Source organism: Microbacterium oxydans (assembly GCF_000956405.1).
Lineage (GTDB): Bacteria > Actinomycetota > Actinomycetes > Actinomycetales > Microbacteriaceae > Microbacterium > Microbacterium oxydans_C.
Genome location: NZ_JYIV01000029.1, coordinates 56646 through 113098, shown reverse-complemented (window position 1 = coordinate 113098; position 56453 = coordinate 56646). Strand labels below are relative to the sequence as shown.

50 protein-coding genes, 1 tRNA gene and 1 other RNA gene (1 of these 52 only partly in view) are annotated in these 56453 nt (G+C 67.7%); 28 read left to right on the top strand and 24 right to left on the bottom strand.

The features are described 5' to 3' along the window. Window positions 1-994, bottom strand: the beginning of a protein-coding gene (locus RN51_RS14975) for a DUF262 domain-containing protein (protein WP_045264842.1). It extends 1010 nt beyond the left edge of the window; the window shows 994 of its 2004 coding nt (coding positions 1-994); the start codon lies at window positions 992-994; its stop codon lies beyond the left edge, outside the window. A 176-nt stretch (window positions 995-1170) separates the two neighbouring features. Between RN51_RS14975 and RN51_RS14970 the strand changes: the two genes are divergently transcribed. Then, window positions 1171-1944 (top strand): hypothetical protein, encoded by a 774-nt coding sequence (locus RN51_RS14970; protein ID WP_021200730.1) that lies wholly within the window; start codon window positions 1171-1173, stop codon window positions 1942-1944. 200 nt (window positions 1945-2144) lie between these two features. Next, window positions 2145-2648: a DUF3145 domain-containing protein gene (locus RN51_RS14965; RefSeq protein ID WP_017830431.1), complete on the top strand. Its 504-nt coding sequence runs from the start codon at window positions 2145-2147 to the stop codon at window positions 2646-2648. 138 nt (window positions 2649-2786) lie between these two features. On the opposite strand, the gene RN51_RS14960 is transcribed toward RN51_RS14965, so the two are convergent. After that, complete coding sequence (locus tag RN51_RS14960) at window positions 2787-4190, bottom strand: PLP-dependent aminotransferase family protein (RefSeq protein ID WP_045264841.1); 1404 nt, start codon at window positions 4188-4190, stop codon at window positions 2787-2789. Between the two features lie 95 nt (window positions 4191-4285). Here RN51_RS14960 and RN51_RS14955 point away from each other — a divergent pair, with 95 nt between their 5' ends. Further along, the gene (locus RN51_RS14955; protein WP_045264840.1) at window positions 4286-4951 is read left to right on the top strand and encodes a YczE/YyaS/YitT family protein; all 666 of its coding nucleotides are present in this window, start codon (window positions 4286-4288) and stop codon (window positions 4949-4951) included. A 138-nt stretch (window positions 4952-5089) separates the two neighbouring features. Here RN51_RS14955 and RN51_RS14950 read toward each other — a convergent pair whose 3' ends face one another. The 6 genes from RN51_RS14950 to aceE all read right to left on the bottom strand — a co-directional run bounded on the left by RN51_RS14950 (window position 5090) and on the right by aceE (window position 12707). Then, a complete protein-coding gene (locus RN51_RS14950) occupies window positions 5090-6328 on the bottom strand; it encodes a beta-ketoacyl-[acyl-carrier-protein] synthase family protein (RefSeq protein ID WP_045264839.1) in 1239 nt (412 codons plus the stop codon). A 97-nt stretch (window positions 6329-6425) separates the two neighbouring features. After that, a complete protein-coding gene (locus RN51_RS14945) occupies window positions 6426-6674 on the bottom strand; it encodes an acyl carrier protein (protein WP_017202249.1) in 249 nt (82 codons plus the stop codon). 68 nt (window positions 6675-6742) lie between these two features. After that, window positions 6743-7744, bottom strand: a complete 1002-nt coding sequence (locus RN51_RS14940) for a beta-ketoacyl-ACP synthase III (protein WP_045264838.1) — start codon at window positions 7742-7744, stop codon at window positions 6743-6745. After that, window positions 7741-8661, bottom strand: a complete 921-nt coding sequence (locus tag RN51_RS14935) for an ACP S-malonyltransferase (protein ID WP_045264926.1) — start codon at window positions 8659-8661, stop codon at window positions 7741-7743. Before RN51_RS14935 ends, RN51_RS14940 begins: the two co-directional genes overlap by 4 nt. A gap of 91 nt (window positions 8662-8752) precedes the next feature. Continuing rightward, the gene (locus tag RN51_RS14930; protein ID WP_045264837.1) at window positions 8753-9949 is read right to left on the bottom strand and encodes a PucR family transcriptional regulator; all 1197 of its coding nucleotides are present in this window, start codon (window positions 9947-9949) and stop codon (window positions 8753-8755) included. 31 nt (window positions 9950-9980) lie between these two features. Beyond that, on the bottom strand, window positions 9981-12707 hold the full coding sequence (aceE, locus tag RN51_RS14925) for a pyruvate dehydrogenase (acetyl-transferring), homodimeric type (protein ID WP_045264836.1): 2727 nt from the start codon (window positions 12705-12707) through the stop codon (window positions 9981-9983). Between the two features lie 153 nt (window positions 12708-12860). On the opposite strand from aceE, the gene RN51_RS14920 reads away from it, so the two are divergent. Beyond that, window positions 12861-12936: transfer RNA gene (locus tag RN51_RS14920), tRNA-Val, on the top strand. A gap of 30 nt (window positions 12937-12966) precedes the next feature. On the opposite strand, the gene RN51_RS14915 is transcribed toward RN51_RS14920, so the two are convergent. Beyond that, window positions 12967-13410 (bottom strand): hypothetical protein, encoded by a 444-nt coding sequence (locus tag RN51_RS14915; protein ID WP_045264835.1) that lies wholly within the window; start codon window positions 13408-13410, stop codon window positions 12967-12969. A 93-nt stretch (window positions 13411-13503) separates the two neighbouring features. Here RN51_RS14915 and RN51_RS14910 point away from each other — a divergent pair, with 93 nt between their 5' ends. From RN51_RS14910 to RN51_RS14900, 3 genes are all read left to right on the top strand, one after another. Then, complete coding sequence (locus RN51_RS14910; protein WP_045264834.1) at window positions 13504-14076, top strand: dihydrofolate reductase family protein; 573 nt, start codon at window positions 13504-13506, stop codon at window positions 14074-14076. Between the two features lie 119 nt (window positions 14077-14195). Further along, a complete protein-coding gene (locus RN51_RS14905) occupies window positions 14196-15083 on the top strand; it encodes a TIGR01777 family oxidoreductase (protein ID WP_045264833.1) in 888 nt (295 codons plus the stop codon). Window positions 15084-15149: 66 nt separating this feature from the next. Beyond that, window positions 15150-16103 carry an L-lactate dehydrogenase gene (locus tag RN51_RS14900; RefSeq protein ID WP_045264832.1) on the top strand — a complete coding sequence of 318 codons (954 nt, stop codon included), beginning with the start codon at window positions 15150-15152 and terminating at the stop codon, window positions 16101-16103. A 37-nt stretch (window positions 16104-16140) separates the two neighbouring features. On the opposite strand, the gene RN51_RS14895 is transcribed toward RN51_RS14900, so the two are convergent. Next, window positions 16141-16893: an SDR family oxidoreductase gene (locus tag RN51_RS14895; RefSeq protein WP_045264831.1), complete on the bottom strand. Its 753-nt coding sequence runs from the start codon at window positions 16891-16893 to the stop codon at window positions 16141-16143. Between the two features lie 100 nt (window positions 16894-16993). Here RN51_RS14895 and RN51_RS14890 point away from each other — a divergent pair, with 100 nt between their 5' ends. After that, the gene (locus RN51_RS14890) at window positions 16994-17830 is read left to right on the top strand and encodes a helix-turn-helix transcriptional regulator (RefSeq protein ID WP_045264830.1); all 837 of its coding nucleotides are present in this window, start codon (window positions 16994-16996) and stop codon (window positions 17828-17830) included. A gap of 10 nt (window positions 17831-17840) precedes the next feature. On the opposite strand, the gene RN51_RS14885 is transcribed toward RN51_RS14890, so the two are convergent. Then, window positions 17841-18689: an aldo/keto reductase gene (locus tag RN51_RS14885; protein ID WP_045264829.1), complete on the bottom strand. Its 849-nt coding sequence runs from the start codon at window positions 18687-18689 to the stop codon at window positions 17841-17843. A gap of 41 nt (window positions 18690-18730) precedes the next feature. Between RN51_RS14885 and RN51_RS14880 the strand changes: the two genes are divergently transcribed. The 4 genes from RN51_RS14880 (at window position 18731) to rnpB (ending at window position 22047) form a co-directional block, all read left to right on the top strand. Beyond that, entirely contained in the window at window positions 18731-19153 is a 423-nt protein-coding gene (locus RN51_RS14880; protein WP_045264828.1) for a YchJ family protein, read from the top strand. Window positions 19154-19189: 36 nt separating this feature from the next. Further along, complete coding sequence (locus RN51_RS14875; protein WP_045264827.1) at window positions 19190-19924, top strand: zinc ribbon domain-containing protein; 735 nt, start codon at window positions 19190-19192, stop codon at window positions 19922-19924. A gap of 22 nt (window positions 19925-19946) precedes the next feature. Further along, window positions 19947-21647 carry a bifunctional 3'-5' exonuclease/DNA polymerase gene (locus RN51_RS14870; RefSeq protein ID WP_045264826.1) on the top strand — a complete coding sequence of 567 codons (1701 nt, stop codon included), beginning with the start codon at window positions 19947-19949 and terminating at the stop codon, window positions 21645-21647. Between the two features lie 43 nt (window positions 21648-21690). Further along, window positions 21691-22047, top strand: an RNA gene (gene rnpB / locus RN51_RS18065) — RNase P RNA component class A. A 49-nt stretch (window positions 22048-22096) separates the two neighbouring features. On the opposite strand, the gene RN51_RS14865 is transcribed toward rnpB, so the two are convergent. Both RN51_RS14865 and ppgK read right to left on the bottom strand, forming a co-directional pair. Beyond that, window positions 22097-22417 carry a hypothetical protein gene (locus RN51_RS14865; protein WP_045264825.1) on the bottom strand — a complete coding sequence of 107 codons (321 nt, stop codon included), beginning with the start codon at window positions 22415-22417 and terminating at the stop codon, window positions 22097-22099. Window positions 22418-22587: 170 nt separating this feature from the next. Then, window positions 22588-23334: a polyphosphate--glucose phosphotransferase gene (gene ppgK / locus RN51_RS14860; RefSeq protein WP_045264824.1), complete on the bottom strand. Its 747-nt coding sequence runs from the start codon at window positions 23332-23334 to the stop codon at window positions 22588-22590. 68 nt (window positions 23335-23402) lie between these two features. Here ppgK and RN51_RS14855 point away from each other — a divergent pair, with 68 nt between their 5' ends. From RN51_RS14855 to RN51_RS14840, 4 genes are read left to right on the top strand one after another with little or no spacing between them, the layout of a single operon-like run. Then, window positions 23403-23627, top strand: a complete 225-nt coding sequence (locus RN51_RS14855) for a hypothetical protein (RefSeq protein ID WP_045264823.1) — start codon at window positions 23403-23405, stop codon at window positions 23625-23627. Between the two features lie 2 nt (window positions 23628-23629). Then, complete coding sequence (gene glnA / locus RN51_RS14850) at window positions 23630-24967, top strand: type I glutamate--ammonia ligase (RefSeq protein WP_045264822.1); 1338 nt, start codon at window positions 23630-23632, stop codon at window positions 24965-24967. Between the two features lie 9 nt (window positions 24968-24976). Continuing rightward, the gene (locus RN51_RS14845; protein WP_045264821.1) at window positions 24977-27952 is read left to right on the top strand and encodes a bifunctional [glutamine synthetase] adenylyltransferase/[glutamine synthetase]-adenylyl-L-tyrosine phosphorylase; all 2976 of its coding nucleotides are present in this window, start codon (window positions 24977-24979) and stop codon (window positions 27950-27952) included. 50 nt (window positions 27953-28002) lie between these two features. Then, window positions 28003-28923, top strand: a complete 921-nt coding sequence (locus RN51_RS14840) for a diacylglycerol/lipid kinase family protein (RefSeq protein WP_045264820.1) — start codon at window positions 28003-28005, stop codon at window positions 28921-28923. A gap of 23 nt (window positions 28924-28946) precedes the next feature. On the opposite strand, the gene RN51_RS14835 is transcribed toward RN51_RS14840, so the two are convergent. Beyond that, entirely contained in the window at window positions 28947-30092 is a 1146-nt protein-coding gene (locus RN51_RS14835; protein WP_045264819.1) for an AI-2E family transporter, read from the bottom strand. Between the two features lie 107 nt (window positions 30093-30199). Between RN51_RS14835 and RN51_RS14830 the strand changes: the two genes are divergently transcribed. Next, window positions 30200-31531 (top strand): DUF1254 domain-containing protein, encoded by a 1332-nt coding sequence (locus RN51_RS14830; RefSeq protein WP_045264818.1) that lies wholly within the window; start codon window positions 30200-30202, stop codon window positions 31529-31531. A 72-nt stretch (window positions 31532-31603) separates the two neighbouring features. Here RN51_RS14830 and glnA (RN51_RS14825) read toward each other — a convergent pair whose 3' ends face one another. Next, entirely contained in the window at window positions 31604-33028 is a 1425-nt protein-coding gene (gene glnA / locus RN51_RS14825; protein ID WP_045264817.1) for a type I glutamate--ammonia ligase, read from the bottom strand. Between the two features lie 147 nt (window positions 33029-33175). Between glnA (RN51_RS14825) and RN51_RS14820 the strand changes: the two genes are divergently transcribed. Then, complete coding sequence (locus RN51_RS14820) at window positions 33176-33604, top strand: RDD family protein (protein ID WP_045264816.1); 429 nt, start codon at window positions 33176-33178, stop codon at window positions 33602-33604. A gap of 19 nt (window positions 33605-33623) precedes the next feature. Here the strand turns inward: RN51_RS14820 and RN51_RS14815 are convergent, their stop codons facing one another. Then, the gene (locus tag RN51_RS14815) at window positions 33624-34115 is read right to left on the bottom strand and encodes an ATP-dependent zinc protease (RefSeq protein WP_171010949.1); all 492 of its coding nucleotides are present in this window, start codon (window positions 34113-34115) and stop codon (window positions 33624-33626) included. Window positions 34116-34136: 21 nt separating this feature from the next. On the opposite strand from RN51_RS14815, the gene RN51_RS14810 reads away from it, so the two are divergent. Continuing rightward, window positions 34137-35324 (top strand): RimK family alpha-L-glutamate ligase, encoded by a 1188-nt coding sequence (locus RN51_RS14810; RefSeq protein ID WP_045264814.1) that lies wholly within the window; start codon window positions 34137-34139, stop codon window positions 35322-35324. 60 nt (window positions 35325-35384) lie between these two features. On the opposite strand, the gene RN51_RS14805 is transcribed toward RN51_RS14810, so the two are convergent. After that, window positions 35385-36095 (bottom strand): DUF4191 domain-containing protein, encoded by a 711-nt coding sequence (locus RN51_RS14805; RefSeq protein WP_045264925.1) that lies wholly within the window; start codon window positions 36093-36095, stop codon window positions 35385-35387. Window positions 36096-36257: 162 nt separating this feature from the next. Here RN51_RS14805 and RN51_RS14800 point away from each other — a divergent pair, with 162 nt between their 5' ends. Then, entirely contained in the window at window positions 36258-37721 is a 1464-nt protein-coding gene (locus RN51_RS14800) for a hypothetical protein (protein ID WP_045264813.1), read from the top strand. Between the two features lie 10 nt (window positions 37722-37731). Here RN51_RS14800 and sucB read toward each other — a convergent pair whose 3' ends face one another. The 3 genes from sucB to RN51_RS14785 form a co-directional block, all read right to left on the bottom strand. Continuing rightward, complete coding sequence (gene sucB, locus RN51_RS14795) at window positions 37732-39519, bottom strand: 2-oxoglutarate dehydrogenase, E2 component, dihydrolipoamide succinyltransferase (RefSeq protein WP_045264812.1); 1788 nt, start codon at window positions 39517-39519, stop codon at window positions 37732-37734. Window positions 39520-39586: 67 nt separating this feature from the next. Then, the gene (lpdA, locus tag RN51_RS14790) at window positions 39587-40960 is read right to left on the bottom strand and encodes a dihydrolipoyl dehydrogenase (protein ID WP_045264811.1); all 1374 of its coding nucleotides are present in this window, start codon (window positions 40958-40960) and stop codon (window positions 39587-39589) included. 3 nt (window positions 40961-40963) lie between these two features. Next, on the bottom strand, window positions 40964-42436 hold the full coding sequence (locus RN51_RS14785) for a leucyl aminopeptidase (RefSeq protein ID WP_045264810.1): 1473 nt from the start codon (window positions 42434-42436) through the stop codon (window positions 40964-40966). A gap of 113 nt (window positions 42437-42549) precedes the next feature. On the opposite strand from RN51_RS14785, the gene RN51_RS14780 reads away from it, so the two are divergent. The 3 genes from RN51_RS14780 to RN51_RS14770 all read left to right on the top strand — a co-directional run bounded on the left by RN51_RS14780 (window position 42550) and on the right by RN51_RS14770 (window position 45601). Beyond that, window positions 42550-43491, top strand: coding sequence for a proteasome assembly chaperone family protein (locus RN51_RS14780; protein ID WP_045264809.1), 942 nt, complete (start codon window positions 42550-42552; stop codon window positions 43489-43491). Window positions 43492-43670: 179 nt separating this feature from the next. Next, window positions 43671-44909, top strand: coding sequence for an RNA polymerase sigma factor (locus RN51_RS14775; RefSeq protein ID WP_045264808.1), 1239 nt, complete (start codon window positions 43671-43673; stop codon window positions 44907-44909). Next, window positions 44906-45601, top strand: a complete 696-nt coding sequence (locus tag RN51_RS14770; protein ID WP_045264807.1) for a coenzyme F420-0:L-glutamate ligase — start codon at window positions 44906-44908, stop codon at window positions 45599-45601. Before RN51_RS14775 ends, RN51_RS14770 begins: the two co-directional genes overlap by 4 nt. Window positions 45602-45672: 71 nt before the next feature. On the opposite strand, the gene RN51_RS14765 is transcribed toward RN51_RS14770, so the two are convergent. Beyond that, a complete protein-coding gene (locus RN51_RS14765; protein WP_045264806.1) occupies window positions 45673-46689 on the bottom strand; it encodes a sugar-transfer associated ATP-grasp domain-containing protein in 1017 nt (338 codons plus the stop codon). 80 nt (window positions 46690-46769) lie between these two features. Between RN51_RS14765 and RN51_RS14760 the strand changes: the two genes are divergently transcribed. Further along, the gene (locus tag RN51_RS14760) at window positions 46770-47474 is read left to right on the top strand and encodes an alanine racemase (protein WP_231579315.1); all 705 of its coding nucleotides are present in this window, start codon (window positions 46770-46772) and stop codon (window positions 47472-47474) included. After that, window positions 47471-48511: an alanine racemase gene (locus RN51_RS14755; RefSeq protein ID WP_045264804.1), complete on the top strand. Its 1041-nt coding sequence runs from the start codon at window positions 47471-47473 to the stop codon at window positions 48509-48511. Before RN51_RS14760 ends, RN51_RS14755 begins: the two co-directional genes overlap by 4 nt. Window positions 48512-48573: 62 nt before the next feature. Here the strand turns inward: RN51_RS14755 and RN51_RS14750 are convergent, their stop codons facing one another. Beyond that, window positions 48574-48792, bottom strand: coding sequence for a DUF7455 domain-containing protein (locus RN51_RS14750; RefSeq protein WP_045264803.1), 219 nt, complete (start codon window positions 48790-48792; stop codon window positions 48574-48576). 181 nt (window positions 48793-48973) lie between these two features. Here RN51_RS14750 and RN51_RS14745 point away from each other — a divergent pair, with 181 nt between their 5' ends. After that, window positions 48974-51100 carry a DNA gyrase/topoisomerase IV subunit B gene (locus RN51_RS14745; protein WP_082066612.1) on the top strand — a complete coding sequence of 709 codons (2127 nt, stop codon included), beginning with the start codon at window positions 48974-48976 and terminating at the stop codon, window positions 51098-51100. A gap of 83 nt (window positions 51101-51183) precedes the next feature. Here the strand turns inward: RN51_RS14745 and RN51_RS14740 are convergent, their stop codons facing one another. Further along, window positions 51184-53625: a DNA gyrase/topoisomerase IV subunit A gene (locus RN51_RS14740; protein WP_045264802.1), complete on the bottom strand. Its 2442-nt coding sequence runs from the start codon at window positions 53623-53625 to the stop codon at window positions 51184-51186. 44 nt (window positions 53626-53669) lie between these two features. Between RN51_RS14740 and RN51_RS14735 the strand changes: the two genes are divergently transcribed. After that, window positions 53670-54791, top strand: a complete 1122-nt coding sequence (locus RN51_RS14735; protein ID WP_045264801.1) for an alkaline phosphatase family protein — start codon at window positions 53670-53672, stop codon at window positions 54789-54791. A gap of 47 nt (window positions 54792-54838) precedes the next feature. Here RN51_RS14735 and sepH read toward each other — a convergent pair whose 3' ends face one another. Beyond that, a complete protein-coding gene (sepH, locus tag RN51_RS14730) occupies window positions 54839-55888 on the bottom strand; it encodes a septation protein SepH (RefSeq protein ID WP_045264800.1) in 1050 nt (349 codons plus the stop codon). A 198-nt stretch (window positions 55889-56086) separates the two neighbouring features. Here sepH and RN51_RS14725 point away from each other — a divergent pair, with 198 nt between their 5' ends. Then, on the top strand, window positions 56087-56380 hold the full coding sequence (locus RN51_RS14725; RefSeq protein ID WP_045264923.1) for a DUF4193 domain-containing protein: 294 nt from the start codon (window positions 56087-56089) through the stop codon (window positions 56378-56380). Window positions 56381-56453: the final 73 nt, after the last annotated feature.

Here is a 56453-nt window from a genome sequence, read left to right as displayed (position 1 = left end):
TCACGAGAGGGTACGAGGAACGACCGAACGTGTTGACGTGACGCAGCTGCTGCGCGATCTCGGGGTCCTGCTCCTGCGACGGGTCGAGCAGGATGCCGTATATCTCCGCGTAGTGTCGCCACTCCGTGGCATGGGCCTGCAGATGGGCGACGTCGACGCGGGGGAACGACTGCCGGAAGGCGCTGTAGACGCCGTGCTCCCCGTTCGCGGCGACCTCGCGGCCTGTGACGAACACGAGGTAGTGCCGCCAGAAGGCGCCGATCGCCTCGCCGGTGTGCCGTTCGATCGGCAGCCAGAAGCGTGTCTCGACATCGACCTGCTCGGCGTGACTGAGGCCCATGAGGATGTAGTTGTGGATGAGCTCGTGGTCGCGCAGCGGCTCGCCCGTCGAGTTCAGACTCTCGAAGATCTGCTGGGCGTTGGCACGAGCGCCGAGGGTGATCGACACATGCTCGAGCTTCTTCAGCCCTCGCCAGATGGTCGGCACCTCGTCGACATGGATCTGGCTGCGGAAGAAGGCGTAGTTGTCGTCGAAGCGCGACTCACGATCGGCGTCGCCGCGTCGATCCAACACGACCGATTCGTAGAGGTCAGCCCAGGCGTCGTGCGGGCGGAGCTTCGTGCGACCGGGGGAGTCGGAGCGGACGAGCACGCGTTCCAGGTCCGCAGCCAGCACCGCATCGGTGTCGCGGATCGAGTGGTGCAGCGCGGCAACGAGCAGCATGAGCGTGGTGATGCGCTGCTGACCGTCGATGAGGATCAGATCGGCATCGGAGGAGACGCCGTCCTCCGCGGAGAGGATCGATCCGATGAAGTGACGGTGGTGGTCGTCCTCGCCTGCCACCGCGCGGATGTCGGAGAGCAGCCGTTCGCAGCCGCCGATGTCCCATCGGTACTGCCGCTGATACACGGGAACGACGATGGTGGTGCTGCTCGCCGCGAGCCACTCGATCGTGTTGACTGCTGTCGCCTCGACGTTGGTCGCGGTGCTCATGCTGGTGTCTCGTCCTCCCGTAGCGACGGGTGCCGAGGCCTCGCCGGGCGCCCCGATCAGTCTATTCGTTTATGCACGGCCGACCTCCGAAGGGCTCGCGGACGACGCTGTTAGGCTTGCCTTATCAGGGCCTGTTAAAACGTGCTGGCCCCCGATGAAAGGAACATGACTCGATCATGGGTTACATCAAGTCTGCGGCGCTCGAGGAAAAGGGCTTCGTCGTCCTCGACAGCTACAACCAGGAGCTCGACCCCAAGGAATGGCTCGACATCGAGTACAACGACTGGAAGTCGTCGGGCGACACCCGCTTCGCCCCGCTCGCCAGTGCCTTCGGCGACATCGAGTGCAACGGTTTCTGGAACCACAAGCCGCCGCGCACCGACAAGGACGGCGTCTGGATCGACTCCCAGACCGAGAAGGCCCCGAACCTGACGCGTCGCGCTCAGGAGCCGGGTGCGAACGTGGGTCGATGCCGTGTCATCGAGCTGCAGCCGACCCCGTACGGTGACTGCCTCTACAACCTGCACCAGGACGACAACAACCGCCTCAACCCCGATGGCACCGGCTGGGTCGTCCGTGGTTTCTTCAACCTCACGGACGACAAGGACAGCTACTTCGTCCTGCGTGAGAACCGCACCGACCCGAGCATCGAGTACCGCATCGCCCTCCCCGCGGGCGCGCAGCTCATCGTCGACACCCAGCGCCTGTGGCATGCGGCCACCCACAACGGCACCGAGCCGCGCTACTGCCTCATCACGTCGTGGACCTCGGGGCCCGAGCTCGACGCCTACATCGAGAAGTACCACGGCACCGACGACGTGCCCAACTACGAGGTCGACCAGGAGACGCTCGAGTTCGGGTACGCCGAGCAGGCGCGCAAGGACGCTGCTCGTGCGGCCTACTACGCGGCGAAGGGCCAGCAGGTCAAGCAGGCCATGAGCGAGGCGTGACCCTCTCCACGCACTGACGGTCCATCGCGACCGTCGAAACACGACGAAGGCCCCGGTCCGCGCGACCGGGGCCTTCGTCGCGCGAATGACATGCTTGTGATTTCCGGGGATCTCGGCGAGAATGGGCGCACAACCGCATATTCTCGCCACTTCGTGGTTCAGGTCGTTGGGGAAGACGCACCTGATGAAACGGAGAGATCATGGCGACGGCTTACGCACGCGGAGTGGTGTTCATCCACTCTGCGCCTCGCGCGCTCTGCCCGCACCTCGAATGGGCGGTGGGTCGCGCTATCGGGCGTGCGGTGAACTTCGACTGGACCGAGCAGCCTGTTCTCGATGGTGCCCGGCGGGCGGAGTTCTACTGGGACGGTCCCGTCGGCACGGGCGCCGCTCTCGCGACGTCGATCCGCGGCTGGGAGCACCTCCGCTTCGAGGTGACCGAAGACCCCACTCCGCGCAGCGACGGCGGCCGGTGGTTGCACACGCCCGATCTCGGCATCCACTATGCCCAGACCGATGCCGCAGGGAACATCGTGATCGGTGAAGATCGAATCCGCTACGCGATGGAGATCGCCGCCGGGAGCGCCGTCGAGTTGCAGCGCGAACTCGACATCGCCCTCGGCTCGGCCTGGGACGAGGAATTGGAACCCTTCCGTCATGCCAGCGACGACGCCAGAGTCGTCTGGCTGCACAAGGTCGGTTGAGCCGGCCACACAGACCGGGACGGGGGAGGCGTGAGTATCGGATGCCGGTGAGTGATCCCGGACGCTGAGAAGACGTATCCCCGCTCCGCACGACGAAGACCCCGCCTCGGGAACGAGGTGGGGTCTTCGTCGTCCTCCTCAGATCACGGCCGCGTGCTGCAGCGCACCCGACACGGATGGGCCGCCGCCGCGCACCTCGTCCCATGCCGAGGAGAGGCGCCGCATCGCCTCCGCGGTCCGCTCCGGCGTGAGGGTGATCGGGATGCGGAGTCGACGCTCGAGGACGCCGCCGGTCGTGAAGCGCGGGCCGGGCGGGAGGATGAGCTGGTGCTCGCGGGCGGCGAGGGAGAGAGCCGTGGACAGGGGCGCACCGATGTCCACCCAGGCGGACAGTCCTCCGGGAGTCGTCGGCATCCGGAAGCCGGAGATGGCATCGATCCCTGCTTGGACGGCAGAGCGCCCTTCGTGCAGTCGGCCGCGGACGTGAGAACTGAGCGCAGGCATGTCGCTGAGCAGTTCGACGGCGATGCACTGCTCGAGCAACGCCGTGCCGAGCTCGAACGAAGGCCGTACGGCCAGCAGGCGGGCGCTCACGGACCGCTCGGCGCGGATCCAGCCGATGCGCATGCCTCCCCAGGCGATCTTCGACATCGACCCGACGGTGATCACGTTCGGCCCTGCGGCTGCCATCGGAGTCGGAGTCCAGCCGCGGTCGATGTCGAGTTCAGTCGTGGTCTCATCGACGATGAGGTGCGTGCCCACGTTGCGAGCGGTCGTCGCGATGCGCGCCCTCTCGTCATCGGGCAGGGTGGCACCGGTGGGATTGTGGAAGTCGGGGATGAGGTAGGCGACGTGGGGCCGCGCGCCGAGCAGCGTCTCGTTCAGGTGTCGAGTGTCCCAGCCGTCGACGTCCACCGGCGTGGGATAGGGGCGGTAGCCGTGCCGGTGCAGCGCCTCGAGTGCGTGCGGGAACGTGGGCTGTTCGACCAGGGCTCGCTCACCGCGTCGGCCGAGCGCTGTGAGGATCAGGTTCACCGCGTTCAGCGCCCCCGATGTGATGATGATCTCATCCGCCGAGGTGGGGGCTCCTCGGTCACGGAAGCGCTGCGCGACGGCTTCGCGCAGTTCCGGAAGGCCGCGGAGCGAGTACCCGCTCGTGCCGCGGAGCGCCGCGAGGCGGGGAAGGGATCGCACGGTGGCGTCGTAGAGCCCCGGGGTGGAGTCCATGGAGGCGATGGACAGGTCGATGGCATCGTCGTCGGCATCGGCGCCGGGGGCCGCGTGTCCGTGGGGAAGCGTCACGCGTGTGCTTCCGCCATGCAGACGGGAGACGTATCCGTCGGCCTCGAGGACCCCGTACGCCCGAGTGATCGTCGAGCGTGACCGGCGCAGTTCGAGGGCGAGGGCCCGTTCGCTGGGCAGACGCTCACCGACCGTGAGGCGGCCGTCGAGGATCAGCGCCCTGATGCGGTCGGCGAGTGCTGTCGCCGTAGACCCTGCGACGTTCTGCGCGCCGAGCTGTGCCACGAGTCGTGATCCCATGTCTCCAGCATGGCGCAAAGTGGCCTGATGCATGCAGGCCACTTTGTGATGAGTGGATTCGGCGCCGACCACGGAGCACGGGTCAGAGTGGAGGAATGCTCCTCCGTTCCGTGCTCCTCCCCATCACCGCCAGCAGTCGACGGGACCTCGTCGAGCGGCTCGGGCAGCTGCTCGTCGGACTGTTCCTCTACGGTGTCGCACTGGGGTTCATGGTGCGCGGAGGCATCGGCGTCGCGCCCTGGGATGTGCTCGCCCTCGGACTCGCCGGGCAGACCGGACTCGGGTACGGCGTCATGACCGTGCTCGTGTCGATCGTCGTCCTCTTGCTGTGGATCCCGCTGCGCCAACGCGTAGGGCTCGGCACCGTGTTGAACGCCCTGCTCGTCGGACCCAGCGCCGACCTCGCGCTCGCTCTGATCCCGACACCTTCGTCGGTGTGGATCGGTGCTCCGATGTTCGTCTTCGGGCTGCTTCTGCTGGCGTTCGCGACCGGACTCTACATCGCCGCAGACTTCGGCCCCGGACCTCGTGACGGGCTGATGACAGGTCTCGTGCGTCGAACCGGCTGGGCGGTGTGGCTGGTGCGCACGTTGATCGAGGGGAGCGTGCTGCTCGTCGGCTTCCTCCTCGGCGGCCCCGTCGGTGTCGGCACCGTGCTCTTCGCCTTCGGCGTCGGCCCTCTGATCGGCTGGTTCCTCCCGCGCATCACCCGGATGCGCGAGTCCCGCTCGCAGCGACTCGGGAGCCTCCGCTCCGCCTGACGGATCAGTACGCAGATGCATGAGCTGCGCCCGCTGGCATGACCGGGTGCCGGCGGATGCTCATGCATCCGTGTGATCCTCCTGCAGACGCGAAGAGCGGCCCTCGGAATCCCGAGGGCCGGTCTTCATCGAGGCGTATCAGTCGGCGCTGGCGAGCACGAGGACAGCGTTGTGTCCACCGAAGCCGAACGAGTTGCTGATCGCGATCTGCGGGCCGTCGCCGAGCGGCGTGGGTTCGCCCGAGAGGCGGAACGGGACCGCGGGGTCCGGCTCCGTCATGTTGATCGTCGGAGGTGCCACGCGGTCGCGCAGGGCGAGGAGCGAGAAGATCGCCTCGAGCGCGCCGGTGCCGCCGAGCAGATGTCCCGTCGAGGCCTTCGTCGCAGACACCGGGATCTCGTCGATCCGTTCGCCGAAGACCTTCTTGAGCGCGACGTACTCGTTGGGATCGCCCACAGGGGTCGACGTCGCGTGTGCGTTGATGTGCGTGACCTGGTCGGCCGAGACGCCGGCTTCTTCGAGAGCCTGTGTCACGGCTCGTGCCGCACCGTTGCCCTCGGGGTCGTTGCCGGTGATGTGATAGGCGTCGGCCGTGACTCCACCGCCGAGCACGTATCCGTAGATCTTGGCGCCGCGTGCCTTGGCGTGCTCCTCGGTCTCGAGGATGAGTGCGGCTGCGCCCTCGCCCATGACGAATCCGTCGCGGTCGATCGCTCCGGGGCGGGAGGCGTGAGCGGGGTCGTCGTTGCGACGCGACAGCGCCTGCGCCGAGGCGAAGGAGGCCATCGTGATGGGGTGGATCGCCGACTCGGTACCACCGGCGATCACGACGTCTGCGAGGCCCTCCTGCAGGTGGTGGAGAGCGTGGATGATCGACTCGGTGCTGGACGCGCAGGCGCTGACCACGGTCTGCGCGTAGGCGCGTGCATGGAACTGCAGCGACAGGTTTCCCGCAGCGGCGTTCGGCATGAGCATAGGGACCGTGAGCGGCATGACCCGACGGGGTCCCTTCTCGCGCAGGGTGTCCCATGCGTCGAGAAGCGTCCAGAGCCCGCCGATGCCGGTGGCGAAGTCGACGCCGAGCCGTTCGGGAGCGACCTCGGGCGAACCCGCGTCTTCCCAGGCTTCGCGCGCCGCGATCAACGCGAACTGCGACGAGGGGTCGAGGCGCTTGGCCTCGTGGCGGGGGAGGACCTCTTCCGGGCGGACGATCGCCTCGGCGGCGAAGGTGACGGGCAGCTCGTACTGCTGCACCCAGTCGTGTTCGAGCGTGCGGGTGCCGGACATACCGGCCAGCAGGTTCGTCCAGTTCTCCGGGGCCGTGCCGCCGATGGCGGAGGTGGCGCCGATGCCGGTGACGACGATGCGCTTGGTCATGGGGTGTGGTTCCTTGTCGAAACGAAGTCGAACGGGTGGGAGGGCAGGTCGGAGGATGCCACTCCCCGCGAGGCGCGGGGGTGGCATCCTGCCGGGATTACTCCTGGCCCGCGACGATGAAGTTGACGGCGTCGCCGACGGTCTTGAGGTTCTTGACCTCGTCGTCGGGGATGGTGACGCCGAACTTCTCCTCGGCGTTGACGACGATCGTCATCATCGAGATGGAGTCGATGTCGAGGTCATCCGTGAACGACTTCTCGAGGGCGACCTCGGAAGCGTTGATGCCGGTCTCGTCGGTGATGAGCTCTGCGAGGCCAGCGAGGACCTCGTCGTTGGTGAAAGCCATGTGGTCTTCCTCTTTCTTGCGGGTTGTTTTCGGAACCGTGGAACAGTCTAGGGAAAGTCAGCGCATTCTCAGGGAAGGACGACGACCTGTGCGGCGAACACGAGTCCCGCACCGAATCCGATCTGCAGCGCGAGCCCGCCGGAGAGCTCGGGGTGCTCGGTCATCAGGCGGTGGCTGGCCAGGGGGATGGATGCGGCCGAGGTGTTACCCGTCGTCTCGATGTCGCGTGCGATCACCGTGGTCTCCGGCAGCTTCAGCTGCTTCGCGAACTCGTCGATGATCCGCATGTTGGCCTGGTGGGGGATGAAGGCGGCGATGTCGGCCGGCTCCACTCCCGCCTTGTCGAGCGCCTCACGCGCGACCTTCGCCATCTCCCAGACCGCCCAGCGGAAGACCGTCGGACCTTCCTGGCGCAGCGTCGGCCACGGGACCACGCCGTCGCGGAAGTCCGTGAGCGTGCCGTTCATCCCCACGGCGTCGGCCTTCGAGCCGTCGGATCCCCAGACCGCAGGAGCGATACCGGGGGTGTCGCTCGGACCGATCAACGCGGCACCCGCGCCGTCGCCGAGGAGGAACGAGATGCTGCGGTCGGTCGGGTCGACGACGTCGGACAGCTTCTCGGTGCCGATGACCAGCGCGTACCGGGCCGCGCCCGCCTTGATCAGCGCGTCGGCCTGGGCGATCGCGTAGGCGTATCCGGCGCAGGCGGCGTTGATGTCGTACGCGGCAGCGGGATTGGCTCCGACGCGGTCGGCCACGATCGCCGACACCGAGGGGGTCTGCTTGGGGTTGCTGATGGTCGCCACGATCACCAGGTCGACCTGGTCGGCCGGGATGCCCGACTTCTCGATCGCCTCGGCGGCCGCCGTGGTCGCCAGGTCGATCGCGTCCGTGCCCTTGTCGGCGCGGGCACGGGTCACGATTCCGGTGCGCTGGCGGATCCACTCGTCACTCGAGTCGATCGGGCCGATCAGGTCTTCGTTGGGCACGGCGTTCTCACCGCGCGCGGCACCGTAGGAGTAGATGCGCGTGTACGCGGGCCCGGTGTTCTGGGCGAGGGTGACGCTCATGCGGCTTCTCCGTTCAGCAGCGCGACGGCTGCGTCAAGGTCTTCGGGGGTCTTCACGGCAACGGTCGGCACGCCACGGAGGCCGCGCTTGGCGAGGCCGACGAGCGCACCTGCCGGAGCCAGCTCGATCACACCGGTGACACCCGCCTCGGCGAACGACTGCATGCAGAGGTCCCAGCGCACGGGCGACGACACCTGGTCGACGAGGAAGCTCAGTGCCTGCGTGCCTTCGGTGACGACGGAGCCGTCACGGTTGGTCCACAGCGTGATGTCGGGGTCCACAGGCGTGACGTCGGCGACGGCGTCACGGAGGACTGCGACGGCGGAGGTCATGTACTTCGTGTGGAACGCCCCGGCGACCTGCAGCGGGACCACGCGGGTACCCTTGAGCGGCTCCTCCGCAAGCGCGGCGAGAGCCGGGAGCGCACCGGCGACGACGATCTGGCCGCCGCCGTTGTAGTTCGCGGGGGAGAGGTCGAGCTCGGCGAGACGGGCGAGGAGAGTCTCCTCGTCGCCGCCGAGCACGGCGCTCATCCCCGTCTGCTCCTGGGCTGCGGCATCGGCCATCGCCCGCCCGCGGATGCCTACGAGGCGCATCCCGGTGTCGGCATCGATCACGTTGCTGCCGACGAGCGCGGCGATCTCACCGACCGAGTGCCCGGCGATGCCGTCGGCACGGCGTCCGGCTCGCTGCGTCAGGGCGTCACCGGCGATCAGCGACGCGGCGACGATCAGGGGCTGCGCGACGCGCGTGTCCCGGATCGTGTCGGCGTCCGACGCCGTGCCGTGTTCGATCAGGTCGACCCCCGCGGCGTCCGAGTACGCGGCGAGGCGGTCGGCCACTCCGTCGAGCTCGAGCCAGGGGGCGAGGAAACCGGGGGTCTGCGAGCCCTGTCCGGGGCATACGACGACAATCACCCACCCAGTCTGCCAACGATCGGGGCGAAGCGGTGGATGATCCATCACAAGATTCCGAAAAACCCTTGTGTGTGGCGTACAGAAAGCCGACTCAGCGCGGGGGGCGGCGAAGCGGTGCGCGTCGACGGACCTGATCTGCGGCGCCGATCGAGCCGAGGATCAGCGCGGTCTGCAGGATGAGGGCCTCGCGGGGTCCGGTGGCATCCCAGCCGATCACCTCGCTGACGCGCTTCAGGCGGTATCGCACGGTGTTGGGATGCACGAAGAGCTCGCGTGCCGTGGCCTCGAGGGAGCGCCCGTTGTCGAGATAGCTCCACAGCGTGGTGACCAGGTCGGTCGAGTGGGCCTGCAACGGGCGGAAGATACGTTCGATGAGCGTCTGCTTGGCGAGCGGGTCGCCGGCGAGGGCTCGCTCGGGCAGCAGATCGTCGGCTTCGACCGGACGAGGAGCACCTCGCCATGCGCGGGCGACCGCGAAACCCGCGAGAGCGGCACGGGCACTCTGGCTCGCATCGACGAGCGCGGCGACCTCCGGCCCGAGCACGACGTAGCCAGGACCGAACGAGGGCTCGAGGCGCGAGGCGATCTCCCGGAATCCGAGCTCTTCCTCTTCGCCGTCCTGCCCCTCGACGCGAGCGCGTCCCAGGACCAGCACGAGCCGGGAACCCTGGACGCCGATGAGCACGTCGACCGCGAGCTTACGTGCGGTGCGGCGGACCAGGTCGACGTCGAACTGCGCGGGCGTCGTGCCCACGAGCACGGCCACCTCGCCATGGCCGTGCCACCCGAGGGCGGCGATCCGGCTCGGCAGCTCCTCGTCGGCTTCACCGGTGAGGATCGAATCGACGACGAGGGCTTCCAGCCGCGCATCCCAGAGTCCGCGGGCCTCGGCGGCCCTGGCGTACACATCGGCGGCGGCGAAGGCCACATCGCGGGAGTAGAGCAGGATCGCTTCGCGCAGGTCGTCGCCTCGTCCGGCGACACGTTCCTCCGTGACCTCGACGGTCACGCGGATGAGCTGCAGAGTCTGCTGGAGGCTCACGCTGCGCAGCAGCTCACGCGGGGCCGCCGCGAAGATGTCGGCGGCGATCCACGGCGTGGAGGTGGGGTCTTCGTACCACTGGATGAACGAGGTGATGCCCGCCTGGGCCACCAGCCCGACCGCAGAGCGGCGGGCTGGTGGCATGTCGGCGTACCACGGGAGGGTGTCCTCCAGGCGCTTGATCGTCACCGAGGCGATGTCACCGGAGATCCGGCGCAGCCAGGTGAGGGTCGCGGCCTTGTCCATGCCGGAGGGAGAAGAACCTGTCACCGAGGGCTCAGCTTTCGCCGCCCGCGTTGCCGCTGGTTCCGGCGTTCACATCGTGCAGACGGTACTTCTCGATCGCCTGCGCCGCGAGCGAACGGTCGACCTTGCCGTCCTCGGCGAGCGACTGCAGCGTGCGGACCACGATCGACGGTCCGTCGATCTTGAAGAACCGTCGTGCGGCGGCCCGGGTGTCCGAGAAGCCGAAGCCGTCAGCGCCCAGTGTGGCGAAGCGGTTCGGGACCCACGGACGGATCTGGTCCTGCACGGCGTGCATGAAGTCGCTGACGGCGACGACCGGTCCCTCTGCGCCCTGGAGCTTCTGGGTGAGGTACGCAGTGCGCGGCTCAGCCTCGGGGTGGAGGAAGTTGTGCTCGTCGGCGGCGAGGCCGTCGCGGCGCAGCTCGGTCCACGAGGTGACCGACCAGACGTCGGCGATCACACCCCAGTCGTTCTTCAGCAGCTCCTGCGCTTCGAGGGCCCAGGGGAGTCCGACGCCGGACGCGAACAGCTGCGCGCGGTGTCCCTCGCCCTCGCCGACGGAGACGCGGTGGATACCGCGGACGATGCCGTCGACGTCCACATCCTCCGGCTCGGCCGGCATCACGAGAGGCTCGTTGTAGAGCGTGATGTAGTACATCACGTTCGGGTCCTCGTGCTGTCCGCCGTACATGCGCTCGAGACCGGAACGCACGATGTGCGCGATCTCGTAGCCGTAGGCCGGGTCGTACGAGATCGTCGCCGGGTTGGTGGCGGCGAGCAGGTGCGAGTGGCCGTCGGCGTGCTGGAGCCCCTCACCCGTGAGGGTGGTGCGACCGGCCGTGGCGCCCATGATGAATCCGCGGGCCATCTGGTCACCGGCTGCCCACTGGGCGTCGCCCGTGCGCTGGAAGCCGAACATCGAGTAGAAGATGTAGACCGGGATCAGCGGCTCGCCGTGCGTGGCGTAGGACGTGCCCGCCGCGGTGAAGGCGGCGAGGGCGCCCGCCTCGTTGATGCCGACGTGCACGATCTGACCCTGCGGGCTCTCCTTGTAGGCGAGGAGGAGCTCCCGGTCGACCGAGGTGTAATGCTGACCGTTCGGGTTGTAGATCTTCGCCGACGGGAAGTAGGCGTCCATGCCGAACGTGCGTGCCTCGTCGGGGATGATCGGCACGATGCGGTGGCCGAACTCCTTCGAGCGCAGCAGGTCCTTCAGCAGACGGACGAACGCCATGGTGGTGGCGATCTCCTGCGTGCCGGAGCCCTTCTTGGGCAGGGCGTACGCCGCGTCGTCCGGAAGCGAGAGGCCGACGTGGGTCGACCGGCGCTCCGGGAGGAACCCACCGAGCGCGTTGCGACGCTCGAGCATGTACTGGATCGTCTCGTCCTGGGGTCCCGGGTTGTAGTACGGGGGCAGGTACGGGTTCTCCTCGAGCTGCGCATCCGTGATCGGGATGTGCATGGCGTCGCGGAACGTCTTGAGGTTGTCCAGCGTCATCTTCTTCATCTGGTGGGTCGCGTTGCGGCCCTCGAAGTGCGGTCCGAGGCCGTAGCCCTTGACGGTCTTCGCGAGGATGACGGTGGGCTTGCCCTTGTGCTCGGTCGCGGCCTTGAACGCGGCGTAGACCTTGCGGTAGTCGTGGCCACCGCGCTTGAGGTTCCAGATGTCGTCGTCGGAGTAGTCCTTGACGAGAGCAGCGGCACGCTCGTCGCGGCCGAAGAAGTGCTCGCGGATGTACGCACCGGACTCGGCCTTGTACGTCTGGTAATCGCCGTCGGGGGTGACATTCATGAGGTTGAGCAGCGCGCCCTCGGTGTCGCGGGCGAGCAGGTCGTCCCACTCGCGGCCCCAGACCACCTTGATGACGTTCCAGCCCGCTCCGCGGAAGAACGACTCGAGCTCCTGGACGATCTTGCCGTTGCCACGCACCGGGCCGTCGAGGCGCTGCAGGTTGCAGTTCACGACGAAGGTGAGGTTGTCGAGGCCTTCGTTCGCGGCGACCTGCAGCTGTCCGCGGCTCTCGACCTCGTCCATCTCGCCGTCGCCGAGGAACGCCCAGACGTGCGACTGGGACGTGTCCTTGATGCCGCGGTTCTCGAGGTACTTGTTCGACATCGCCTGGTAGATGGCGTTGATCGGGCCGAGACCCATCGACACCGTCGGGAACTGCCAGTACTCCGGCATCAGACGCGGGTGCGGGTACGACGGGATGCCGTTCGGCGCGTGCGACTTCTCCTGACGGAACCCGTCGAGCTGGTCTTCGGTCAGACGTCCTTCGAGGTATGACCGGGCGTAGGTGCCGGGGGAGGCGTGGCCCTGAATGAAGATCTGGTCTGCGCCGCCGGGGTTGTCCGCGCCCTTGAAGAAGTGGTTGAAGCCCACCTCATAGAGCGCCGCCGAGGACGCGTAGGTGGAGATGTGACCGCCGACGCCGATGCCGGGGCGCTGCGCGCGGTGCACCGTGATCGCGGCGTTCCAGCGGATCCACGCGCGGTAACGGCGCTCGACCTCTTCGTCGCCCGGGAACTCCGGCTCGTTCTCCGGAGCGATGGTGTTGATGTAGTCGGTGGTCGGGACCATCGGCACGCCCAGGTGCAGCTCCTTGGAGCGCTTGAGCAGGCTGAGCATGATCTCGCGGCCACGTCCGTGGCCCTTGGCGTCAACCAGCTCATCGAGCGACTGCTGCCATTCGCCCGTCTCTTCCGGGTCGCTGTCCTGGGGACCCTGGGAGTACGGATCCTGGTCGTGCACGGTCACGGGGGAACCTTTCGTCAAGCTGGCAGGTCATGCCAAGGAAACGGGAAGCGACACGGGCAGCCTTGTCAGCTGTGCACAACGCGCGCCGGGTTCAGCCTATCCCTCTTCCACGACACGGGTGCGCACCGTGCGCCCGATAGACTGAGCGCACCAGGGCCTTTAGCTCAGCTGGTAGAGCGCCACGTTTACACCGTGGATGTCGTCGGTTCGATCCCGGCAGGGCCCACCACAAGACGCTCCCCGTGGAGAGCGGCGGGCTCTACCGGGATTTCGCAGCGATCAGCGAGCTCGGGATGTGCCCGGCGGCGAGGACGGCCGCCGCGATCGCGATCCAGGGATTCTGGAGCCATGCGGCGCCGGCGAGGAATGCGCCGACCGGAAACAGCGCCATCGGCACGGGAACGCCGAGGACTGGAGCGAACAGCGACGTGCGTCGTCGACCCGTCACCAGGAATCGTGCCCACAGAGCCCAGTACGCCACGATGAACAGCCCCACCGGGATCGACCACCACCAGAGCACCCGCGCACCCTCCGTGATCACCGGCACCGTCACGCAGAGCGCCTGTCCCGAACGTTCGAGGACTTCGACGCCCCGCGGGACGACGACCTTCTCGATCGCCGGTCGAGCCGGGAACCATACCAACAGCAGGGTGGGCGCGAACACGGCGAGGCTCAGCGCGAGCCCGAGCGCCGAGAAACCCATGTTCGTGACCCTATCGGGAGGAGGGGGGTCCGGTGGCGCGTGGCCTCCGCACGACCTCTGGCGGTCGCCTCGCCGCAGTTCTAGGCTCCCCGCATGGGACTACTGACCTTCAGCCTCAACCTCACTCTCGACGGCTGCGTCGACCATCAGGAGGGGATCGCCGATGACGAGACCCATGCCTACTTCACGCGGTTGCTGGAGGATTCCGGCGCCATGCTCTGGGGCCGCACGACCTACGAGATGATGGAGGACGCCTGGCCCGCGGTCGCTCGCGGCGAGGTGGAGGCGCCGCCGGCGCTGCGGGAGTGGGCGCTCGCACTCGAGGCCAAACCCAAGTACGTGGTGTCGTCCACGCGACACGAGTTCCCGTGGACGAACACCCATCGGCTCACCGGAGACCTGCGAGAGAGCGTGCAGCGGCTCAAGGACGAGACACCGGAGGGCGTCCTCCTCGGCAGCGGTGCCCTCGCAGCCGAACTCGACAGGCTCGATCTGATCGACGAGTATCGGTTCCTCATCCATCCCCGCATCGCAGGTCATGGTCCGACCCTGTTCCAGGAGCGATCGTCCGAGACGCGGTCGTCCGAGACGCGGAAGCTCGAACTGGTCTCGGCGGAACCTCTGCGCAACGGCGTCATCGTGACGCACTACAGGTGCTCTTCATGACCGGACCGGCCCTACCGTGTCTGGGTCGCCGAGGCAAGACCCGCGTGATCGATGTCGCCCGGCGCGTACGCTGTACCGCACGGTAGGACTCGAGGAACGACAGCGGGGAGCTTTCACACATGGCGGGACGCATCGTCATCAGCGGGGCCTCTGGCCTGATCGGTTCCGCTCTGGTCGCATCGCTGCGCACCGACGGGATCGAGGTCACCACCCTGGTCCGCCGTGTGCCGCGATCCGAGGACGAGGTCCAGTGGGAGCCGGGGGAGAGCGCGCTCGACCCTGAGATCCTGGCAGGCGCCGACGCCGTGGTCGCGCTCGGGGGTGCCAGCGTCGGCCGACTTCCCTGGACCCGGGGCTATCGTCGTCAGCTGGTCGACTCACGGCTGCAGGCGACCCGGACGTTGACGACCGCGCTTCGGGCGCTGCGCTCCGATGCGCCGGCCCTCGTATCCGCGTCCGCCGTCGGCTATTACGGCTCCGCGCCCGGTGAGATCCTCACGGAGGACTCCGCCGCGGGGCAGACGTTCCTGGCGGATCTGACGGTGCGGTGGGAGGCCGAAGCCCGACGTGCGGAAGACCACACCAGAGTCGCGCTGCTGCGCACCGCCCCGGTCATCCACCGGCGAGGAGTGCTCAAACCACTCCTCCAGCTGACCCGGTTCGGAGTCTCCGGCCCGCTCGGGCACGGCACGCAGATCTGGCCCTGGATCTCGCTCGAGGACGAGGTCGGCGCGATCCGTCACGTCCTCGACGCCAAGATCTCCGGGCCGGTCAACCTCGCGGGGCCCACTCCCGCATCGGCGAACGATATCGGCCGCGCTCTCGCCCAGCGGATGCACCGGCCGTTCTGGCTCCCCGCTCCCGCGTGGGCCCTCCGACTCGCACTGGGCGATGCCGCCGACTCTCTGCTGCTGCCGGATGCGGATGTGCGTCCGCAGGTGCTGGAGAGGTCGGGCTTCCAGTTCGCGCATCCGACCGCCGCCGAGGCAGTGGCCGCCGCGCTCTGACGTTCGGGAGCATTGTTCCGGCGACAGCCCTCCCGCATCGGCACGTTCCACTGCGAGACTGAGCGCATGGAGATCATCGAGAACTCGAAGCTCACGGTCGTCGGCGCGGGAAGTGTGGGATCGAGTGTCGCCTACGCGGCACTGATCAGGGGATCCGCCCGGCATGTGGCGCTCTACGACATCGCGACCGAAAAGGTCGAGGCCGAGGTGCTCGACCTCGCGCACGGCACGCAGTTCACCGGCTCGAGCGACATCATCGGCGGCAGTGACATCTCCGTGGCGGCGGGTTCGCACGTCGTCGTGATCACAGCCGGCGCGAAGCAGAAGCCGGGACAGACCCGCATCGAGCTCGCCGAGGTCAACGCGGGCATCATCCGCGGCATGATGCCCGATCTGCTGGAGGTCGCCCCGAACGCGATCTACGTCATCGTCACGAACCCCTGCGATGTGCTGACGGTCATCGCGCAGGAGGAGACCGGCCTTCCTCCCGAGCGCATCTTCGCCTCGGGAACCGTGCTCGATACGTCCAGGCTGCGCTGGAAGCTCGGACAGCGCGCCGGAGTCTCGACCGCCAGCGTCCACGCGCACATCATCGGCGAGCACGGCGACACCGAGTTCCCGCTCTGGTCTCGTGCGACCATCGGCACGGTGCCGATCCTCGAGTGGGAGACACCGGGACACCCGCGTTTCACCCTCGACGAGCTGCAGGAGATCGCCGTCGACGTGCGTGATGCCGCGTACAAGGTGATCCTGGGCAAGGGCGCGACCAACTACGCCATCGGGCTGTCGAGTGCACGCATCGTCGAAGCGATCCTGAGCGACGAGCATGCCGTGATGCCGGTGAGTACCGTGCTGCGCGACTTCCACGGCATCGACGGCGTCGCACTCTCGGTGCCGTCGATCGTGAGCGCGACCGGCGCCGTGCCGATCCGGAACACGTCGTTCTCCGACGGCGAGCTGGCGTCGCTGCGTCAGTCCGCCGACGCGCTGACGGCTGCGGCGGCATCCCTGCGTCCGTGAGCGGAGTGCCGGTGCCGAGCCGACACCCCGCAACGGATCACCGGCCGTGCGGGTCGGTGCGGTTCAGCGTGGCGACGACCTGTTCGTAGTCGCCACGGGCTTCGCCGGAGCGGAGGAACTTCACCCGCTCGACCTGGATCTCCGTGGCGTCGGGCTGTGATTCGATCAACGCCATGACCTCGTCGATGAACTCGTCGAGCGGCATGGCGGACTCGTTGTCCTCGTGACCCGGCATCAGCGCCGTGCGCACGGCCGGAGGTTCGAGCTCGAGCACCGACACGCTGCTTCCCGCGAGCTGCAGGCGCAGGGACTCGCTGAGCATATGGATCGCGGCCTTGCTGGCGTTGTAGGTGGGTGTCACCCGGAGTGGGGCGAACGCGAGTCCGGAGGAAACCGTCATGATCGTCGCTTCCTCCTGCGCGCGGAGGTGCTCGATGAGGCGGATGGGTCCGAGGATGTTGGTGACGACCGTCTCCTCCGCAATGGGGAGGAAGCCCGATGGCGTGCTCCAGTCCTCGGCCCGCATGACGCCCGCCATCGTGATGAGCACGTTGAGACCGGGGTGCGCGGCGAGCACAGTGGCGGCCGCGTCGTCGATGCTGCTCGTCTCGGTCGTGTCGATCCGCACGGTGTGGATCTCGGGATGCCCGTCCGCGATCGCCGCGAGACGGTCTTCACGGCGCCCTCCGACGATCACGGTGTTCCCTCGTTCCTGTAGCCGCAACGCCAGGGCGAGACCGATGCCGCTCGTCGCACCGGGGATGAAGATGGTGTTTCCGCTGATGTTCATGTCCCCACACTCGACCTCGCGCGGACGCTGCTCCAGAGAGCGGTCATCCAGGGACGGGCGATCCCTGGAACGCGAGCCGGCAGCGGGGGATACTTCTGGGGTGGACCGCGATGCACTGGCCGAATTCCTCCTCCGTCGACGCGAAGCGCTGAGCCCGGCCGACGTCGGACTTTCGACCGGACCGCGGCGCCGCACAGCGGGCCTGCGCCGAGAAGAGGTGGCGCACCTGGCGACGATGTCGACGGACTACTACACGCGTCTGGAACAGCGAAGGGGTCCCCAGCCGAGTGTGCAGATCCTCACCTCTCTGGCTCGGGCCCTGCGGCTGACCGAAGACGAGCGGGACTACCTCTTCCGCCTCTGCGGACACAGTGCTCCGGACCGTGCCCGCCTCGCGGAGTATGTGCGGCCGGGCATCCTCCGCGTGCTCGACCGGCTGCACGACACCCCCGCGTTCGTCGTCTCGTTGCTCGATGAGGTGCTCGTGCAGAACGACGCATCCCGTCCGCTGATCGGCGACGCGACCTCTCTCACCGGACTCGACCGGAGCGGCATCTACCGCTGGTTCGCCCACCCCGACACCGAACGGCTCCGCTACCCGGAAGCCGATCATCCGCGACAGGCCCGTGCACTCGTGGGCTCGCTGCGCGCCGCATACGGGGTGATGGGCGCTCGGTCCAGGGCGGGCGACATGGTCGCGGAGCTGACAGCGCGCAGCCCGGAGTTCGTGGAGCTGTGGGATGCGCACGAGGTGAGTCGACGCTTCGAGCAGCACAAGGTGATGGTGCATCCCGAGCTGGGGGAGATCGAGGTCGACTGTCAGGCGCTCTTCACCGAGGACGAGTCGCAGGCGCTCATCGTGCTCACGGCAGCGCCGGGAAGCGAGTCGGCGAGCAAGCTGGAGTTCCTGCGGGTTCTGGGCACGCAGAACGTCTGACCAGCGGTCGTCAGGACTCTTCGTGGGTGCGGGGATCTGCGTCGAACAGGCGTCCGTCGGGTCGGCCGAGCGCTGTGATCGCCGCGACCTCCGCGTCGTCCAGCACGATCTCCGCGGCGGCGAGGTTCGTCACCTGGTGGTCGAGTGACGACGCCTTCGGGATGGACACGGTGCCACGGGCCACATGCCATGCCAATACCGTCTGCGCGGTGGTGATGCCCCTGGACGATGCGATCTCGTTGATCACCGGCTCGTCGAAGAGCTCCTTCGCTCGCCCCAACGGGCTCCACGCCTCGGTGAGGATGCCGTGCTCGCGGTGGTATGCCAGCTGCTCGTCCTGCGGGAAGTAGGGGTGCACCTCGATCTGATTGACCACGGGCCTGACGCCGGTCTCGTGCTCGATGCGCTCGAGGTGCTCCGGGAGGAAGTTGGAGACACCGATCTGACGGACGACGCCTCTGGCCTGCGCGTCCACGAGTGCGCTCCAGGCCTGCACATACTCGTCCTGGATGGGGTTCGGCCAGTGGATGAGGTGCAGATCGGTCACGTCGACCCCGAGGCGGGAGCGGCTCTCCTCGATGCTGGTGCGCGCCTTCGCCGAGGGGTGGTGCCGTCCGGGGAGCTTCGTGGTCACGATCACGTCGGTGCGCGCCACGCCGGAAGCGGCCACCCCGCGGCCGACCGATCCCTCGTTCTCATAGTTGAACGCCGTGTCGACGAGCCGGTACCCGGCGCCGATGCCTGCGCTGACGGATTCTGCCCCGGCATCTCCGTTGAGGGCATAGGTGCCCAGGCCGATCGCCGGGAGGGCGAACCCGTTGTGGGCGGTGAACGAGGGGACGACGGGCTGAGTGGTCACGGTGCTCCTTCTGGCCTTTTCGTCGAGCGTACGCTGAGGGCATGACATCGGAGGTGGAGATGGCGTCGGATGACGTCGTGATCGACGAGAGCGATCGCTGCCCCTGCTCGTCCGGCGACGTGTTCGGCCGATGCTGCGGGCCGATCATCGACGGAGCGCCGGCACCGACGGCCGAGCGCCTGATGCGTTCGCGGTACACCGCTTTCTCTCTGCAGGACCAGTCGCACCTCCTGCGCACGTGGCATCCGTCGACCCGACCGGAGACCATCGAGTTCGAGCTGGACCTGCGTTGGCGGCGCCTGCTCGTGATCGATCGCGTGGCCGGGGGACCGTTCGACAGGGAAGGTGTCGTCGAGTTCGAGGCGGTCTGGCGGCAGGGCGCCACGAGAGGGTCGCTCCACGAGCGGAGCCGCTTCCTCCGCGACGGCCGACACTGGTACTACCTCGACGGCGACCTGTACTGATGGGCGGATGCCGCGACAGCGACTAGATTTGAAAGCGTGAACGCCAGCCCCGAGAACCAGCGCACCCTGCTCGACATCGCCGACCTCGACCGGCGCATCGCGCAGGCCGAGCGCGCCAGGACCAAGCCCAGTCAGGCGGCGCGGATCAGCGAACTGGTGGCGATCCGTCAGGACCAGCTCCGCGAGCTCACCGCACTCGCGGGTACCCGGGATGACGTGCGCACCGAGCTGAGGCGCCTGGAATCCGACGTCGCCGTCGTCGAGGCGCGCCGCAACCGTGACGCCGAGCGACTGGCCGCGTCGACGAACCCGAAGGACGCGCAGGCGCTCGAGCACGAACTCGCGAGCCTCGCCCGCCGACAGAGCGACCTGGAAGACGCCGAGCTCGACGTCATGGGCCGTCTCGAAGAAGCCGAAGCCGCCGTCGCCGCACAGCAGGCTCTCCTCGACACGACGACCGCTGAGGGGTCCACGCTCACCGCGCAGGCGAAGGCAGACGTGGCGGCAGCCACCGATCTCGGCGCACAGCTCGCCCGCGATCGTGCGGCTGTCGCGGAAGCGGTGTCGCCGGCACTGCTAGCGGAGTACGACCGTCGGGCGAAGAACAGCGCGGGGGCCGCCCTGCTGACCCGCGGCACCTGCGAGGGATGCCGCATCCTGCTCCCCAGCACGGACCTGAACGACATCAGGCGAGCGGCGGATGACCTCGTGGTGTGCTGCCCCGAATGCGGGTGCATCCTGGTGCGCACCGAGGAGTCAGGACTCGCATGAGTCGCGCCCGCGCGCGTCGGCGATGACGGCGCCGGCGGCAGGTGTCGAAAGACGCATCGCGCTCATCTCCGTGGGCGCGCAGGAGTATGTCGCCGTCGAGCTCGACGGCGACGACGCGGAGCTGAATCGCACTCCTCTGCGCGCCGCTGAGCTTGCCGAATGGGTGCGCTCCGTCGACGACTCGGATGCTCCGCGCTGGATCATGCGCAGCGCCGCCGAGACCTATGCCTTTCTGCTCGACCACGGAGTGCGGCTCACCCGCAGCCACGATCTGGTGCTGTGTCATGCCATCCTGCGCGACACGGCGTCAGTGGAGCACCAGCTGCCGGCCTCGCCGGAGTGGGGAAGGCGCGAGCCGACCGCAGCGGCGCCATCGCTGTTCGACGTGTTCGACGACGTGGGTGGAGACGACGCGATCGCGGCGACGCTCGATCAGTACCGCGCGCAGCGGAGGGTGATCGCTGCGGCACCGGACGGACGCCTCACACTGTTGTGCGCGGCGGAGTCGGCGGGCGGACTCATCGCGGAGGAGATGCGGGTCGCGGGTCTGCCCTGGGATGAGGGCGTGCACGACGCCATCCTGACCGACAGCCTCGGCACCCGTCCCGTCGCCGGTGGAACACCGAGCCGCATGGTCGAGCTGGGCGATCGTGTGCGCGCGCTCCTCGGCGACCCCTCGCTGCACCTCGACAGCCAGCAGAAGCTGCTCAGGGCGCTGCACCGCGTCGGGGTGCAGGTGGAGTCGACGAGCCGATGGGAGCTCGCCCAACACGAGCATCCGGTCGTCGAGCCCCTTCTCGCCTATAAGAAGCTCTCCCGGTTGCTCAGCGCCAACGGATGGGCATGGTTGACGGAGTGGGTGCATGAGGGTCGGTTCCGTCCGGTCTACATCCCGGGCGGTGTCGTCACCGGTCGATGGGCGTCCGCAGGGGGAGGCGCCCTTCAGCTCCCACGCAGTCTGCGCCCCGCGGTCCGAGCCGACCCCGGGTGGACGCTGATCGTGGCGGATGTCGCACAGCTCGAGCCGCGGATGCTCGCCGCGATGGCCTCCGACGAGGCGATGGCCCGCGCGGCGCGGGGCAGCGACCTCTACGCGGGCGTCGTCGCGTCAGGAGCCGTCTCCACTCGGGAGGAGGCGAAGTACGCGGTTCTCGGAGCCATGTACGGCGCCACGACGGGCGACAGCGGCCGACTGGTCCCGCGTCTGCGCAAGGTGTACCCGCGGGCGATGGCGCTCGTGGATGCCGCGGCGCGCACGGGGGAGGACGGCGGCATCGTCTCGACCTGGCTCGGTCGGTCATCGCCGCGACCCTCGACGGAGTGGATGCGACTGCAGGCGGAGGCCACCGATGCGGACGCCGATCCGACGGTCGTCGCACTCGCACGGCGTCGCGCACGCGATTGGGGGCGGTTCACTCGCAACTTCGTGGTGCAGGGGACTGCGGCGGAGTGGTCGCTGATCTGGCTCGCGGAGATCCGGCATCGTCTGCAGCAGATACCTGAGGTGTTCGCCGAGGCTGCGGCCTCCGGACCGTTCGCGCGCTCGGCGCATCTGGCGTTCTTCCTGCACGACGAGGTGATCCTTCACGTTCCGCTCGAGCACGCGGAGGAAGCGGCTGCGGCCGTGCGGGAGGCCGCGGCCACGGCCACGACGAGGCTCTTCGGCTCGTTCCCCATCGACGTGCCCCTCGACCTGCGCATCGCGGAGTCCGCGGAGAAGTAGCCGCCGGTCGTGTGCTCCGGAGAACGTAGACTGGAGAGGCGAATGGGTCGACTGGACGGCCGCGTTACGGGCAACCGTACCGAGGAACGTCCGGGCTCCTCAGGGCAGGACGGTGGGTAACGCCCACCCGGAGCAATCCGCGAGAAAGTGCCACAGAGAGCAGACCGCCCCGCAAGGGGTAAGGGTGAAAGGGTGGTGTAAGAGACCACCGGGGGCCATGGTGACATGGCCCGCCAGGTAAACCTCGTCCGGAGCAAGGTCAGACAGAGGATGATGACGCGGCTCGCCGAGTCCTCGGGTAGACCGCTAGAGTGCCACGGCAACGTGTCGCCGAGAGAGATGGCCGTCGAAGGGGCGAAGAACCCCGGAACAGAACCCGGCGTACAGGTCGGCCCATTCGCATAAACCCACCTGAACAGGTTTCGTCCGGACGACCGGCCCGGAATGCCTTACTCGGATCTCGGTGGGGCGTACCGGTCGAAATCGCCGACGACGGACAACTCCGGCCCGAGTTCTGCCTGCAGGTCTGTGACGAGCTGCTCGCCCTCAGAGATCCACTCATGCCCGATCTGCGGATCCGGCCATCGCACGTCATTAATCGGATCGAGCACGGTCTCCCAGATCCGATTCCACTCCCGGAGTCGTTTTCGCAGTCCGGTCGAGACCACGAACCGCTCAGGTACCCGGTCCCCGCCGAACCATTCCGGGTACAGGAGGAACGTGTTCATCCGCTCTTCAGGAGTCGCACCGCGACCGTCGAGGTCCGCCATCAGAGCGACGATAGCAATGCGGACGCACGCGTGCCAGTCGCGTTCGTTCGCGCTGGCTACGATGCAGCGGCTTCCTCTCCGCCCGTTCGCCTCACACGAACGAAGGCCCCGACGACTGCAGAGTCGTCGGGGCCTTCGTGCGGACCTGGGTCCTTGAGCCTGTCGAAGGGTCAGTCGCCGGCGAGAGACGCGGCGCCGATGATCCCGGAGTTGTTGCGGTGGATCGCCGGGACGATCGGGGTCTTGAGGTCGAGGAGCGGGAGGAAGTCTCCCGCGTTCTTCGACACGCCGCCGCCGACCACGAACAGGTCGGGGCTGAACAGGAACTCGATGTGGGAGTAGAACGCCTGCAGACGCTCCGCCCACTCCGCCCAGGTGAGGTTCTCGCGCTCACGTGCCGAGGTCGCGGCGTAGGTCTCGACCGACTCGTACTCGCCGAAGTTGAGGTGACCGAGCTCGGTGTTCGGAAGGAGCACGCCGTCGTAGAGGAATGCGGATCCGATGCCGGTGCCGAGCGTCGTGAGCAGGGTGAAGCCGCGCACGTCCCTGGCCGCACCGTGGCGGGCCTCGGCGACACCCGCGGCATCGGCGTCGTTCACGAACACGATGTTGCGGCCGAGGCCGTCGCGGAAGAACCGCTCGGCGTCGAAGTCGATCCACTCCTTCGAGACGTTGGCGGCGGAGAGGGTCATGCCGCGCTTGACGATCGCCGGGAATGCGACGCCGAGCGGGAGGGTCGAGTCGTGCACGTCGAGGGTCTTCAGCACGGTCTGCACCGCGGTCAGCACGTCCTGAGGCGATGCGCCTTCGGGAGTGGGCACCCGCACCCGGTCGGACGCCATGATTCCGTGCTCGAGGTCGACGATTCCTGCTTTGATACCCGTGCCGCCGATGTCGACGCCGATCGCTTTTGCCATGGGCGATAGCTTAGCGACCGCGGTGCACGCCAGTAGGATCGATGACATCACGTGAAGAAGGGGCAGACATGTCTGACGGTGACCACAAGTACTGGTACAACTCCACGACCGGCGAGGTCGAGTTCGGGATGATCTCGCCCTCCATCGACCGCGTCGGTCCGTTCGACACCGAGGCCGAGGCTCGTCGCGCGCCCGAGGTCGTCAAGGAGCGTTCGCGCGCCTGGGCCGAGGAAGAGGCCGTCGAGCAGGGGTGGGACGCCAAGGGCGACGCAAAGGGCCAGGGCGCAGAGTAGCCATGGACAAGCAGAGGGACTTCGTCCTGCGGACCATCGAGGAGCGCGGCGTCAAGTTCGTGCGACTGTGGTTCACGGACGTGATCGGCACTCTCAAGTCGGTGGCTATCGCGCCGGCCGAGGTCGAGGGTGCTTTCGCGGAGGGGATCGGGTTCGACGGCTCGGCGATCGAGGGGCTGACGCGCACCTACGAGTCCGACCTGCTGGCCCAGCCCGACCCGACGACGTTCCAGACGCTGCCCTGGCGCGGGGAGATCGACCCGACCGCGCGCATGTTCTGCGACCTGACGACCCCGGACGGCCAGCCCGCCGTCGCCGATCCTCGTCATGTGCTCAAGCGCACGCTCGCGAAGGCCGCGGACGCAGGGTTCACGTTCTACACGCACCCCGAGATCGAGTTCTACCTGCTCAAGTCCTCGTCGTTCGGACCAGAGGGCCCCGTGCCCGTCGACTCGGCGGGCTACTTCGACAACGTGCCTGGCGGCACCGCGCACGACTTCCGCCGTCGTTCGGTCCGGATGTTGGAAGACCTCGGCATCTCGGTCGAGTTCAGCCACCACGAAGGCGGGCCCGGTCAGAACGAGATCGATCTCCGATATGCGGACGCCCTCACCACGGCTGACAACATCATGACCTTCCGCACGGTTATCAAGGAGGTGGCGATCGAGCAGGGCGTCTATGCGACGTTCATGCCGAAACCGCTCAGCGACCAGCCCGGCAGCGGTATGCACACTCACATGTCGCTGTTCGAGGGCGACCAGAACGCCTTCTACGAGGAGGGCGCCAAGTACCAGCTGTCGAAGACGGGGCGGCACTTCATCGCGGGCCTCCTCCGTCACGCGAACGAGATCTCCGCGGTCACGAACCAGTTCGTCAACTCGTACAAGCGGCTCTGGGGCGGCGACGAGGCGCCGAGCTTCGTCACCTGGGGTCACGCGAACCGCTCCGCGCTCGTCCGCGTGCCGATGTACAAGCCGAACAAGAGCCAGTCCTCTCGGGTGGAGTACCGGGGCATCGACTCGGCGTCGAACCCGTATCTCGCATACGCGCTCCTGCTCGCGGCTGGACTCAAGGGCATCGAGGAGGGGTACGACCTTCCGCCTGAGGCCGAGAACAACGTGTGGTCCCTGAGCGATGCGGAGCGGCGTGCCCTGGGCTACGCGGCGCTGCCGGCGAGCCTCGACCACGCTCTCGAGTACATGGAGGCGTCCGAGCTCGTGGCGGAGACGCTGGGCGAGCAGGTGTTCAACTACGTGCTGCTCAACAAGCGCAAGGAATGGGAGGCCTACCGCGGTCAGGTCACCCCGTTCGAGCTGAAGAGCAACCTCGAGCTGCTCTGATCAGCGCAGATGGCGCGTCCTGACGATTCGGTCTCCCTCTCCGCGCTGGCCAGGCTCGGCTTCTCCGAGCTGAGCGAGGCCGCGGCATCTCTTGCCGAGCTGGCGGAGATCCTCGACCAGCCGCGAACGGTGCTGCTCGAGGCCGCGGACGCCGCGGACCCCGATGCCGCCGTCCGCGGGTTGCTTCGGGTGGCGCGTCGGGATGAGGCGTCGTTGCGAGGGCTCCTGATCGACGAGGAGACGCGACGCGGTGTCTGGCGGGTCTTCGGGGCCTCCGAGGGGCTCGCCGAGTTCTTCCTCCGCCACCCGGACCAGCTGGACGTCCTGGAAACTCCGCTGGACGGCTTGCCGTCGCCGGAGGAATTCCAGGAGCGGCTGCTGGCCTCGGTCGGCGCCCACGATGGCTTCGCCCAGTCCGGCGGGGACGAGACGGTCGTCGCGCTCAGAGTCGCCTACCGCCGGAATCTCGCTGCGATCGCCGCCTTCGACCTTTCGCGCACCGCACCGCAGATGGCGGTCGGGTCCGTGTCGGCAGCGCTGGCGGACCTCGCGGGTGCTGCTCTGGAGGCGTCGCTCGCGGTGGCGAGGACCCGTGTGCAGGAATCGATGGGTCGGGATGAGGTGGCGGCGACTCGTCTCGCCATCATCGGCATGGGCAAAGCCGGCGCTCGCGAGTTGAACTACGTCAGCGATGTCGACGTGATCTTCGTGGGCGGCAGCAGCGACGAGGAGGTCGTCGCCGAGGCACGTGCGATCGACATCGCGACCAGGCTTGCGCGCGAGACGATGCGGAACCTCGACGCGATCGAAGTGGAGCCGCCGCTCTGGGAGGTCGACGCGGCCCTGCGTCCCGAAGGCAAGCAGGGCGCCCTCGTCCGTTCGCTCGCCTCCCATCTCGCGTACTACGACCGCTGGGCCAAGAGCTGGGAGTTCCAGGCTCTGCTCAAGGCGCGTCCCCTCGCCGGAGACGCGGAGCTCGGGGCAGAGTACATCGCCGCTGTGCAGCCGAAGATCTGGTCCAGTGCCGCACGGCAGGACTTCGTCGAGAGCGTGCAGCGCATGCGCGAGCGGGTGATGGAGCACATCGATCCTGACGACGCCCCGTATCAGCTGAAGCTCGGCGCCGGCGGTCTTCGGGACATCGAGTTCACCGTGCAGCTGCTGCAGCTCGTCCATGGCCTCACCGACGAGTCGCTGCGTACCCGAGGGACTCTCGAGAGCCTCGACGCACTGGTCGAGGGCGGCTACATCGGGCGCGTGGATGCGGCCGCTTTCGCCGAGGACTACCGCCTGCTGCGGCTGATGGAGCATCGACTCCAGCTGCGTGAGCTCAGCCGCACGCACCTGATGCCGCGGACTCCGGCCGGCCTGAGGATCCTGGCGAGGGGCACCCGTCTCGCGGAGAGCGGCGATGGTGTGTGGGCGCGCTGGGAGAGTGTGCGGCGCGAGGTCCGCGAGATCCATACGCGCCTCTTCTACCGCCCGCTTCTGAGCGCTGTGGCCGGTCTGCCGGAGGAGGAGCGCACCCTCTCGGCTGCCCAGGCGCACGACCGTCTGGCCGCTATCGGGTTCCGCGATCCGGCGGGCGCGCTCCGCCACATCGGCGCGCTCACGAACGGGCTCAGCCGCAAGGCGACGATCCAGCGACACCTGATGCCCATCATGGTGAGGTGGTTCGCCGACGGCAGTGATCCGGACTACGCGCTCCTCGCCTTCCGCCGCATCAGCGAGCGTCTCGGCGACACCCCATGGTTCCTCAGGATGCTGCGCGACTCGTCGGGGGCAGCGGAGAGTCTCACTCGCCTCCTCTCATCCTCGCGGTACATCGGGGAGCTTCTGGAGTGGATCCCCGAATCCGTGGCCTGGTTGGACAGCGCAGGGCGACTGCGCCCACGCGGGGCCGCAGCCCTCGACGAGGAAGCCAGGGCGATTCAGACGCGGCATGAGACGATCGGCGACGCCCTGCGGGCCGTCAGGGCGCTGAGGAGGAGAGAGCTCCTGCGCACCGCCATGGGAGCCGTGCTCGATGTCCTCACGATCGAAGAGGTCGCCACCGCCCTCACGGAGATCACCGAGGCGACGATCCAGGCGGCTCTGCGAGCGGTGATGCGCGAGGTCGTCCCTGTCGAAGACGAGGCGCTCGACTTCGCCGTCATCGCGATGGGCCGCTTCGGAGGCGCCGAGCTGGGTTTCGGATCCGACGCCGACATCCTGTACGTCTACGACGCGAACGGTGTCGACCCGCAGCGGGCGCAGAAGCTCGCGACACAGATCGTCGCCGGGCTGCGCGAGCATCTGACGGATCATCGACTGCCGCTCGACCTCGATGCCGATCTGCGGCCGGAAGGGCGCAACGGGCCGATCGTCCGCTCCTTCGAGGCCTATGCGGAGTACTACCGACGCTGGTCGCTGTCGTGGGAGGCGCAGGCGCTGCTCCGGGCACGTGGCGTTGCCGGGAGCGCCAAACTGATCGCCCGGTTCACGGCGCTGGCCGACACGATCCGCTACCCGGAGTCGATCGACCTCCAGGGCACCCGCGAGATCAAGCGCATCAAGGCGAGGGTCGAGGGGGAGCGGCTGCCGCAGGGGGCTGATCCCCGCCGCCATCTCAAGCTCGGTCCGGGCTCTCTGAGCGACGTGGAGTGGCTCGTCCAGCTCCTGCAGCTGCAGCATGCGCACGATGTTCCGGGGCTGCGCACGACGTCGACTCTCGGTGCGCTCGACGCCGCCGTCGCGGCGGACCTGGTCACAGAGGAGGACGCCGCACGTCTTCGCGAGGCGTGGCTGCTGTCGAGCCGTCTGAGGTCTGCGATCACCCTGCTGACCGGGCAGACCAGCGATGTGCTCCCTGCGGATCGCCGGCAGCTCGACGCGATCGGCCGTCTTCTCGGCTATCCCGACCGTGCGGCCACCGAGCTCGAAGAGGACTACCTCGGGGTGACTCGGCGTGCCAGGAAGACCTTCGAGCAGCTCTTCTACGGGTGACTCCAGAGCGTCGGTTTGCGGTATCGCGTGTCGTGTCCCAAGCTGACGATATGACCAACGCGCGAATCGGCATCGTCTGGAACCCCTCGAAGGTCGAACAGGAGATTCTGCAAGCCGCGGTGAGCGATGTGTTCGACGAGGGGTACGACATCCGCTGGTGGGAGACGACCCCCGAGGACCCGGGTCGCGGCATGGCTCGCGAGGCGCGTGAGGACGGCCGCGACATCGTGGTCGCCGTCGGGGGAGACGGCACGGTTCGTGCGGTCGCCGAGTCGCTCGCGGGCTCTGAGACGATGCTCGGGATCGTGCCCCAGGGCACGGGCAACCTCCTCGCACGGAACCTCGAGGTTCCCCTGAACAACGTCAAGGCGGCGCTGGAGCGGGTCCGCGACGGCGAGCCCCGTCGAATCGACCTCGGCTGGGTGTCGTACGACGGCACCGAGCACGCGTTCGCGGTGATGGTCGGCTTCGGAGTCGACGCGCAGATGCTGGTGGAGACCGACGACGACCTCAAGTCCAAGGCGGGCTGGCTTGCCTACGTCGAGGCGATGGGTCGTGCCCTCGCCGGTACCGAGATGACCGACATCACCCTCACGATCGATGGGGAGAAGGCCGTCGCGGTGCGCGGCCACACCATGTTGATCGGCAACTGCGGGATGGTGCAGGGCGGTATCCGTCTGCTTCCCGACGCGGTGTTGGACGATGGCAAGCTCGACGTCCTGATGATCAGTGCCGACGGTGCGCTGCAGTGGCTCGACACCCTGCGCTCGTTCGTGTGGGACAACGGCATCCGTCGCCTGTTCGGTGCGACGGATGAGGCCGTCAGCACCGACTCGGCACGCCACCTCCCGGTCGAGACCATCTCCGTCGAACTCAAGACACCACTCGTGTTCGAGATCGATGGCGAGGAGATGGGCGAGGTGTCGGCATTCGACGTCCGAGTCGACGCCGGCGCTCTCCTCGTCCGCTGAGGGCGGCCCGACGGGAGCCGTGATCAGCGCGCCGAGGCCGGGGGGACGATCTTCCGGTCCTGCGCCGGGAAAGTCACCTTCTGCACGATGATGATGATGCTCGCGGCGACCGGAATCGCCACCAGTGCACCCAGGATGCCGCCGAGGGCACCGCCAGCGACGGCCGCGATGACGACCAGCGCCCCCGGCACGGCGACGGCCTTGCTCATGATCCGCGGGGAGAGGATGTACGCCTCGATCTGCATGTAGATCAGGTAGTAGATGATCGCGATGAGCGCCGTGACGGGGGAGACGAACAGGCAGATCAGCGAGTTGATGATCGACGCCGTCAGCGTTCCCACCAGCGGGATCATCGATCCGATGAAGGCGATCAGTGCGAGCAACGCAGGAACGGGGGCGCCGATGATGGTCAGGAAGATCAGGCTCAGGATGCCGTTGATCAGCGCGAGGCTGGCCTGCCCCATCACGTAGCGGCCGACCGCACCCGACACGTCTTCGAGCAGACCGCTGAAGGTGTCGCGCTGGTAGGCGGGGACGAAGCGTGCAGCGAGGTGCTTCATGCTGCGCAGCGACGCCATGAAGTAGAGCGTCAGGATCAGCACGATGGTGACACCGGTGAAGCCGCCGGCGATGCCCGCGCCGACCGCGAAGACGCCGCCGCCGATGTCGAAGAAGTTGTTGGGGTCCTTGAAGAATCCCAGGACGCCCTGAACGGCGTCGTCGATGGTGCCGAACTGGCTGCTGACGTCCTTGTACCAGGCGCTGGCCATGAAGTCCTCGACCATCTGCGGCCCATCCTTGATCAGGTTGCCGACCTGTTCCACGAGGAGCGGCACGATGGCCAGGATGATGCCGGCGAAGGCGAGGAGCACGGCGGCGACGACGATGGCGACAGCGGCGGGGCGCGGGAGCTTCTTCTCGATGAAGGACACGATCGGGTCGAGGCCGAGCGCGAGGAAGACGGCGACTCCGATGTAGACGAAGACCGTGGCGAGCTGGCCGATGATCCCGCCGATGGCCAATGCCACCAGCACACCGAGCGCCCCCAGCAGGCCGAACATGAACGGGTTGGTACGCGCATACGCGACGACCGCATTCGAGGGCTGAGACGGCGCGGCGGCGACAGGCGTCCTGACGTCGCTGTTCGCGATGATTCTTCTGCGGCGCATGGTTCCCCCGGTCGATGCTCAGACTCACCAGTTGATCACTCGCAGGTCCGCCCGGTCAAGCCGAGAACGACACTGGCGCACGCCGTCCTTCGACGAGAAGATGAGCCATGACCGAACCAGCTCCTCAGCATGATTCTCTCTCCGTCACCGCCTACCTCTACGCCTTCCCCCTGGTCTTCAACCTCGGACAGGTCCGCCGTTCGGTGGAGGACGGCATCGGCTCCATGCCGGCCGCACCCCTCAACGCCATCGTCCATGCCCGCACGCTGGCAGGAGCGGACGATGACTTCGTCTCGATCAACAACGACACGGTGTACTCCTTCGCTCAGATCGATCTGAGCGCCGGTCCCGTGCACCTCCACCTGCCCGATGCGGGCGCGCGCTATCACGTGATGCAGTTCGTGGACGCCTGGACGGACAATTTCGCGTATGTGGGCACGCGAGCCACCGGCACGGGAGCCAAGGACGTGCTCCTGCGTGGACCGTCCACGCGGGGCGGGGTGTCGACCGACGCCGCCGACATCGTGATCGATGCACCCACCGATGTCGTCTCCATGGTCGGTCGCTGGGCGGTCGACGGCGAAGCGGACCTGCCGGCGGTGCACGCGCTGCAGGACGCGATGTCGTTGAACGGCCCGGTGGGCCGGGGCCTCCCCGAAGTCGCGTCGCAGGGAACGCCGGCCCTGGACTTCTGGGAGCAGTTCCGCGTCTGGTCGCGTGCGTTCCCCGCTGCGCCCCGAGACCGGGCGCTGGAGGCCACCTTCACCGAGCTCGGGATCACCGGCGACGTGCCGGTGGGCAGCCTCGGCGATGAGACCGTCGCGCGTCTGGAGCACGCGTTCGCCGAAGGGGAGTCCGCGCTCGACGGGATCCTCCGCTCGGGCTCGGCCCCCGTGGTCAACGGATGGCAGATGACACTGCACATCTTCGACTACAACCTCGACTACTTCGGGGTGGGAACCATCGACGATCCGCAGTGGAAGGCGCCTGAGGGACTCCAGCGGCTCGCTCTGAGAGCGGGTTCGGCCAAAGCGGGGCTATGGGGCAACCACGGATACGAGGCCGCGTACATCATGACGTACGTCGACGATCGCGGCGAACAGCTCACGGGGGAGCGGCACTACACCCTCCGCCTCGCCCCACCGCCGCCGGTCGGCGCCTTCTGGTCGGTGACGATGTACTCCTTGCCGGAGTTCTTCCTGGTGGACAACCCCATCGACCGGTACTCGCTCGGGGATCGGACGCCGGGGATCGTCTACGGCGACGACAGGTCGCTCACCATCACGATGAGCCACGTCGCACCCGAGGACCCCGTGGCGCGCGCGAACTGGCTGCCCACGCCGTCCGGAGAGTTCCGGCCGATCATCCGCATGTACATCCCCGGCGAGGAGGTGCTGGACGGCTCCTATGAGCCCCCGGCCATCGTGCGCACCGAGTGATGTCGTCTGACTCATGACGAACGCCCGCCAGGATGATCCTGGCGGGCGTTCGTTGGTCGTCTGGAAGGGCGATCAGACCCCGAAGTACAGCTCGTACTCGAACGGGTGCGGGCGCTGGGCCATCGGCAGGATCTCGTTCTCGTACTTGTAGGAGATCCAGGTCTCGATGAGCTCCTTGGTGAACACGCCGCCCTCGAGGAGGAACTGGTGGTCAGCCGCGAGGGCGTCCAGCGAGTCGAGCAGCGAGTTCGGGACCTGCGGGATGTCCTTGGCCTCCTCGGGGGGAAGCTCGTACAGGTCCTTGTCGACCGGCTCGTGCGGCTCGATGCGGTTCTTGATCCCGTCGAGGCCCGCCATGAGCTGCGCGGCGAAGGCGAGGTAGGGATTGCCCGAGGCGTCCGGCGCGCGGAACTCGATGCGCTTGGCCTTGGGGTTCGAGCCCGTGATCGGGATACGGATCGCGGCGGAGCGGTTGCCGGCCGAGTAGACCAGGTTGACCGGTGCCTCGAAGCCCTTGACCAGACGGTGGTAGCTGTTCAGCGTCGGGTTGGTGAAGGCGAGCAGCGCGGGCGCGTGGGCCAGGATGCCGCCGATGTACCAGCGCGCGATGTCGCTGAGCTGTCCGTAGCCGGCCTCGTCGTAGAACAGCGGCTTGCCGTCGTTCCACAGCGACTGGTGGGTGTGCATGCCCGAGCCGTTGTCGCCGTACAGCGGCTTCGGCATGAAGGTGGCGACCTTGCCCCACTCCTCGGCGGTGTTCTTGACGATGTACTTGAACTTCAGGATGTCGTCGGCCGCGTGCACCATGGTGTCGAAGCGGTAGTTGATCTCCTGCTGTCCACCCGTGCCGACCTCGTGGTGCGAGCGCTCGAGGATGAATCCTGCCTCGATCAGCTTGAGGGTGATGTCGTCACGGAGGTCGGCCGTCTTGTCGACAGGGCTGACCGGGAAGTACCCGCCCTTGTAGGGGGTCTTGTTCCCGAGGTTGCCGCCCTCTTCCTCGCGACCGGTGTTCCAGGCGCCCTCTTCGGAGTCGACGCTGTAGAAGCTGGAGTTGGAGGTGACGTTGTAGCGCACGTCGTCGAAGATGTAGAACTCGGCCTCGGGAGCGAAGAACGCGGTGTCGGCGATGCCGGTCGAGGCCAGGTACTTCTCGGCCTTCTTGGCGACCTGACGCGGGTCCTTCGAGTAGATCTCGCCGGTGCGCGGGTTGTAGATGTCGAAGAGCATGACGAGCGTGCTCGCCTCGCGGAACGGGTCGACGTACGCCGTCGTGACGTCGGGGATGAGCTGCATGTCGGACTCATGGATGCTCGCGAAGCCGCGGATCGAGGAGCCGTCGAACAGCTGACCGTCGGTGAAGAAAGCCTCGTCGACCGTCGATGCAGGAATGTTGAAGTGCTGCTGTACACCCGGGAGGTCGGTGAAACGGATGTCAAGGAACTTGACGTCGTTCTCCTTGATGTAGGTCAGTACCTCGGACGAATCTTTGAACATGTACGACTCCTGTAATGCGGATCGATGGCTTCACGGCCATTCTGCAGAGTACGGACGGGGGATTTCTCTACGGTATCCGCTTTGTTTCGAGCGTGTTACGAGCGTGAGGGCGTCAGCACGTCATTTCACGCTCGGTAGGCTGGGGGAGTGACGGATGCAGTGAACGCGTACCCCGGTGAACGACTCGGACTCCCCGAATCCGGTTCGGGGAGCATCGCCCGTCCCGGCCGCCGGATCGGCGCGCTCCTGATCGACTACACGGCGGCGACGATCATCGCCACCGGTTTCCTCGGGTTCAATCAGTTCGCCCTGCCGACGGAAGCGGGTCTGACCCAGTTCGCCCCGATGCTGGTGTTCGCCGTGCTGCAGATCGTCTTCATCCCGACCGCAGGCGGCAGCCCGGGGCACCGCATCCTCGGCATGCGTGTCGCCCGTCTCGACGGGAGCTGGGTCGGGCTGTGGCGCCCGATCGTCCGCACTCTCCTGCTCGTGGTCGTCGTGCCCGCCGTGATCTGGGATGCCGATCAGCGAGGCCTGCACGACAAGGCCGTCGGCACGGTTCTGATCCGCACCTGACGCTGGCGCCCGGACGGAGTCAGTCCCGACCGCGGTTGCGCCGACGGGCTTCGCGCGGCGCTCTTCCACCGAGGAAGGAACGGGCGGGGTCGACGATGTAGCCGCGGCGCAGGGCTTCACGCCCGATGAGCATCCGGAAGCCCATCTCGTCACGGTTGCTCAGCGTGACCTCCGCGAGCACTTCGCGATCCACGAGCCGGATCAGAAGCTCGACCACGAGCCGCTCCTGGGCATGCCCTGACGAGCTCCGCACGGCACGACGGTCGTGGATCGGGCACTCGACCACGACCGCGTCCTCTTGGCTGTCCTGCCAGGGTTTCACCTTGAAACGGACCCAGGGTTCGTCGTCCTGCTCGAACTCCACGATGTCGAAAGCGTGCAGCGATGAGGTGCGCGCGCCCGTGTCGATCTTGGCTTTCAGCCAGTCCACCCCGAGATCGGGCAGGCTCACCCATTCTCGCCACCCCGTAAGGGTGTTTGAATGGGGGGTAGTCCTACTCACCTGATACATCCTGGCAGGAAAAATCCCCCCGTGAAGATCGCAGTGCTCTCCCGCGCGCCGCAGGCGTACTCCACCCAGCGTCTGCGTGCAGCCGCGCTCCAGCGAGGGCACAACGTCAAGGTGCTCAACACGCTGCGCTTCGCCATCGACCTCACGGCCGACGAGCCCGACCTGCATTACCGGGGGCGACAGCTCAGCGACTACGACGCGATCCTTCCTCGTATCGGCAACTCGATCACGTACTTCGGCACGGCCGTCGTGCGTCAGTTCGAGCAGATGGACGTCTACACCCCGAACACCGCCAACGGGATCTCGAGCGCGCGCGACAAGCTGCGAGCGAACCAGATCCTCTCGCGCCACAACATCGCGATGCCGCCGACGGCCTTCGTGCGCAACCGCGCGGATGTGCGACCGGCGATCGAGCGGGTCGGGGGAGCCCCGGTCGTCATCAAGCTTCTCGAGGGCACACAGGGGATCGGAGTGATCCTGGCCCCGCAGGTGAAGGTCGCCGAGGCGATCATCGAGACCCTGCACTCGACCAAGCAGAACGTGCTGATCCAGAAGTTCATCGCGGAGAGCCGCGGGCGTGACATCAGAGCGCTGGTCGTCGGCGACCGCGTCGTCGCCGCGATGCGACGCTCGGCGGCCGGCGATGAGTTCCGATCGAACGTGCATCGCGGAGGTTCCGTCGAGGCGGTCGAACTCGATCCTGTCTACGAGCGCGCGGCGGTGCGCTCTGCGCAGATCATGGGCCTGCGGGTCGCTGGTGTCGACATGCTCGAGGGCGAAGACGGTCCGCTCGTGATGGAGGTCAACTCCTCGCCCGGACTCCAGGGCATCGAGACGGCGACGAAGCTCGACGTCGCCGGTGCCATCATCGACTACATCGCCGGGCAGGTCGCTTTCCCGGAGATCGACGTGCGACAGCGTCTCACGGTCTCCACGGGCTATGGCGTCGCCGAGCTCATGGTGCACGGAGCGGTCGATCTGGTGGGGAAGACGCTGGGCGAAGCGGGGCTGTGGGAGAGGGACATCACGGTCCTCACGCTGCACCGGGGAGTCAGCGTGATCCCGAACCCGCGCAAGCATGTCGTGCTCGAGGCCGATGATCGACTGTTCTGCTTCGGCAAGCTCGACGAGATGCGCTCGATGGTCCCGGAACGTCGACGCCGTCGTGCGAAGGTCCGTCGTCTGCCTCGGCAGCCGCTCTCCGAATGAAAGAGCGCGGCCGTCCTCACAGGAGGACGGCCGCGCTCTGGGCTCGTGCGGTGCGTACGATCAGCGCGGACGCTGAGAGCGCACCTTCGTCGGGTCGATGCCCTTCGGGATCGGCAGCGACGAAAGCGACTGCGACACCGAGTCGACGCGGCGGATGACCGCGGCCATCGTGGCCTTGTCGATCGCCTTCGGGAGCTTCTTGATCGTCTTCGAGAGGTCGGCGATGGTCACCTCGTCGTCACCGTGCCCGACGTACAGCACAGTGACCGGGACGCCGTGTGCGACGCGCTGGGCCTTGCTGCGCTCCTCGTTGACGAGGCGGGTCAGCCGTCCGCGAGCTCCTTCGCCGACGATGACGATGCCACCGCGTCCGATAGTGCGGTAGACCGCTTCCTGCGTCTTCGGGTTGATGCCGACGGGCGTCTCCGATGCCTGCCAGCTGCGGCCCAAGCTGGTGCTCAGCACGTGCCCCGTCGCACCGGGCATGCCGTCGATCTTGCTGTACATGGCGGAAGTCGAGAGCCGCGTCATCAGGAACAGTGCGCCGAGGATGCCGAGCATCAGACCCGTGATGCCCCACAGGACGAGCGTCCACACCTGGAAGGGAGGGATCAGGTAACCCGCGACCAGCCCGAGCAGCACACCGCCGATGAGGATCGCGGCCTGCGCCCATGGCAGCCAGGAGTATGCCTCACGTGTGAACCGGAAGAGGGACTTGATCTGGGAGAAGAACCCAGGACGCTTTTCGGGTTCAGGAGCACGCTTTGCCATGAGGACCAGCCTACCGAGTCTGACGACCCCGTGATGTCGGCGTTCGCGCGGAGCGGAGCGGATGGGTTCCACTTCTCCTGCACTTCCACGGCTCCGAACGAGATCCGTCCCGACGGCCGCCACACGCGACCGCGGGCATGATCTCCGCGATGGGATGGGGGAATGGAAGACATCGCTATCGACGAGGGTCGGGGCGCGCCACTCGTGCCCGGGGCGCACCGTGTGGTGAGGACGCTCGATCCCACAGAGGGGCCGTTCTCGGGGTCGCTCGTGACCCACGGTGACGAGGTGCTCGTGCGGGTGGATGCGGCGAGCCTCGGCGGATGGGCGGGATGGCGGTACGCGGGCGCGGAGCACATCGCGGCGCCTGTGGATGTCAGCCGTCGTCGGGGCGGACACGACGCTCTGGTTCCCTGGTGCACCGATCGGGTACTCGGCTACCTGGAGCGCCGGGCAGCCGCGGGAGCGACCATCACGCCAGGGGAGACCAGCACGCTCGTCGTGAGCCTTCTGCGCGGTCTCGACGAGTTGGGCGAGGGCGTCGATGGCGTTCGCACCGGGACATGGTGGCTCACGGATGGCGGGCGCCCTGTCATCGTGCTCGGGGAGGGAGCCGACGCCAGGGCGGCAGTGATGGAGGCCCTCGAGCTGCTGGGCGAACAGAGTACGGACAAAGTGCTTCGTCGTGCCTTGTCGACCGTGGGAGACGGCCTGAGGAAGACGCTCGCTCAGCCGCGCCTACCTCGCAAGCTCACGGAAGCCTGGGAGGCGACGATGCTCGATGTCGCCGCCCCTCAGCCCCTCGGACGAGACTTCCAGGAACCGGAGCCCGTGCGCCGCGTCGCTCGGGTCGTGGGCCTCCACGATGCCGGCGCTCACGAGCCGGGGCCGCGTCTGCGCGCGGACCGGGTACGCCCTCGCGAGGCAGCTCGTCCCCGTGTGTTCGGGGCGACCGTCGAGGTGATGCAGACAGCGATCGCCGAGCTGCGTGCGCGAGTCGACCGCCGGTCGCAGAACCGCGATGTCCGAGCAGCACGGCCGAGCAGTGGCGTCGCGCGATCGGCGGTTCGTGCGAGGGTCCGCCCCGGTGCCCTCGCGATGGCGGGAGGTGCCGCAGCGGTCGTCGTCGCAGGAGGGATGCTCCTGCCCGCGGGTGAGTCGTCGAGGACCAGCGCCCAGGGTGCGTCGAGCAACGTCGAGACACGGCCTTCGCCAAGCGTGCCGGAGGTGTCGCCCACGCCGACGGCGCGCGCGACAGACGTCGCGGAGAGCGCGATCTCTGCTCCCGGGTCGCCGGCAGATGAGGATCCTGTCTCCGCACTGACCTCGCTCCTGCAGCTCATCGCGGAGTGCGACGCACAGGGGGACACCGCGTGCGCGACTGCGGTGACCGGCGGCGCTGAGGGGGTCGTCGACAGGCTCAGCGCGAGGTCTCAGGTCTCGTCGACGCCCGAGTTGGTCGATGCCTATGGTGACGTAGCGGTCACGCGGCTGCCGGCGGCGCCTGCGAGCGATGCCGGGGTGACCGACGACGCTTCCTCGGACGAGATCATCGTCGTCCTCCTCCGCATAGACGAGAAATGGCTGGTCCGCGACGTGTATGACGTCGCGGACCAGCCAGGATGACTCTTGTCGCTCAGGCTCCGAGCTGAGCGGCGAACTGCGCGGCCTCGAGGCGGGCCTTCACGGCGCCCAGGAAGCGTGCCGCGTCAGCGCCGTCGATGATCCGGTGATCGTAGGAGAGCGCGAGGTACACGTAGGAACGGACAGCGATCGCATCTGCACCGCCGACCTTCACGAGTCCGGGGCGCTTGACGACGGTACCGGTACCCAGGATCGCCGACTGCGGGAGGAAGACCACAGGCGTGTCGAACAGCGCACCACGCGAACCCGTGTTGGTCAGCGTGAACGTTCCGCCGGCCAGCTCATCGGGCTTCAGCTTGTTGTCGCGGGTCCGAGCGGCGAGATCGGCGATCTCGTGCGCGATCTGCGCGATGTTCTTCGAGGCGGCGTCGCGCAGTACCGGCGTGAGAAGGCCACGCTCGGTGTCGACGGCGATCGAGACGTTCTCGCTGGCGGGGTAGACGATGTTCTCCCCGTCGACGGTCGCGTTCACGATCGGGAAAGCCTGCAGGGCTTCCGCGGTCGCGAGCGCGAAGAACGGCAGGAAGGAGAGCTTGTCGCCCGTCTTCTCGAGGAACGAAGCCTTCACGCTGTCGCGGTAGTCGGCCAGCGCGGTGACATCGACCTCGACGACCGTGGTCAACTGGGCCGTCTGCTGCATCGACTCGACGGCACGCTTCGCGAGGACCTTGCGCAGACGCGACATCGGCTGCGTGGTGCCGCGCAGCGGCGAGACCTCGAGCGGCGCCGGAGCGGCAGGGGCCGCGGCAGCGGGCGCAGCCGTCGCCGTCTCCGCTGCCTTCAGGACGTCCTCCTTGCGGATTCGGCCGCCGACACCGGTTCCGGTGACGGAAGCCAGGTCGACTCCCTGCTGCGAGGCGAGGCGACGCACCAGCGGCGTCACGTAGAGGTTGTCGTTCTCCGTCGGGAGTGCGAGCTTGGGTGCGGCGGGCGTGGCAGCCGGTGCGGCAGCAGGTGCCGGGGGAGCGGCAGGGGCCGGCGCAGCGGGAGCTGCGGGTGCAGGCGCGGCAGCCGGTGCTTCGGGTGCGGCAGGGGCGGCCGGTGCTTCAGGCGTGGGTGCGGCCGGGGCTTCGGCTGCGGGTGCAGCGGCCGGAGCCTCTGCGGCGGGAGCAGCGCCGGAGCCGACGCGTGCGAGCACGGCGCCGACGGCGACCGTCTCGTCCTCGCCCGCCACGATCTCCTGGAGTACGCCGGCGACCGGCGACGGGATCTCGGTGTCGACCTTGTCGGTGGAGATCTCCAGCAGAGCCTCGTCGACGGCGATGCTGTCACCGACCTGCTTGAGCCAACGCGTGACGGTGCCCTCCGTGACGCTCTCGCCCAGCTCGGGGAGAACGATGTCGGTGGCGTCGCCAGCGGGTGCGGCCTCGGCGGCAGGCGCCGGTGCTTCGGCAGCCGGTGCCGGTGCGGCAGGGGCGGCATCGGCGGCATCGGCGGGTGCGGCCTCGGCGGGTGCGGCCTCGGCGGGTGCGGCCTCGGCGGGTGCGGACTCGGCGGCGGGAGCCGCAGCTGCGGGCGCGTCTGCGGCCGGAGCCGCTTCGCTGCCGTCGCCGATGCGCGCGAGGAGCGCGCCGACCTCGACGGTCTCGTCCTCGGCCACGAGGATCTCTTCGATCACGCCGCTGACGGGGGAGGGGATCTCGGTATCGACCTTGTCGGTCGAGATCTCGAGCAGGCCCTCGTCCGCCTGCACGGTGTCTCCCACCTGCTTGAGCCAGCGGGTGACCGTACCCTCTGTGACGCTCTCGCCGAGAGCGGGGAGGACGACGGATGTGCTCATGACTGAGTCTCCTTCAAGAAGTTGTATGACGCTTGTCTAGCTTAGTGACTCGGGCACCGGTTGGTGCTCAGAGGGCGTGCAGGGGCTTGCCGGCCAGGGCGAGGAAGGCTTCCCCGAGGGCCTCGCTCTGGGTCGGATGGGCGTGGATCAGGGGGGCGATGTCCTCGGGGTGTGCCTCCCAGGCGACGGCGAGCTGCCCCTCCGTGATGAGCTCGCCGACGCGGTCGCCGAGCAGGTGGACACCGATGACGGGGCCGTCCTTGAGGCGGACCACCTTCACGAGTCCAGCTGTTCCGATGATCTCGCTCTTGCCGTTGCCGGCCAGGTTGTACTCGTAGGCGATGACCGAGTCGGCGCCGTGCGCGCTGACCGCTGCCTCTTCGGTCACGCCGACCGACGCGACCTCCGGGCTCGAGTACGTGACCTTGGGGATCTGCGAGTCGGGGATGTTCACCGGCGACAAACCGGCGATGCGCTCGGCGACGGCGATGCCCTGCTGGAATCCGCGGTGTGCGAGCTGCAGCCCTGGCACGATGTCTCCGACCGCCCACAGGCCCGGTACGCCCGTGCGCAGGTTCTCGTCGACTGTCACGAAACCCCGGTCGAGGGTCACACCGGCTTCCTCGAATCCGAGGTCAGCGGTGACAGGCCCGCGCCCGACGGCCACCAGGAGGTAGTCCGCCGTGAACTCCTTGCCGTCTTCGAGAGTCACGGTGACGGACGTGTCGTCCTGCACCGCACCCTGGAAACGGACGCCGAGGGAGTACTGGATGCCGCGTCGACGGAACGCGCGCTCCAGGCCCTTGCTGAGGGCGATGTCCTCGTTCGGGACCAGGTGCGGCAGTGCTTCGATGATCGTGACCTCGGAGCCGAAGGAACGCCACACGCTCGCGAACTCGACGCCGATCACGCCGCCGCCGAGGATCAGAACACGCTCCGGGATCTCGTCGAGGGCGAGTGCCTGCTCGCTCGTGAGGATTCGCCCGCCGACCTCCAGGCCGGGGAGAGAGCGGCTGTACGAACCGGTCGCGAGCACGACGTCAGCTCCCACGTAGACGTCGTCGCCGACGCTGACGCTGCGGTCGGGGTTCAGACGGCCGAGGCCGGCGACGGTGGTGATCCCGCGCGCCTTGACGAGGCCCTCGAGACCCTTGAACTTCTTCGCGACGATGCCTTCGCGGTACGCGCGCACCCCGGCGGGGTCGATGCCCTCCAGGCTCGCCTGCACTCCGACCGAGGCCGCATCCCTCACGTGCTCGGCCACCTCGGCGGCATGCAGGAGTGCCTTGGTGGGGATGCATCCGCGGTGCAGGCAGGTGCCGCCGACCTTGTCCTTCTCGATCAGTGCGACCGACTTGCCGAGCTCACTCGCTCGCAATGCCGCGGCATACCCGCCGCTGCCGCCGCCCAGGACGACGATGTCGAAGGTGTGGGTTGTCATAGGTCATGCCTCCGTGTGGGATGCTGCGGCGAAGGCGATGATCGATCGGACCATAGCCCCCGTTGGGCCCTTCTCGGTGAAGCCGTACGGGGCGCCGGCGTGTTCGCCGGACCCCGCGATGTCGAGGTGCACCCAGGGGATGCGCGGAGCGTCATCGGCGTCCGAGGTGCGACCGACGAAGCGGCGCAGGAAGAGGCCGGCGTAGGACGCCCCGCCCATCCGGTCGCCCATGTTCGCGTTCTGCAGGTCGGCGATGGGGGACTCGAGCGACTCCTCCATGTACTCCGGCAGCGGCATGTGCCACGCCGGCTCGTCGACCTGAGCGGTCGCGGACATGAACGACGACACCGTCTCGACATCGCCGAAGACGCCGGTGTGCCGGTGTCCCAGTGCGGCGACGATGGCGCCGGTGAGCGTCGCCACGTCGATGATCACGTCCGGGTTCTCACGACTCGCCGCCACGAGACCGTCGGCGAGCACGAGTCGACCCTCGGCGTCGGTGTTCTGGACCTCGACCGTGGTGCCGTCGAGGATGCGGATGACATCACCCGGACGGAGCGCGCGGCCGGACGGCATGTTGTCGGTGATGCACAGCCACGCGGTGACGTGGACCGGGAGGCCGAGCGTGGCGATGGCGCGGAGGGCGGCGAGAGAGGTCGCCGCGCCTGCCATGTCGAACTTCATGCCGACCATCGAGGCTGCCGGCTTCAACGACAGGCCACCGGTGTCGAACGTGATCCCCTTGCCGACCAGGGCGATGTGCCGTGAGGCGTCAGCGGGGGCGTAGTCGAGTCGGACGAGTCGCGGAGGGCGGTCCGATCCCTGGCCGACCCCGAGGATGCCGCCGAATCCCTGCTCGGCGAGAGCCTTCTCGTCGAGGATCTCGACCGTGACGTCGAGGTCGGCCACGCTGTCGGCCGCGCTCTGCGCGAGCTGCTCCGGGCTCTGCCACTCTGCGGGGACGTTCACCAGATCCTTGATGAGCGCGACCGCGTCTCCGGCGACCTGGGCGTACTCGGCGTCGTCGTCATCGAGTGCGGCATGCAGCGTGATCGACGTGGCGCGCCCCTTGCCCTTCTCCGTGCGGTAGCCGTCGAACTTGTGTCCTCCGAGCATTGCACCCTCGGCTGCTGCCGCGGCGAAGGACTCGAGGCCGTCGGCGAGACCCACCGCGACGTGCTCGAAGCCCGTGAGCGAGCGCAGAGCGGTGCCTGCCGCATTGCGCACGGCCGCAGCGTCCGGCGAGGCGCCGACACCGACGACCGCGAACGGCGATGGCGAGACCTCGGGGACGTACACGCGGGTGAACGACCCGGCCGAGCCGGTGAACCCGACGCCGGCGAGTGCATCCGCGAGGCCGGGGTAGCCAGCCAGCGACTCCGCCGAATCGGGGAGAGCGGCGACGATGAGCACTGCGGCGTCTGCAGCGCTTCCGGGGAACTGATCGGTGGTGTGCGAGAGCACGGGAAGCGTCATGCTTCCATCCTAGGATCTCCGCCAGACCATGGTCGTCCGCCGCCTCGGCGCGTGTTCGCTCTCAGCATGATGCTCCGCGCCCCCGCATCGGTAGGTGCTCGTAGCATGGACACATGCCCTTCTCCGGTGAGATCCATGAACGCGTCGCGAATGCGCCGACAGTGCCGCACGGCCTGCCGCTGGTGCTGCTTCTGACCGGTTTCACGGATGCGGGAAGCGCGGTCTCCGGCCTGATCGATCACCTCCGGGAGACGGCATCGCCTGAGCCCGTGGTGGTGTTCGACAACGACGCCCTCCTCGACTACCGCGCGCGTCGGCCGGTGATCTCCTTCGACCAGGACCACCTGACCGAGTTCAAGCCGCCGAGGCTCGAGCTGTCTCTCGCGACCGACGCGCTCGGTCGCCCCTTCCTCCTGCTCGCGGGCTACGAGCCCGATTTCGCGTGGAATCGCTTCGCGAGCACCGTCCTCGCTCTTGCCGCCGAGTTCGAGGTCTCCGGAGTCCACTGGGTGCACTCGATCGCCATGCCCGTTCCGCACACCCGTCCGATCGGGACGACGGTCAGCGGCAATCGTCGTGACCTGACCGTGGCGCACTCGGTCTGGCGCCCGCGCACTCAGGTTCCCGCGACGGCCGGCCACCTCCTCGAGTTCCGTTTCGTCGAGCGCGGGGACGCGGCGGTCGGGTTCGTGCTGCTCGTGCCGCACTACCTCGCGGAGACCGAGAACCCCGATGCCGTCATCGCCGCGGCGGAGCGGCTGATGGCCTCGACGGGACTCGTCCTCATCCTGGATGCCGTCCAGGAGCGCCGCGAGGACTACCTGGCACGCGTGGATGAGCAGGTCGCCGGCAACGACGAGCTGCAGCAGATGGTGCACAATCTCGAGCGCCGCTATGACGCCTACATGGCGGGGCGTAACCCGGACGACGACTCCTATGACGAGGGCGGTTTCAGCGAACGGGATCTCCCCAGTGCCGATGAACTCGCGGCCGAACTGGAGCGCTACCTCGCCTCGCGGCCGTCCGGCGACGAGGACAAGCCCGGACGCGGTTGAAGCCGTTTCGCGACGGATCCATGCGAAGTTCGCCGGAATGCGTCCGCAACGCCACACGTGTGCGATACTAGGACTCTGACCCGTTGTCAATCAGTGTTTTCGAGCACTGGACTTGACAAGGGTCTTACTAGTGTCCGAAATGTCCCGGGGCTACACAGCAGCTCCGTGAAAGGCGAAACGTGACTCCTGCCACGACGAAGAACACCCGGACGAAGAAGGCTGCCGAAGAGACGACCGCCGACGCTCCGGTCGAGGCCGATGCGCCCGAGAAGCCCGCGCCCCTGAGTGCGGCGAAGCGTGCTGCCGCGAAGCGTGCCCCCGTCAAGAAGAAGAAGTCCGAGGACGTCGTCGAAGAAGACGAGGCCCCTGCAGCTGCTGCTGTGGAGGAGGACGAGGACGAGGACGCGAAGCCGGCCTTCACCGAGCCGCTGCCGACCGGTGCGATCGTCATCTCCTCCAAGGATGATGAAGAGGTCCCGGTCTACTCGACCCAGATCACCGGCGCGACGGCCGACCCGGTCAAGGATTACCTGAAGCAGATCGGAAAGGTCGCACTGCTGAACGCGGCCGAAGAGGTCGAGCTCGCGATGCGAATCGAAGCGGGCCTCTTCGCCGAGGAGAAGCTGTCGGCGATGACCCCGGCCGAAAAGACGAGCCAGCTCGGACTCGACCTGCAGTGGGTCGCCCGCGACGGTCAGCGCGCCAAGAGCCACCTGCTCGGCGCGAACCTCCGCCTCGTGGTCTCGCTCGCCAAGCGCTACACCGGACGTGGCATGCAGTTCCTGGATCTGATCCAGGAGGGCAACCTCGGTCTCATCCGCGCGGTCGAGAAATTCGACTACACCAAGGGCTTCAAGTTCTCGACCTACGCCACCTGGTGGATCCGTCAGGCCATCACCCGCGCCATGGCCGACCAGGCCCGCACCATCCGCATCCCGGTGCACATGGTCGAGGTCATCAACAAGCTCGCCCGCGTGCAGCGGCAGATGCTGCAGGATCTCGGTCGTGAACCCACTCCGGAAGAGCTCAGCCGTGAGCTCGACATGACCCCGGAGAAGGTCGTCGAGGTGCAGAAGTACGGCCGCGAGCCGATCTCCCTGCACACCCCGCTCGGTGAGGACGGAGACAGCGAGTTCGGCGACCTCATCGAGGACACCGAAGCAGTCGTCCCTGCCGACGCCGTGGGCTTCACGATGCTGCAGCGTCAGCTCGAGCAGCTCCTCGACTCGCTCTCCGAGCGCGAAGCCGGCGTGATCCGCATGCGCTTCGGACTGGGCGACGGTCAGCCGAAGACGCTCGACCAGATCGGTGACACGTTCGGGGTGACGCGTGAGCGCATCCGCCAGATCGAGTCGAAGACGATGGCGAAGCTGCGTCACCCGAGCCGCTCGCAGTCCCTGCGGGACTACCTCGAATGAGCCAGGCGAACGACGGCAAGGCTCTCGAGACGAGCGTCGACGGCAAGAGTTATGCGCGCATCCCGCTGCGCACCCGTGTGGTCATGCCCCAGGACGACCTGGACGCGATCATCACCGAGTACGCGAAGGATGCCGTGCAACCCGGCGACCTTCTGTTCGTGACCGAGAAGATCGTGGCCATCACGCAGGGGCGGTCCTACCGTCTCGACGAGATCAAGCCCCGGAAGCTCGCGCTGTTCCTTTCGAAGTACGTCACCCGCACGCCGTACGGCATCGGTCTCGGCATGCCGGAGACGATGGAGATGGCCTTGCGGGAGTGCGGCACTCCGCGCATCCTGTTCGCGTCCGCTGTCGCAGCCGTGACCAAGGCGTTCGGCCGTCGAGGCGACTTCTACCGCATCGCGGGCGACAAGGCGCGGGCGATCGACGGTCCCACCAAGCACACGATCCCTCCGTACAACGAGGCTGTGGTGCTCGGGCCCAAGGATCCCGATGGCGTGGCAGCTCGTGTGAAGAGGCTGATCGGTGGTCAAGCTGAAGTCGCCGTCGTCGACATCAACGACCTCGGGGGGAACATCCTCGGCTCGACCCTCGACAAGGCCGGCGAGCAGCGACTCGTCAAGATCCTCGGAGACAACCCGCTCGGTCAGGGGCTGGAGTCGACGCCCCTCGGCATCGTCCGCGAGGTCTGAACCATAGCCGTCTGAGCCATATACGAAGAACGCCCCCGGAGCTCTCCGGGGGCGTTCTTCGTCTCTGCGTCTCAGAAGCCGATGACCTCGCGGTAGCGGGGCTTGTGGCCGGTGCGGATCCCGGTGACGCTGGGCTTGTTCTCGTAGACGCCGGCACCCCAGTTGCCTTCGACGAGGACCGGGCCGTCGGGGGAGACGACGATGTCCCAGCCGACGTACTGCACCTGCGGTACGACTCGCGCGACCTGATCGATGAAGGCGCGCACCTCGTCCATGTAGGGCAGCTGGAAGTCGGCGATGCGGAATCCCGAGTCCGGGTGCGTCTCATGGACGTGGCCGTGGGAGTCGTACCCGGCACCGACGGCGTGGCCGTTCTCGTCGAGCATCGTGTAGAAGCCGCCGAACGTCATCTGGTCGCTCACGGCGCCACGGCCGAACTTCTGGGCCATGGCGAGGATGTGAGCCTTCTCGCCGTCGAAGAATGCGGTGATGCGGGTGGTGTTCACCGTGCCGGGGCAAACGGCAGCCAGCGCATCGTGCTGGCGGATCACCTCCTCGATGAGGAGTTCGCCGCGCGCCAGCAGGCCGCGGTGGAACTCGTCCCAGTCCTCGATGTCGGCGGCGTGATAGCGGTGCACTCCGGTGCCGGCCTGTCCCACCGGCTCTTTGGTGACGATCGTGCCGAGGCGCTGGGTGAGTTCGCGCACGGCGTCGGCGTTCCCGTCCTCGACCACCATCCACTCGCGCTTCAGGAACGGGGAGAACTGCTTGTCGAACTCGACCTTGTCCTGGAAGATCCAGCGGTAGTCGGGGTGGTCGTAGCGCTGCGAGAGCTGGTTCGAGACCGGATGGGTCATGTACGTCTCGCGCTCGGCCTTCGTGAGCATCGCGAAGTCGTAGTCGATGTAGTCCTGGAAGCCGACGTTGTGACGCGCAGCCGACCACAGCATGTCGACGACGATCGCCGGCACCGCCTTGTGGTGCTGCGCGGAGGCCTCCTTGGCGCGTTCCACCACCGATCCGACGTCGATGCGGCGAGCACGTCCCATCAGATAGCGGATGCGGGGCGCGAGGGAAAGTCGAGACATGAGGCTCCAGGGTCGGGGTCTCCACCAGTCTACGGGGGCGGGCGAGGTCGACCTGGGAGCCGGAAGCTAGGCTGGAGGACGTGTGTGAGACGACTTCCAGCTCCCTGCCACGTGCCATGATCTCCCGCTCGGCGTTGGCTGCGGGAGCCTCGGCAGCGGTGTCGGCGGGGGGAACGATCGCCGACCTCCGACGCGATGCCTGGGGGCACGGAGTGCTCGCCGTCGCCCAGGTCGTGGCCGCGGCCGGCGCCCAGCGCGTCCTCGTCGACGCGCAGGGCGAGGTCGAGGCACTGGAGCTCGAGGGGATCCACGGTGTCACCGCCGGCGAACCCGACATCGACGCGAACCTCCTCTATGGCCTCCCCGATGCGGACGGGAAGCTCGCGTCCCGGCCGGTGATGCGACTGACCGGACGGATCCTCTCCACCAAGCGGCTGCGGCCGGGTGACGCCGTCTCCTACGGCTACACGTACCGTGCGACGAGCGAGACCACTGTCGCACTTGTGACCGGCGGCTATGCCCAGGGCATCGTGCGCGCGCTCGGCAATCACGCGACCGTGGAGATCCGAGAGACCGCGATGCCCATCGTCGGGCGCGTCGCCATGGATGTGTGCGTCGTCGATCTCCAGGGCGCAGATGTCGATGTCGACAGCGAGGTCACCTACTTCGGTGGTTCCGGGCCGGCCGCGCCCGGCGTCGCGCGATGGGCGGACGTCACGGGGATGACTGCGGCCGAGCTGGTCGCCGTCGCCGGTTCGCATGCCGTGCGGGGGTGGGAAGCATGAGCCGTCCTGAGGTGCGCCTGAGCAGCAGCATCTTCCGTGCGAACATCCAGGCCGTGCGCGACCGTGTCGCGCCCTCCGCATTGATGCTCGTGGTCAAGGACGATGCGTATGCCCATGGGCTCTCGTGGGCGGTGGATGCCGCGATCGAGGCGGGGGTCGAGTGGTTCGGCAGCTATGACATCCGCACCGGGCTCTCCGTCCGCAGACTCGCGGGCGGCGACGCCCGGATCTTCGCCTGGGCGACCTCGACGGAGACGGAGATCGACGATGCACTGATGCAGCGCCTCGATCTCGGCGTCGGGACCATCGAGTACCTCGGGCGGATCATCGCGCGGGCCGAGGCTCTCGGGGCGGCGGCACGCGTGCACCTGAAGATCGACACGGGCCTGCACCGCAACGGCATCCTTCCGGAGGACTGGGCATCGGCTGTCCGTCAGGCGCGGCGGGCCGAGCAGGCCGGACTGCTCGAACTCGAAGGCGTGTGGAGCCACATCGCCGAGGCGAGCGACGAGGACGACGACATCGCTCACGCCGCCTTCCGCGATGCGGTGCGCATCGTCGGCGAGTCCGGAGCGGTGCCAGGGGCGCTGCACCTGACGGCATCCGCGGCATCATGGTGGCGTCCCGAGCTGCGCGGAACCGTCTCGCGTATCGGTGCTTTCTGCTACGGCATCCGGTCGGCCGACGGTCCGGAGCTCGAGGGAGTCCACCCGGCGGCGAGCCTCGTCGCAACCGTGTCCGCGGTCGAAGACGACCGTGTGACGATCGAACTGGGCAGTTTCGACGGGCTTCCGTCGACGCTCTCCGGAAGCCTGGTCGGAACACCGGATGGGCCCAGGACTCTCGTCTCCGTCGGTCCTACCTCCTCGATCGTCGAGGGGTGGCCCGGGGCCGAGGTGGGGGCAGAGGTCGTCGTCTTCGGTGCGGGTGCGCACGGAGAGAAGTCGGCGACGACCCTTGCGGAGCGGATCGATACCGTGGGAGAAGAGATCCTCACCCGGCTCACACCGCGCGTGCGAAGGGTCGTCGCCGACTGATCGTCGTCCGCTGACCCCGGTGTCCGCGGATCTGGATCAGCGGGTGGGGATCAGCGAAGCGATCAGACCGTCTCGATGAGACGCGCGGTCTCGTCGTGCCAGCTGGTGGCGATGCTGCGGAGCTTCTCTTCGTACTTGCGTCCGTGGTGGGCGCAGAACAGGAGCTCGGATCCGTTCACCTCAGCGGCGATGTACGCCTGAGCGCCGCATGAATCACAGCGATCCATGGCGGTCAGACGGAACTCGACAATGGAGGTGTCACGTTCGGTCGTTGCATTCATCTCGGTGCCTCCTCGGGTGTCGGCTTCGCTGAGCGATTTGGTCAATACAACCACGCGCCACCTGTGTGCATGCCCGGTTTGCGGCGTGTTTCGCTCACCGCGTACGCCCGGCCCGCCGAGTGCCCTCGCGCGGGGAGTGTCTGCGGAGCGGCGGGGCCTCGCGAGATTAGACTCGGAGATTGTGAATGCCGAGTACTCCGCCCATCATCTCCAGGTGCTTGAAGGCCTCGAGGCCGTGCGCAAGCGCCCCGGAATGTACATCGGGTCGAACGGGTCGCCCGGACTCATGCACTGTCTCTGGGAGATCATCGACAACTCGGTCGACGAGGCGGTCGCCGGCAACGGCACGAAGATCGACATCATCCTGCACGCCGACGGCAGCGTCGAGGTCCACGACCGCGGCCGTGGTATCCCGGTCGATGTGGAACCGCGCACCGGACTGACCGGTGTCGAGGTGGTCTACACGAAGCTGCACGCCGGTGGAAAGTTCGGCGGCGGATCGTACGCCGCCTCCGGAGGCCTGCACGGCGTGGGCGCGTCCGTGGTGAACGCGCTCTCCGAACGTCTCGACGTCGAGGTCGATCGCGGGGGCAAGACCTATGCGATGTCGTTCCACCGCGGCGAGCCCGGCATCTTCACCGACTCCGGCGAGAAGCGGCCCGATGCGCCGTTCACTCCGTTCCAGGAGAACAGCGAGCTCCGCGTCATCGGCAAAGCACCCCGCGGTGTGACGGGCACGCGGGTGCGCTACTGGGCGGACCGGCAGATCTTCACCAAGGACGCAGCGTTCCAGCTCTCCGAGCTCGAGACCCGCGCTCGTCAGACGGCCTTCCTCGTTCCCGGGCTCGAGATCCTGGTCAAGGACGAGCGTGCGGCGGGCCAGGTCGTCCCCGTGCCCGACTCCGACGGCGAGACGATCACGCTCGGCCCCACCGAGACCTCCTATCTGTACGAGGGCGGAATCTCCGAGTTCGTCGACTACCTCGCGATCGACCCGCCCATCACGGACAACTGGCGAATTCAGGGCGAGGGCACGTTCAAGGAGACGGTGCCCGTCCTGCAGCCGGATGGACACATGGTCGCGACCGAGGTCGAGCGGGTGTGCGCTGTCGACATCGCGCTGCGCTGGGGCACCGGCTACGACACCAAGATCCGTTCGTTCGTCAACATCATCTCCACTCCCAAGGGCGGCACGCACCAGCAGGGGTTCGAACAGGAGCTGCTCAAGGTGCTCCGCGCGCAGGTGGAGCAGAACTCCCGACGTCTGAAGGTCGGCAACGACAAGCTGGAGAAGGACGATGTGCTCGCCGGGTTGACGGCAGTCCTCACGGTGAACGTCCCCGAACCACAGTTCGAGGGTCAGACGAAGGAGATCCTCGGCACGCCCGCGGTGCGCCAGATCGTGGCTCAGGTGCTGCGCAAGGACCTGGCGGAGCGCTTCGGCTCGACCAAGCGCGACGACAAGATCCAGGCGTCTCAGCTGCTCGACAAGGTCGTCTCGGAGATGAAGGCGCGCGTGTCGGCGCGGGCGCACAAGGAGACCCAGCGCCGCAAGAACGCACTCGAATCCTCGACGCTCCCGACCAAGCTCGTCGACTGCCGCACGAACGACGTCGAACGCAGCGAGCTCTTCATCGTCGAGGGTGACTCGGCCCTGGGGACGGCGAAGAACGCACGCAACAGCGAGTTCCAGGCGCTGCTGCCGATCCGCGGCAAGATCCTCAACGTGCAGAAGGCCTCCGTGGGGGACATGCTCTCGAACACCGAGTGCGCGTCCATCATCCAGGTGATCGGTGCAGGATCCGGCCGAACGTTCGACATCGACGCGGCCCGCTACGGCAAGATCATCCTGATGAGCGATGCCGACGTCGACGGCGCGCACATCCGCACCCTGCTGCTGACTCTGTTCTTCCGCTACATGCGGCCGTTGATCGAGCACGGCCGCGTGTTCGCCGCCGTGCCGCCTCTGCACCGGATCATCGTGATCAATCCGGGCTCGAAGCCGAACGAGACGATCTACACCTACAGCGAGCAGGAGATGCACGCTCTGCTGACGAAGCTCCGCAAGGCGGGCAAGCGCTGGCACGAGCCGATCCAGCGCTACAAGGGCCTCGGAGAGATGGACGCCGAGCAGCTGGCGAACACCACCATGGACCGGTCGGGTCGTCTGCTGCGTCGGGTTCGGATGGAGGACGCGGAGGCCGCTGGACGCGTGTTCGAGCTCCTCATGGGAAACGAGGTGGCTCCCCGCCGCGAGTTCATCATCGACTCCTCCGACCGGCTCTCGCGCGAGTCGATCGACGCCTAGACCTCGGAGACGAAAGAAGCCGGCCCGGTGCAGACCGGGCCGGCTTCTTCTCTCTCGCACGCGGACGGGCCGCGCGCGTGGGCTCAGACGAGTGTGCGGCCGATGCTTCCGATCACGCCTTCGACAGGCTGGCCGGACGCGTCGCGGCGTGCCCCGGCTTCGGGGAGCTTGCGCACGGCGCCCGTCGGATCGACAGCGAGCGGCGGGTTGGGTCCGACCCATGCGACCGTGAGCCGGTCTTCGCCCTTCAGGAAGGCGTGAGCGCGGACGCCGCCGGTGGCGCGGCCCTTCGACGGATACTCGGCGAAGGAGGACACCTTGGCGCGCCCGGGCTCTGTGCCGGGAAGCGCGCTGTCCCCTCCGGATACCGTGGCGACCACGGCCTCGGCGGTGGGGTCGACGACACCGAAGAACAGCACCGATGCACCCGAACCGAGCTTGACTCCGGCCATGCCGCCCGCCGGGGCACCCTGAGGGCGCACTGCCGAAGCCGTGAAGTGCAGCAGCTGGGCATCGGTCGTCACGAACACCAGCTCCGCGTCGTCCGGCGCCTCTGCTGCTCCGACGACAGTGTCGCCCGACTTCAGCCCGATCACCTCGAGATCCGGGCGGACGGGGAGGGTCGAGGGAACGATGCGCTTGACGGTGCCCTGAGCGGTGCCGAGCGCGATCGGAGTGTCGCTGTCGAAACGCACGAAACCCAGAATGCGCTCGCCCTTGGTCGTGATGCCGAGGTAGTCACGCAGCGGAGTTCCTGCGGCGAGCTGCACGGACGTCGCCGGCACGGAGGGGAGGTCGACGGGGGAGAAGCGCACGACGCGACCGAGGGTGGTGAGGGCTCCGATCTCGGCGCGGACGGTGGTCTCGACGGTGGTCAGGATCGCATCGTGCTTGCTGCGCCGTGCCGGGACGGTGAGCTCCTGGCCCTCGCCGAGGTCGACGCGGACGGTTCGTCCCGTGGTCGAGAGCACGAGCACGGTGGGCGCGTCGGCGATCTGCAGATCGACCGCCCCCTTGGTGGCTCGGGGCTTGGGTGGAGCGGCGTTCATCAGGAGTGTGCGCCGGGGAGTCCCGTATGCGTCGGCTGCGGCGTCGAGCTCCTTGGCGACAGCGGCGCGGAGCAGCGCGGGACTGTCGAGCAGCTCGCGAAGCGCGGCGATCTCCGCCAGCAACGCATCGCGCTCGGTCTCCAGCTCGATCCGGGAGAACTTCGTCAGGCGGCGCAGACGCAGCTCGAGGATGTATTCCGCCTGGAGCTCGCTCAGATCGAAGACGGAGCGCAGTCGTGTGCGGGCCTGCTCCGAGTCGTCGGAGGAGCGGATGACCTGGATGACCTCGTCGATGTCCAGGATCGCGATCAACAGCCCCTCCACCAGGTGCAGGCGCTCCTCGCGCCGCTTCAGGCGGTACCGGCTGCGACGCGTGATGACCTCGAGGCGGTGGCCGACATAGACGCTCAGCATCTCCTTGAGGCCGAGCGTGCGCGGCTGTCCGTCGACCAGAGCGACGTTGTTGATGCTGAAGGAGTCCTCCAGCGGAGTCAACCGGTAGAGCTGCTCGAGCACGGCGTTCGGGTCGAAGCCCGTCTTGATGCCGATCGCGACGCGCAGCCCGTGGTTGCGGTCGGTGAGGTCGGTCACGTCGCTGATGCCCTGCAGCTTCTTCGACTGCACGGCGTCGCGGATCTTCTCCAGCAGTCGCTCCGGTCCGACCATGTACGGCAGCTCGGACACGATGATGCCGGTGCGTCGAGGGCCGAGCGGCTCGATGGAGGTCTTGCCACGGACCTTGAGGGCGCCGCGTCCGTTGGTGTACGCGTCCTTGACCCCGTCGAGCCCCATCAGGATCCCGCCGGAAGGGAAGTCGGGGCCAGGGACGAACTCCATCAGCTCCTCGGTCGTCGCATCCGGATTCTCGAGGAGATGCGTTGCCGCCGCGACCACTTCGATGAGGTTGTGCGGCGCCATGTTGGTCGCCATGCCCACGGCGATCCCACTCGCACCGTTGACCAGCAGATTCGGGAAAGCAGCCGGCAGCACCGCAGGCTGCTGGAACTGACCGTCGTAGTTGGGGATGAAGTCGACGACGTCCTCGTCGAGGTTCTCCGTGAGGGCCAGCGCGGCGGCGGCGAGTCGCGCCTCGGTGTATCGGGCGGCAGCGGGACCGTCGTCGAGAGAGCCGAAGTTGCCGTGCCCGTCGACCAGGGGCACACGCAGAGCCCACTCCTGTGCGAGCCGCACGAGGGCGTCGTAGATCGCCGAGTCACCATGAGGGTGCAGCTTTCCCATGACCTCGCCGACGACGCGTGCACTCTTGACGTGCCCGCGGTCCGGGCGCAGACCCATCTCGGCCATCTGATAGAGGATGCGGCGTTGCACGGGCTTCAGACCGTCGCGTGCGTCGGGCAGGGCACGCGAGTAGATCACCGAATACGCGTACTCGAGGAACGAACCCTGCATCTCGCTGGAGAGGTCGATGTCCTGGATGCGCTCCTCGACGGGCTCGGGCGGCGGAGTTTTCGGCATGGACTTCCTGGGGGCATACGGGAGCCTGTGTCAGACTGGCTCGGATGTCCTTCATGCTACCGTCCGCGACGCCGAGCGCCCGGAGTGTCGTCGGGGTGGCGGGCGACCTGTTCGCCGCTCTCCGAGGCGAATCCGAGGTTCTGCCGCGCGCGGAATCGGTCGTGCTCGTGGTGATCGACGGGCTCGGGGCGATCAGTCTGCGCGGGCATGCCGGACACGCGCGTGCTCTGACCTCCGGCATGGCGAAGAAGGATGTGGCCCACTCCGTCTTCCCGTCGACCACGGCGGCTGCGCTCACGAGCATCGTCACGGGCGTGTGGCCGGGCGAGCACGGTCTCGTGGGTTACCGCGTGCTCGATCCGAGCCGGGATGTGCTCGTCAATCAGCTCAGCGGGTGGGAGACCGACGGCATCGATCCCCTCACGTGGCAGGCGGCTCCGACGATCTTCGAGCGAGCGGGCAGCAGAGGACACCGGAGTTTCGCGGTCGGGTTCGCCGGCTATGCGCACAGCGGCTTCACCAAGGCCACGCTCCGTGGTGCCGAGTTCGTTCCCGCGACGACCGCCGCCTCGCGGATCGAAGCGGCGTATGAACTCGCGCGCGCGCATCCGGGATCGCTCGTCTACTGCTACCTGCCCGAGGTCGACAAGGCAGGCCACAAGTACGGCATCGCCTCCGGGGAATGGGTCGCCGCATTGGAGGACGTCGACGCGGCTCTGTCCGCGCGCGTGCCCACCGGTGTCGGCGTGGTCGTCACCTCGGATCACGGGATGGTCGACGTGGCTCCGAACCGGCAGATGGTCCTGGAGGAGGAGCATGTGGCGGGGATCCGTCACATCGGCGGCGAGCCGCGGATGCTGCATGTGTACCTGGAGCCCGAGACAGACCTCGCTGCGATGACCGCGCGATGGCGGGCCGACCTGGAGAGGGTGGCTGATGTGCTCACCCGCGAAGAGGCGGTTCGACACGGCCTCTTCGGACCGACGGTCACCGATGCCGCCGCCTCACGAATGGGCGACATGCTCGCGATCGCGCGTGGAGCCTGGGCCGTCTATGACGGAACCGCCGCCGATCAGCGCAGTCGCGGGATGGTGGGCCAGCACGGCGCGATGACGCCGGAGGAGCGACAGGTTCCGCTGATCAAGCTCGGCGCGTTCGGACGCTGAAGCACGTCATCCGGTCCGCCTCGGAAGTGGGTCAGGCGAGGGGTGTCTCACTCATCGGTGCGTGCGCCGAAGACGATCTCGTCCCATGAGGGCATCGCGTTCCGGCGGCGGCGGCGTCCAGACGAATCCCCGGTGGTGTCCGAGCTGCTGGTCTGCGGTGCGGGCTGCGGAGGCTCCGGCTCTTCCTCCGGCTGCTCCAGGGCCTCGAAGAGGGAGATCGGACTCTGGTCAGCGCGATCCGACTCTTCGACCTCGTCCAGCAGGGGTGCGGTCTCCCGCTGCCCGCGGCGTCGACGGAGAGCCTCGAGGAGGTCCGCCGTCTCCGGGCTCGTCGTCTGCGCGGCGGGTGCGCGCTTGATGGCCGCATCCTGCGCTGCCGCGTCGGAACGGGCAGGGAGCGACGGGTCTTCCACATCCGCGTCGGGTGCAGGCACCAGTCGCGGTCCGAAGGCGCCGGAGTCGAAGCGGCTCTCATCCTTGTAGGGAGAGGTCCGATCGGCGTCGACCGCACGCAGACGAGGAATGAGGCCCTCGGGAAGCGAGCCTTGCCGTGACAGTTGCGTCGCGTCGGCGTTCAGCGGCGAGAGCGCGCTGCGGCGGGGATCGAAGCTCCAGCGGGCGTCATGGTCGACCTCGTTGGCGGTGAACTCGAGCTTGATGGTCCAGCTGGAGTCCTCCTTCCAACTCGCCCAGCGCTCGGAGGTGGCGTCGATCTCGGCGAGCTTGGCTCGGACGGCCACACCGAACGTGGGCTGTGCGTCCGGCTCGACCTCGCTGCCGATCAGGACGGGGACGGCCAGGGCCTGTCCGATCACGTGCTCGCGTTCGGCGAGGACGGGTCCTTCGAAGCGGGCCACGTCGTCCACGCTGATGCCGAGCAGCTCTGCGACCTCGGGTGCGGTGAGTCCGGCTCGGATCTGGGCCTGGATGTCGCGCGGGCTCGCGGCGAGCTTCTGGGCCGCCGGCTCGCTCTGGCGGGTGGCGCGGCGGATCTCGCGCTGCAGCATGTCGTCGATGGGCAGCGCGAACCGCTCGCCCGACTCGGTCGCGAGTACGAGGACTCCTGCTTCTGTGCCGACGATGGTGACGTTTTCCATGCGAATGCCCCTCTGATGGGTGTCCGTTCATGGTGTCACGCGAGAGCGGTCACGGACGGGAATAGCGTGGGCGTGCCGTGAGTTTCCTCTGTCGCACGGACGAGCATTTGCGTTATGTCGTCTGGTCGTGCAAACTATGGCCGCCGAATACCCGACGGCGCACCACCCACTCGCACCATGAAAGTGGAGATCTACCGCATGGCAACCGATTACGACGCCCCCCGAAAGAGCGAAGACGACTCCGAGTCGATCGAAGCCCTCAAGGAGCGTGTGCCGGACAAGCTGTCCGGCGCAAGCGGGGACGAAGACTCCGACAACCCGTCGAGCTTCGACCTCCCGGGTGCCGACCTTTCCGATCTCGAGCTCGATGTCGTCGTGCTGCCCGCGCAGCAGGACGAGTTCACGTGCATGAGCTGCTTCCTCGTGAAGCACCGCTCGCAGCTCGACCACGAGGGCGCATCCGGGCCCATCTGCAAGGAGTGCGCTGCGTAAGCAGTCCTCCGAGCGACGTATCACGCGCCCCCGACCATCACGGTCTGGGGCGCGCTGTCGTTCAGGTGCACTC

Excerpts from the sequence above, each read along its gene's own strand:
- RN51_RS14735 (WP_045264801.1), top strand. The coding sequence starts at position 53,670 with ATGTCCTTCATGCTACCGTCCGCGACGCCGAGCGCCCGGAGTGTCGTC.
- RN51_RS14725 (WP_045264923.1), top strand. The coding sequence starts at position 56,087 with ATGGCAACCGATTACGACGCCCCCCGAAAGAGCGAAGACGACTCCGAG.
- RN51_RS14840 (WP_045264820.1), top strand. The coding sequence starts at position 28,003 with ATGACCAACGCGCGAATCGGCATCGTCTGGAACCCCTCGAAGGTCGAA.
- RN51_RS14740 (WP_045264802.1), bottom strand. The coding sequence starts at position 53,625 with ATGCCGAAAACTCCGCCGCCCGAGCCCGTCGAGGAGCGCATCCAGGAC.
- RN51_RS14750 (WP_045264803.1), bottom strand. The coding sequence starts at position 48,792 with ATGAATGCAACGACCGAACGTGACACCTCCATTGTCGAGTTCCGTCTG.
- RN51_RS14945 (WP_017202249.1), bottom strand. The coding sequence starts at position 6,674 with ATGGCTTTCACCAACGACGAGGTCCTCGCTGGCCTCGCAGAGCTCATC.
- RN51_RS14865 (WP_045264825.1), bottom strand. The coding sequence starts at position 22,417 with ATGGCGGACCTCGACGGTCGCGGTGCGACTCCTGAAGAGCGGATGAAC.
- RN51_RS14855 (WP_045264823.1), top strand. The coding sequence starts at position 23,403 with ATGTCTGACGGTGACCACAAGTACTGGTACAACTCCACGACCGGCGAG.
- RN51_RS14785 (WP_045264810.1), bottom strand. The coding sequence starts at position 42,436 with ATGACGCTTCCCGTGCTCTCGCACACCACCGATCAGTTCCCCGGAAGC.
- RN51_RS14895 (WP_045264831.1), bottom strand. The coding sequence starts at position 16,893 with ATGAACATCAGCGGAAACACCATCTTCATCCCCGGTGCGACGAGCGGC.
- RN51_RS14835 (WP_045264819.1), bottom strand. The coding sequence starts at position 30,092 with ATGCGCCGCAGAAGAATCATCGCGAACAGCGACGTCAGGACGCCTGTC.
- RN51_RS14815 (WP_171010949.1), bottom strand. The coding sequence starts at position 34,115 with ATGTATCAGGTGAGTAGGACTACCCCCCATTCAAACACCCTTACGGGG.
- RN51_RS14755 (WP_045264804.1), top strand. The coding sequence starts at position 47,471 with ATGAGCCGTCCTGAGGTGCGCCTGAGCAGCAGCATCTTCCGTGCGAAC.
- RN51_RS14880 (WP_045264828.1), top strand. The coding sequence starts at position 18,731 with ATGACATCGGAGGTGGAGATGGCGTCGGATGACGTCGTGATCGACGAG.
- RN51_RS14805 (WP_045264925.1), bottom strand. The coding sequence starts at position 36,095 with ATGGCAAAGCGTGCTCCTGAACCCGAAAAGCGTCCTGGGTTCTTCTCC.
- RN51_RS14940 (WP_045264838.1), bottom strand. The coding sequence starts at position 7,744 with ATGAGCGTCACCCTCGCCCAGAACACCGGGCCCGCGTACACGCGCATC.
- sucB (WP_045264812.1), bottom strand. The coding sequence starts at position 39,519 with ATGAGCACATCCGTCGTCCTCCCCGCTCTCGGCGAGAGCGTCACAGAG.
- RN51_RS14845 (WP_045264821.1), top strand. The coding sequence starts at position 24,977 with ATGGCGCGTCCTGACGATTCGGTCTCCCTCTCCGCGCTGGCCAGGCTC.
- sepH (WP_045264800.1), bottom strand. The coding sequence starts at position 55,888 with ATGGAAAACGTCACCATCGTCGGCACAGAAGCAGGAGTCCTCGTACTC.
- RN51_RS14800 (WP_045264813.1), top strand. The coding sequence starts at position 36,258 with ATGGAAGACATCGCTATCGACGAGGGTCGGGGCGCGCCACTCGTGCCC.
- RN51_RS14765 (WP_045264806.1), bottom strand. The coding sequence starts at position 46,689 with ATGTCTCGACTTTCCCTCGCGCCCCGCATCCGCTATCTGATGGGACGT.
- RN51_RS14900 (WP_045264832.1), top strand. The coding sequence starts at position 15,150 with ATGGAGATCATCGAGAACTCGAAGCTCACGGTCGTCGGCGCGGGAAGT.
- RN51_RS14910 (WP_045264834.1), top strand. The coding sequence starts at position 13,504 with ATGGGACTACTGACCTTCAGCCTCAACCTCACTCTCGACGGCTGCGTC.
- RN51_RS14960 (WP_045264841.1), bottom strand. The coding sequence starts at position 4,190 with ATGGGATCACGACTCGTGGCACAGCTCGGCGCGCAGAACGTCGCAGGG.
- RN51_RS14970 (WP_021200730.1), top strand. The coding sequence starts at position 1,171 with ATGGGTTACATCAAGTCTGCGGCGCTCGAGGAAAAGGGCTTCGTCGTC.
- lpdA (WP_045264811.1), bottom strand. The coding sequence starts at position 40,960 with ATGACAACCCACACCTTCGACATCGTCGTCCTGGGCGGCGGCAGCGGC.
- RN51_RS14870 (WP_045264826.1), top strand. The coding sequence starts at position 19,947 with ATGACGGCGCCGGCGGCAGGTGTCGAAAGACGCATCGCGCTCATCTCC.
- RN51_RS14950 (WP_045264839.1), bottom strand. The coding sequence starts at position 6,328 with ATGACCAAGCGCATCGTCGTCACCGGCATCGGCGCCACCTCCGCCATC.
- glnA (WP_045264817.1), bottom strand. The coding sequence starts at position 33,028 with ATGTTCAAAGATTCGTCCGAGGTACTGACCTACATCAAGGAGAACGAC.
- RN51_RS14915 (WP_045264835.1), bottom strand. The coding sequence starts at position 13,410 with ATGGGTTTCTCGGCGCTCGGGCTCGCGCTGAGCCTCGCCGTGTTCGCG.
- RN51_RS14965 (WP_017830431.1), top strand. The coding sequence starts at position 2,145 with ATGGCGACGGCTTACGCACGCGGAGTGGTGTTCATCCACTCTGCGCCT.
- RN51_RS14770 (WP_045264807.1), top strand. The coding sequence starts at position 44,906 with ATGAGCCAGGCGAACGACGGCAAGGCTCTCGAGACGAGCGTCGACGGC.
- RN51_RS14955 (WP_045264840.1), top strand. The coding sequence starts at position 4,286 with ATGCTCCTCCGTTCCGTGCTCCTCCCCATCACCGCCAGCAGTCGACGG.
- glnA (WP_045264822.1), top strand. The coding sequence starts at position 23,630 with ATGGACAAGCAGAGGGACTTCGTCCTGCGGACCATCGAGGAGCGCGGC.
- RN51_RS14830 (WP_045264818.1), top strand. The coding sequence starts at position 30,200 with ATGACCGAACCAGCTCCTCAGCATGATTCTCTCTCCGTCACCGCCTAC.
- RN51_RS14780 (WP_045264809.1), top strand. The coding sequence starts at position 42,550 with ATGCCCTTCTCCGGTGAGATCCATGAACGCGTCGCGAATGCGCCGACA.
- ppgK (WP_045264824.1), bottom strand. The coding sequence starts at position 23,334 with ATGGCAAAAGCGATCGGCGTCGACATCGGCGGCACGGGTATCAAAGCA.
- RN51_RS14905 (WP_045264833.1), top strand. The coding sequence starts at position 14,196 with ATGGCGGGACGCATCGTCATCAGCGGGGCCTCTGGCCTGATCGGTTCC.
- RN51_RS14930 (WP_045264837.1), bottom strand. The coding sequence starts at position 9,949 with ATGGACAAGGCCGCGACCCTCACCTGGCTGCGCCGGATCTCCGGTGAC.